Source organism: Pseudomonas sp. LB3P25 (assembly GCF_054897985.1).
In genome coordinates, this window is record NZ_CM142711.1 from 3,715,355 (window position 1) to 3,773,025 (window position 57,671).

Annotated in this window: 55 protein-coding genes and 2 pseudogenes (2 of these 57 running past the window's edge); 15 read left to right on the top strand and 42 right to left on the bottom strand. The window is 53.8% G+C overall.

Annotated features, from left to right (window positions below):
* Positions 1–70, bottom strand: the 5' portion of a protein-coding gene (locus ACYZTW_RS16830; protein WP_462000952.1) for a LysR family transcriptional regulator. The gene continues 854 nt to the left of window position 1, outside the view; 70 of the gene's 924 nt are visible here — the first part of the coding sequence; it begins with the start codon at positions 68–70; the stop codon falls past the left edge of the window.
* 127 nt (positions 71–197) lie between these two features.
* Here ACYZTW_RS16830 and ACYZTW_RS16835 point away from each other — a divergent pair, with 127 nt between their 5' ends.
* The 5 genes from ACYZTW_RS16835 (at position 198) to ACYZTW_RS16855 (ending at position 5,896) form a co-directional block, all read left to right on the top strand.
* Positions 198–1,025 (top strand): HTD2 family dehydratase, encoded by an 828-nt coding sequence (locus ACYZTW_RS16835; protein ID WP_462000953.1) that lies wholly within the window; start codon positions 198–200, stop codon positions 1,023–1,025.
* A 55-nt stretch (positions 1,026–1,080) separates the two neighbouring features.
* On the top strand, positions 1,081–2,244 hold the full coding sequence (locus tag ACYZTW_RS16840) for an acyl-CoA dehydrogenase family protein (protein ID WP_462005773.1): 1,164 nt from the start codon (positions 1,081–1,083) through the stop codon (positions 2,242–2,244).
* A 10-nt stretch (positions 2,245–2,254) separates the two neighbouring features.
* Entirely contained in the window at positions 2,255–3,604 is a 1,350-nt protein-coding gene (locus ACYZTW_RS16845; protein WP_462000954.1) for an MmgE/PrpD family protein, read from the top strand.
* 103 nt (positions 3,605–3,707) lie between these two features.
* Positions 3,708–4,910, top strand: a complete 1,203-nt coding sequence (locus ACYZTW_RS16850) for a CaiB/BaiF CoA transferase family protein (protein ID WP_462005774.1) — start codon at positions 3,708–3,710, stop codon at positions 4,908–4,910.
* Between the two features lie 149 nt (positions 4,911–5,059).
* Positions 5,060–5,896 (top strand): HpcH/HpaI aldolase/citrate lyase family protein, encoded by an 837-nt coding sequence (locus ACYZTW_RS16855; RefSeq protein WP_462000955.1) that lies wholly within the window; start codon positions 5,060–5,062, stop codon positions 5,894–5,896.
* Positions 5,897–6,036: 140 nt separating this feature from the next.
* Here the strand turns inward: ACYZTW_RS16855 and ACYZTW_RS16860 are convergent, their stop codons facing one another.
* The 3 genes from ACYZTW_RS16860 to gabD form a co-directional block, all read right to left on the bottom strand.
* A complete protein-coding gene (locus tag ACYZTW_RS16860) occupies positions 6,037–6,669 on the bottom strand; it encodes an alpha/beta hydrolase (RefSeq protein WP_462000956.1) in 633 nt (210 codons plus the stop codon).
* Positions 6,670–6,718: 49 nt separating this feature from the next.
* Complete coding sequence (locus ACYZTW_RS16865; RefSeq protein WP_462000957.1) at positions 6,719–6,940, bottom strand: DUF7740 domain-containing protein; 222 nt, start codon at positions 6,938–6,940, stop codon at positions 6,719–6,721.
* A 166-nt stretch (positions 6,941–7,106) separates the two neighbouring features.
* Positions 7,107–8,549 (bottom strand): NADP-dependent succinate-semialdehyde dehydrogenase, encoded by a 1,443-nt coding sequence (gene gabD / locus ACYZTW_RS16870; protein WP_462000958.1) that lies wholly within the window; start codon positions 8,547–8,549, stop codon positions 7,107–7,109.
* A 628-nt stretch (positions 8,550–9,177) separates the two neighbouring features.
* Here gabD and ACYZTW_RS16875 point away from each other — a divergent pair.
* Positions 9,178–10,755: an APC family permease gene (locus tag ACYZTW_RS16875; RefSeq protein WP_462000959.1), complete on the top strand. Its 1,578-nt coding sequence runs from the start codon at positions 9,178–9,180 to the stop codon at positions 10,753–10,755.
* Positions 10,756–11,046: 291 nt separating this feature from the next.
* Here ACYZTW_RS16875 and can read toward each other — a convergent pair whose 3' ends face one another.
* Positions 11,047–11,685, bottom strand: a complete 639-nt coding sequence (can, locus tag ACYZTW_RS16880; protein WP_462000960.1) for a carbonate dehydratase — start codon at positions 11,683–11,685, stop codon at positions 11,047–11,049.
* A gap of 752 nt (positions 11,686–12,437) precedes the next feature.
* On the opposite strand from can, the gene ACYZTW_RS16885 reads away from it, so the two are divergent.
* Positions 12,438–13,205 (top strand): helix-turn-helix transcriptional regulator, encoded by a 768-nt coding sequence (locus tag ACYZTW_RS16885; RefSeq protein ID WP_415769033.1) that lies wholly within the window; start codon positions 12,438–12,440, stop codon positions 13,203–13,205.
* A gap of 332 nt (positions 13,206–13,537) precedes the next feature.
* Here ACYZTW_RS16885 and ACYZTW_RS16890 read toward each other — a convergent pair whose 3' ends face one another.
* The 22 genes from ACYZTW_RS16890 to ACYZTW_RS16995 form a co-directional block, all read right to left on the bottom strand.
* Positions 13,538–14,143: a thiamine pyrophosphate-dependent enzyme gene (locus ACYZTW_RS16890; protein ID WP_415769032.1), complete on the bottom strand. Its 606-nt coding sequence runs from the start codon at positions 14,141–14,143 to the stop codon at positions 13,538–13,540.
* An 8-nt stretch (positions 14,144–14,151) separates the two neighbouring features.
* On the bottom strand, positions 14,152–14,667 hold the full coding sequence (locus ACYZTW_RS16895) for a thiamine pyrophosphate-binding protein (RefSeq protein ID WP_415769031.1): 516 nt from the start codon (positions 14,665–14,667) through the stop codon (positions 14,152–14,154).
* 234 nt (positions 14,668–14,901) lie between these two features.
* Complete coding sequence (locus ACYZTW_RS16900; protein WP_462000961.1) at positions 14,902–15,354, bottom strand: VOC family protein; 453 nt, start codon at positions 15,352–15,354, stop codon at positions 14,902–14,904.
* Positions 15,354–16,148 carry an NAD(P)H-dependent oxidoreductase gene (locus tag ACYZTW_RS16905; RefSeq protein ID WP_462000962.1) on the bottom strand — a complete coding sequence of 265 codons (795 nt, stop codon included), beginning with the start codon at positions 16,146–16,148 and terminating at the stop codon, positions 15,354–15,356. Before ACYZTW_RS16905 ends, ACYZTW_RS16900 begins: the two co-directional genes overlap by 1 nt.
* An 86-nt stretch (positions 16,149–16,234) precedes the next feature.
* Positions 16,235–16,801 (bottom strand): adenine nucleotide alpha hydrolase family protein, encoded by a 567-nt coding sequence (locus ACYZTW_RS16910; protein WP_462000963.1) that lies wholly within the window; start codon positions 16,799–16,801, stop codon positions 16,235–16,237.
* Positions 16,802–16,830: 29 nt separating this feature from the next.
* Positions 16,831–18,108, bottom strand: coding sequence for an aminotransferase class I/II-fold pyridoxal phosphate-dependent enzyme (locus tag ACYZTW_RS16915; RefSeq protein WP_462000964.1), 1,278 nt, complete (start codon positions 18,106–18,108; stop codon positions 16,831–16,833).
* Complete coding sequence (locus ACYZTW_RS16920; protein ID WP_462000965.1) at positions 18,105–18,710, bottom strand: TetR/AcrR family transcriptional regulator; 606 nt, start codon at positions 18,708–18,710, stop codon at positions 18,105–18,107. Before ACYZTW_RS16920 ends, ACYZTW_RS16915 begins: the two co-directional genes overlap by 4 nt.
* Positions 18,711–18,728: 18 nt before the next feature.
* On the bottom strand, positions 18,729–19,124 hold the full coding sequence (locus ACYZTW_RS16925) for a biotin/lipoyl-containing protein (protein WP_462000966.1): 396 nt from the start codon (positions 19,122–19,124) through the stop codon (positions 18,729–18,731).
* On the bottom strand, positions 19,121–20,491 hold the full coding sequence (accC, locus tag ACYZTW_RS16930; protein ID WP_462000967.1) for an acetyl-CoA carboxylase biotin carboxylase subunit: 1,371 nt from the start codon (positions 20,489–20,491) through the stop codon (positions 19,121–19,123). Before accC ends, ACYZTW_RS16925 begins: the two co-directional genes overlap by 4 nt.
* Positions 20,484–20,984, bottom strand: a complete 501-nt coding sequence (gene accB, locus ACYZTW_RS16935) for an acetyl-CoA carboxylase biotin carboxyl carrier protein (RefSeq protein ID WP_462000968.1) — start codon at positions 20,982–20,984, stop codon at positions 20,484–20,486. Before accB ends, accC begins: the two co-directional genes overlap by 8 nt.
* A gap of 11 nt (positions 20,985–20,995) precedes the next feature.
* Positions 20,996–21,766 (bottom strand): LamB/YcsF family protein, encoded by a 771-nt coding sequence (locus tag ACYZTW_RS16940; protein WP_462000969.1) that lies wholly within the window; start codon positions 21,764–21,766, stop codon positions 20,996–20,998.
* Between the two features lie 36 nt (positions 21,767–21,802).
* Positions 21,803–22,753 (bottom strand): 5-oxoprolinase subunit C family protein, encoded by a 951-nt coding sequence (locus tag ACYZTW_RS16945; RefSeq protein WP_462000970.1) that lies wholly within the window; start codon positions 22,751–22,753, stop codon positions 21,803–21,805.
* Entirely contained in the window at positions 22,750–23,418 is a 669-nt protein-coding gene (gene pxpB, locus ACYZTW_RS16950; RefSeq protein ID WP_415769020.1) for a 5-oxoprolinase subunit PxpB, read from the bottom strand. Before pxpB ends, ACYZTW_RS16945 begins: the two co-directional genes overlap by 4 nt.
* A gap of 9 nt (positions 23,419–23,427) precedes the next feature.
* Positions 23,428–24,204 (bottom strand): SDR family NAD(P)-dependent oxidoreductase, encoded by a 777-nt coding sequence (locus tag ACYZTW_RS16955; RefSeq protein WP_123364314.1) that lies wholly within the window; start codon positions 24,202–24,204, stop codon positions 23,428–23,430.
* Positions 24,205–24,277: 73 nt separating this feature from the next.
* A complete protein-coding gene (locus tag ACYZTW_RS16960) occupies positions 24,278–25,633 on the bottom strand; it encodes an NAD(P)/FAD-dependent oxidoreductase (protein ID WP_462005775.1) in 1,356 nt (451 codons plus the stop codon).
* Complete coding sequence (gene lhpI / locus ACYZTW_RS16965; RefSeq protein WP_415769019.1) at positions 25,521–26,435, bottom strand: bifunctional Delta(1)-pyrroline-2-carboxylate/Delta(1)-piperideine-2-carboxylate reductase; 915 nt, start codon at positions 26,433–26,435, stop codon at positions 25,521–25,523. Before lhpI ends, ACYZTW_RS16960 begins: the two co-directional genes overlap by 113 nt.
* A 2-nt stretch (positions 26,436–26,437) precedes the next feature.
* Positions 26,438–27,154, bottom strand: a complete 717-nt coding sequence (locus tag ACYZTW_RS16970; RefSeq protein WP_462000971.1) for an ABC transporter ATP-binding protein — start codon at positions 27,152–27,154, stop codon at positions 26,438–26,440.
* Positions 27,151–28,026, bottom strand: a complete 876-nt coding sequence (locus ACYZTW_RS16975) for an ABC transporter ATP-binding protein (RefSeq protein ID WP_415769018.1) — start codon at positions 28,024–28,026, stop codon at positions 27,151–27,153. The genes ACYZTW_RS16970 and ACYZTW_RS16975 overlap by 4 nt, the downstream gene beginning before the upstream one ends.
* Positions 28,026–29,357, bottom strand: coding sequence for a high-affinity branched-chain amino acid ABC transporter permease LivM (gene livM, locus ACYZTW_RS16980; RefSeq protein ID WP_462000972.1), 1,332 nt, complete (start codon positions 29,355–29,357; stop codon positions 28,026–28,028). The genes ACYZTW_RS16975 and livM overlap by 1 nt, the downstream gene beginning before the upstream one ends.
* Before the next feature lie 2 nt (positions 29,358–29,359).
* Entirely contained in the window at positions 29,360–30,274 is a 915-nt protein-coding gene (locus tag ACYZTW_RS16985) for an ABC transporter permease subunit (protein WP_415769016.1), read from the bottom strand.
* 80 nt (positions 30,275–30,354) lie between these two features.
* On the bottom strand, positions 30,355–31,470 hold the full coding sequence (locus ACYZTW_RS16990) for a branched-chain amino acid ABC transporter substrate-binding protein (protein WP_462000973.1): 1,116 nt from the start codon (positions 31,468–31,470) through the stop codon (positions 30,355–30,357).
* A gap of 338 nt (positions 31,471–31,808) precedes the next feature.
* Positions 31,809–32,567: a helix-turn-helix domain-containing protein gene (locus tag ACYZTW_RS16995; RefSeq protein WP_462000974.1), complete on the bottom strand. Its 759-nt coding sequence runs from the start codon at positions 32,565–32,567 to the stop codon at positions 31,809–31,811.
* A 213-nt stretch (positions 32,568–32,780) separates the two neighbouring features.
* On the opposite strand from ACYZTW_RS16995, the gene ACYZTW_RS17000 reads away from it, so the two are divergent.
* The 4 genes and pseudogenes from ACYZTW_RS17000 to ACYZTW_RS17015 all read left to right on the top strand — a co-directional run.
* A complete protein-coding gene (locus ACYZTW_RS17000; protein ID WP_462000975.1) occupies positions 32,781–34,064 on the top strand; it encodes an NAD(P)/FAD-dependent oxidoreductase in 1,284 nt (427 codons plus the stop codon).
* A gap of 125 nt (positions 34,065–34,189) precedes the next feature.
* Entirely contained in the window at positions 34,190–35,404 is a 1,215-nt protein-coding gene (locus tag ACYZTW_RS17005; RefSeq protein ID WP_462005776.1) for an MFS transporter, read from the top strand.
* 54 nt (positions 35,405–35,458) lie between these two features.
* Positions 35,459–35,947, top strand: coding sequence for a helix-turn-helix domain-containing protein (locus ACYZTW_RS17010; RefSeq protein ID WP_462000976.1), 489 nt, complete (start codon positions 35,459–35,461; stop codon positions 35,945–35,947).
* A 52-nt stretch (positions 35,948–35,999) separates the two neighbouring features.
* Positions 36,000–36,227, top strand: a pseudogene (locus tag ACYZTW_RS17015) (LysR family transcriptional regulator); the annotation flags it as partial.
* A 185-nt stretch (positions 36,228–36,412) separates the two neighbouring features.
* On the opposite strand, the gene ACYZTW_RS17020 reads toward ACYZTW_RS17015, so the two are convergent.
* The 5 genes from ACYZTW_RS17020 to ACYZTW_RS17040 all read right to left on the bottom strand — a co-directional run bounded on the left by ACYZTW_RS17020 (position 36,413) and on the right by ACYZTW_RS17040 (position 43,450).
* Positions 36,413–37,720 carry an OprD family porin gene (locus ACYZTW_RS17020; protein ID WP_462000977.1) on the bottom strand — a complete coding sequence of 436 codons (1,308 nt, stop codon included), beginning with the start codon at positions 37,718–37,720 and terminating at the stop codon, positions 36,413–36,415.
* A gap of 505 nt (positions 37,721–38,225) precedes the next feature.
* Positions 38,226–39,878, bottom strand: a complete 1,653-nt coding sequence (locus ACYZTW_RS17025) for an AMP-binding protein (RefSeq protein WP_462000978.1) — start codon at positions 39,876–39,878, stop codon at positions 38,226–38,228.
* Positions 39,875–40,621 carry a nitroreductase gene (locus ACYZTW_RS17030; protein ID WP_462000979.1) on the bottom strand — a complete coding sequence of 249 codons (747 nt, stop codon included), beginning with the start codon at positions 40,619–40,621 and terminating at the stop codon, positions 39,875–39,877. Before ACYZTW_RS17030 ends, ACYZTW_RS17025 begins: the two co-directional genes overlap by 4 nt.
* Before the next feature lie 45 nt (positions 40,622–40,666).
* Positions 40,667–42,010 (bottom strand): MFS transporter, encoded by a 1,344-nt coding sequence (locus ACYZTW_RS17035; protein WP_462000980.1) that lies wholly within the window; start codon positions 42,008–42,010, stop codon positions 40,667–40,669.
* A gap of 339 nt (positions 42,011–42,349) precedes the next feature.
* Positions 42,350–43,450 (bottom strand): AraC family transcriptional regulator, encoded by a 1,101-nt coding sequence (locus ACYZTW_RS17040; protein WP_462000981.1) that lies wholly within the window; start codon positions 43,448–43,450, stop codon positions 42,350–42,352.
* Between the two features lie 314 nt (positions 43,451–43,764).
* Between ACYZTW_RS17040 and ACYZTW_RS17045 the strand changes: the two genes are divergently transcribed.
* The 3 genes from ACYZTW_RS17045 (at position 43,765) to ACYZTW_RS17055 (ending at position 46,541) form a co-directional block, all read left to right on the top strand.
* Positions 43,765–44,532 carry a 3-hydroxyacyl-CoA dehydrogenase gene (locus ACYZTW_RS17045; RefSeq protein WP_462000982.1) on the top strand — a complete coding sequence of 256 codons (768 nt, stop codon included), beginning with the start codon at positions 43,765–43,767 and terminating at the stop codon, positions 44,530–44,532.
* 61 nt (positions 44,533–44,593) lie between these two features.
* Positions 44,594–45,784 (top strand): acetyl-CoA C-acyltransferase, encoded by a 1,191-nt coding sequence (locus tag ACYZTW_RS17050; RefSeq protein WP_462000983.1) that lies wholly within the window; start codon positions 44,594–44,596, stop codon positions 45,782–45,784.
* 262 nt (positions 45,785–46,046) lie between these two features.
* Positions 46,047–46,541, top strand: coding sequence for a MaoC/PaaZ C-terminal domain-containing protein (locus tag ACYZTW_RS17055; RefSeq protein WP_462000984.1), 495 nt, complete (start codon positions 46,047–46,049; stop codon positions 46,539–46,541).
* Positions 46,542–46,829: 288 nt separating this feature from the next.
* On the opposite strand, the gene ACYZTW_RS17060 is transcribed toward ACYZTW_RS17055, so the two are convergent.
* The 9 genes and pseudogenes from ACYZTW_RS17060 to ACYZTW_RS17100 form a co-directional block, all read right to left on the bottom strand.
* Positions 46,830–47,360: a gamma carbonic anhydrase family protein gene (locus ACYZTW_RS17060; RefSeq protein WP_462000985.1), complete on the bottom strand. Its 531-nt coding sequence runs from the start codon at positions 47,358–47,360 to the stop codon at positions 46,830–46,832.
* Between the two features lie 253 nt (positions 47,361–47,613).
* Positions 47,614–48,954 carry an MFS transporter gene (locus ACYZTW_RS17065; protein ID WP_462000986.1) on the bottom strand — a complete coding sequence of 447 codons (1,341 nt, stop codon included), beginning with the start codon at positions 48,952–48,954 and terminating at the stop codon, positions 47,614–47,616.
* 259 nt (positions 48,955–49,213) lie between these two features.
* The gene (locus tag ACYZTW_RS17070; RefSeq protein WP_462000987.1) at positions 49,214–50,146 is read right to left on the bottom strand and encodes a beta-keto acid cleavage family enzyme; all 933 of its coding nucleotides are present in this window, start codon (positions 50,144–50,146) and stop codon (positions 49,214–49,216) included.
* A gap of 94 nt (positions 50,147–50,240) precedes the next feature.
* Positions 50,241–51,029 (bottom strand): SDR family oxidoreductase, encoded by a 789-nt coding sequence (locus ACYZTW_RS17075; RefSeq protein ID WP_462000988.1) that lies wholly within the window; start codon positions 51,027–51,029, stop codon positions 50,241–50,243.
* A complete protein-coding gene (locus tag ACYZTW_RS17080; protein ID WP_462000989.1) occupies positions 51,026–51,748 on the bottom strand; it encodes a GntR family transcriptional regulator in 723 nt (240 codons plus the stop codon). Before ACYZTW_RS17080 ends, ACYZTW_RS17075 begins: the two co-directional genes overlap by 4 nt.
* A gap of 609 nt (positions 51,749–52,357) precedes the next feature.
* The gene (locus tag ACYZTW_RS17085) at positions 52,358–53,200 is read right to left on the bottom strand and encodes an amidohydrolase family protein (protein WP_462000991.1); all 843 of its coding nucleotides are present in this window, start codon (positions 53,198–53,200) and stop codon (positions 52,358–52,360) included.
* 28 nt (positions 53,201–53,228) lie between these two features.
* Positions 53,229–54,518 (bottom strand): MFS transporter, encoded by a 1,290-nt coding sequence (locus ACYZTW_RS17090; protein WP_462000992.1) that lies wholly within the window; start codon positions 54,516–54,518, stop codon positions 53,229–53,231.
* Between the two features lie 135 nt (positions 54,519–54,653).
* Entirely contained in the window at positions 54,654–55,385 is a 732-nt protein-coding gene (locus ACYZTW_RS17095; RefSeq protein WP_462000993.1) for a GntR family transcriptional regulator, read from the bottom strand.
* A 133-nt stretch (positions 55,386–55,518) separates the two neighbouring features.
* Positions 55,519–56,462, bottom strand: a pseudogene (locus ACYZTW_RS17100) (LysR family transcriptional regulator); the annotation flags it as partial.
* A gap of 13 nt (positions 56,463–56,475) precedes the next feature.
* Between ACYZTW_RS17100 and ACYZTW_RS17105 the strand changes: the two are divergent.
* Entirely contained in the window at positions 56,476–57,294 is an 819-nt protein-coding gene (locus tag ACYZTW_RS17105) for an OprD family outer membrane porin (protein ID WP_462000994.1), read from the top strand.
* Between the two features lie 215 nt (positions 57,295–57,509).
* On the opposite strand, the gene ACYZTW_RS17110 is transcribed toward ACYZTW_RS17105, so the two are convergent.
* Positions 57,510–57,671, bottom strand: the 3' end of a protein-coding gene (locus ACYZTW_RS17110) for a histone-like nucleoid-structuring protein, MvaT/MvaU family (protein WP_462000995.1). It continues 204 nt past the right edge of the window; 162 of the gene's 366 nt are visible here — the last part of the coding sequence; its start codon lies off the right edge, out of view; it ends in the stop codon at positions 57,510–57,512.

The following is a 57,671-nucleotide window of genomic DNA, read 5'->3' on the forward strand; positions in this document are numbered from 1 at the left end:
CACCCTGGGTCAGGCTTGGTGATTCGCCAATGTGAATAAACAAGCGCAAGTCAGCCAGATCGAAGTGCATGTTCGTTTCCAGAAAAACACTGTGCGTTCAGCATACATGAACGCCGGTATACGAAAATGCAAATTCTCAGAATACCGAACGCCTTGCATGATCCTTCTCAGAACAACAACTGGCGAGGGTATCCCGCATGGGTGCTGCAGATTTTTCTACTTGGCTAGGACGCACCGAAGAGGCTCAGGATCATTTGAGTCGCAACCTAATCAAGCGCATCGCCGCTACCTTTGGTGAAGAAACTCCAGCTAACGGCGCGGCGCTACCGCCGCTTTGGCAGTGGTGTTTCTTTCAGGAGCCGGTAGCGGAATCTCAACTCGGCACGGATGGCCACCCAGCGCGTGGTGGATTCCTGCCCCCGGCGGACAACCGCAATCGGATGTGGGCCGGTGGCCGTATCGAGTTTATCGAGCCATTGCGAGTCGGCGCTGACGCCCATCGCTTGTCGACCATCACCCATATCGAAGAAAAGATTGGTCGCACCGGCGCGCTGTTATTTGTCACCGTGCGCCATGAGTACTCCCAAGACGGTCGTTTGGCGATCCGAGAAGAACAGGACATCGTTTATCGCGAACCGAATCCGCCCAAGGAAAGTAGCGGCCATGCGCTTGAAGAGGGTGACTGGAATGAAAGCATCGAGCCCACCCCGACGCTGCTTTTTCGCTACTCCGCTGTGACCTTCAACGGCCACCGTATTCACTACGACTACCCCTATGTCACCGGAACCGAAGGTTACGCCGGACTGGTAGTCCACGGGCCGATGATCGCTACCCTGAACCTGCGCGCATTCTCACGTGCCAATCCCGATGCGCGTCTTCGCCACCTTTCCTATCGCGGTGTCCGTCCTCTGATCGCACCTCAGCCTTTCAACGTGGGCGGGCGAATTGTCGAGCCCGGCAAAGCTCAGCTGTGGGCCGGCAACCATGCCGGAGTCGCTCAAAGTGCTGAAGTCCTGTTCGACTAACACCGTCGTCCCCTTTTAAAAATGTGTCCCTGCCCTGACCCATGAGAGCCAAATGATGAACTCGAACGACAACGAAGAACTGAATGCCATCCGCGAAGGCGTACGCGCCTTGTGCGCCGAATTCGATGCCGCCTACTGGCGCAAAATCGACGAAGAAAAAGGCTTCCCGGAAGCCTTCGTCAAAGCTTTGACCGACGCTGGCTGGCTGGCTGCGATGATCCCGACAGAATACGGCGGATCGGGTCTAGGGCTGGCAGAAGCCTCAGTAATTCTCGAGGAAGTAAATCGCTGCGGCGGTAACTCCGGCACTGTTCACGGGCAGATGTACAACATGTTCACACTGCTGCGTAATGGCAGTGAGGTACAGAAAAGCTATTACCTACCAAAGCTGGCCAGTGGTGAGCTTCGCCTGCAATCGATGGGCGTGACCGAGCCCACCACCGGCACCGACACCACCAAGATCAAGACCACCGCGGTTAAGCGCGGTGATAAGTACGTGATCAACGGACAGAAGGTTTGGATCTCGCGCATTCAGCATTCCGATCTGATGATCCTGCTAGCGCGTACCACACCATTGGCAGAAGTGAAGAAGAAGTCCGAAGGCATGTCGATCTTCCTGGTCGATCTGCGCGAAGCCATCGGTAACGGTCTCACCGTGCAACCGATCGCCAACATGGTCAACCACGAGACCAACGAGTTGTTCTTCGACAACCTGGAGATCCCTGTCAGTAGCTTGATCGGCGAAGAAGGCAAGGGCTTCAGGTACATCCTCGACGGCCTGAACGCCGAACGTACCTTGATCGCCGCAGAGTGCATTGGCGACGGTCGCTGGTTCATCGAAAAGGCCAGCGCTTATGCCCGCGACCGCGTGGTGTTTGGTCGTCCAATCGGCCAGAACCAAGGAGTGCAGTTTCCAATCGCCGAAGCCCATATCGAAATCGAAGCAGCCGACTTGATGCGCTGGCGTGCTTGTGAGGAATACGACAGCGGTATCAACGCCGGAGCCAGCGCCAATATGGCGAAGTACCTGGCGGCAAAAGCCTCCTGGGAAGCGGCCAACGCCTGCCTGCAAACCCACGGCGGTTTTGGGTTTGCGTGCGAATACGACGTCGAGCGCAAGTTCCGCGAAACACGCCTTTATCAAGTCGCGCCGATCTCTACCAACCTGATTCTTTCGTACGTTGCCGAGCACTTGCTCGAGCTGCCACGCAGCTTCTGAGGACATGATAATGAGCCATACCCAAGCCCTGGCCGGTTTCCTGGCCGAGCTGAAATACGACGACATTCCCAACCCTGTTCTAGACCGGACGGAAGACCTGTTTCTCGACTGGCTTGGCTCTGCGCTGGCCAGCCAAGGCTCGCACCCGATCCCGTTGTTCGAGCGCTATGCGCAGCGTATGGGGCCAAGCGATGGCCCATCGAAAATTCTGGTCAACGGCCGGGGGACGTCTGCGTATTTCGCTGCACTGGTGAACGCTGCGTCGTCGCATTTGGTCGAGCAAGACGACCTGCACAACAGTTCAGTGTTGCACCCGGCCACAGTGGTTTTTCCCGCGGTGTTAGCGGCAGCTCAGGACTTGGGTAAGTCTGGACGTGACTTGCTGCTGGCGTCAGTTGCCGGCTATGAAGCGGGTATCCGCATCGGCGAATTTTTGGGTCGTTCGCATTACACCGTGTTTCACACTACTGCCACCGTCGGTACGCTGGCGGCAGCGGTCGCCGTTGGTAAGTTGTTAGATTTCGATACGGAGAAATTTATCAACGTACTGGGCAGCGCTGGTACTCAGGCTGCCGGACTTTGGGAGTTTCTGCGAGACGCTGCTGACTCCAAGCAATTACACACGGCTAAGGCAGCAGCGGACGGTTTGCTCGCTGCGTACATGACTCTCGATGGTCTGACCGGCGCGCGCAATATTCTCGAAGGCGACCAAGGTTTGGCCGCCGGAATGTCCCACGACTCTGTCCCTGAGAAATTATCTGACCGCCTGGGTACGCGTTGGGCGCTTGCTGAAACCTCGTTCAAATTCCACGCGTCTTGCCGTCACACCCATCCTGCGGCCGACGCCCTCCTGCACCTGATGCAACGTGAAGACCTGCATCACGAGCAGATCGCCAATGTCAGAACCCTTGTTCACCAAGCAGCCATCGACGTGCTAGGTCGTGTGGTGGTTCCGCAAACCGTGCACCAGGCCAAGTTTTCCATGGGCGCAGTGCTGGGTTTAATCGCTGTACATGGCAGCGCGCAATTAACCGAGTTTGAGCAACAGGCGTTGACCGACCCTGCCGTTGCCGCGTTTCGCGAAAAAGTCAGCATGGAACTCGACAGCGAAGTTGACGGCGCTTATCCGGCTCGTTGGCTGGGGCGAGTGATCGTCACCACTACAGACGGTCGCACGCTGTCAGCAGCCATTGACGAACCCAAGGGCGATCCGGGCAACACTCTGTCTCGACCTGAACTGGAAGACAAATTCCAGCGCCTCCTGGCCTTCTCCGGAGCGCGAACAGTTGACCAGGGCAAAGCGTTGATCGAACAGGTATGGCAACTGCGCGATGCCACATCCCTGAACAACCTGAACTAGAAGACAGCCCATGTAAGCGCTGCCCTAGGCGGTGATCGGCCGGAAATCGGTCGTGCCACCTAAGGCAGTTCCTACAGGTGTGGCATCATCCGAGGTACAAAAAATGACCACCCAGCATAACTTGCGTCCACTGGACGGCATCACTGTTATCAGCCTCGAACATGCGATTGCTGCACCGTTCTGTACCCGGCAACTGGCCGACCTCGGCGCTCGCGTGGTGAAGATCGAGCGCCCTGGCAGCGGTGATTTTGCCCGAGGATATGATGAACGGGTAAACGGTCTGGCATCACATTTTGTCTGGGCCAATCGCTCCAAAGAAAGCCTTACCCTTGACCTAAAACAGGATGAGGCAGGAAACATCCTTATGGGTCTTCTTGGAAAAGCCGACGTGCTGGTTCAGAACCTGGCGCCGGGTGCTGCGGCGCGGATGGGCTTGTCGTTCGAAGCGTTGCAGGAGCGTTTTCCTCGCCTGATTGTCTGTGACATTTCAGGCTATGGCGAAGGCGGCCCCTATGAGAAGAAAAAAGCCTACGACCTGTTGATTCAAAGCGAGGGCGGGTTTCTCTCTGTGACAGGCGGGCCGGGTGAAGAGGAGATGGCTAAGGCTGGTTGCTCCATTGCTGATATCGCTGCAGGCATGTATGCCTACACCGGAATTTTGTCCGCGTTGATGCTGCGCGATAAAACCGGGGTTGGCAGTCGCATTGATGTGAGCATGCTCGAGAGCCTGGTGGAGTGGATGGGTTACCCGATGTACTACGGGTTCGAGGGCGCGGCGCCGCCGCCTCGTGCAGGCGCTTCACATGCGACGATTTACCCGTACGGCCCCTTCCCTACCAAAGGCGGCGATACCGTGATGCTTGGGTTGCAGAACGAGCGTGAGTGGGCTCTGTTCTGCGAAAAAGTGTTGCTGGATGCAGCACTGGCGACTGATGAACGCTTCTCGGCGAATTTCAAACGCTCTGCGAATCGTGATGAGCTACGCCAGATTATCGTTGACGGCTTTTCACAACTGACAGTCGATGATGTGGTGACCAGACTGGAAACCGCCCAAATCGCCAGCGCCCGGGTCAACGATATGCAAGGCGTATGGGATCACCCGCAACTCAAGGCTCGCGACAGCTGGCGTGAAATCGACAGCCCCGCCGGCAAATTACCCGCGCTCTTACCACCTGGGCGGAATGCATCCTTCACCCCGCGCATGGACTCGGTGCCGGGATTGGGAGAACACAACACGGGCATACTCGCTGAGTTGGGCTTCTCCGACGAAGATCAGGCGCGATTGCAGGCAGCTGGGGTCATCTGAGAACAGCCCCTGCGACGATCTCTTTTAGCAGTCAACTTGTTGGCGCGAGGGCAGGCGCAGTGTGTCCGATAAAGCCTCGCCAACAAGTTGGTAACAGAGGTCAATGAAGCAATCCAACCGCTAAACAATGACAAAAAAGGAAGCCTTCCATGTCCGGTTCCACCATTCGTTCCGCACTCTTTGTGCCTGGCAGCCGCCCTGAACGTTTTGCCAAAGCACTGGCCGCGGGTGCCGATGCGGTTATCGTCGATTTTGAAGACGCCGTCGAAGAGTCCCTCAAGCGCCAGGCAAGGGACAATCTCGCCGCATTTCTGCAAGCCGAAACACAAGCATCAGTCTGGGTGCGTATCAATGCTCCAGAGCACGCTGAACATGCCGCTGATATCGTCTTCTGTCAGCAGCAATCGGGCATCGCAGGAGTTTTGTTGCCAAAGGCCGAAAGTGCGGCTCAGGTCGCCGCGGTTGCTGTCACAGACAAACCGATATGGCCAATCATAGAAAGTGCGCGCGGGATTTTAAAACTCGCTGAAATCGCTGCTGGACAGGGTGTTCAACGTTTGGCATTTGGCGCCTTGGATTACGGACTGGATTTGAACCTGAACCTAGGCTCACCCGCAGGTCAGTTCGTGCTAGATCAAGCACGCGTGGCGTTGCTACTGCATTCGCGGGACGCTGACTTGCTGCCGCCGCTGGACGGTGTCTACCCAAGTATCGATGACCTGGAAGGCCTGCATCAAGCTATCTGCCACGCGCATGAAATGGGGTTCGCCGGCGCTATGTGTATCCATCCCAAGCAAATTCCAGTGATCCAGCATGCGCTGTCTCCGAGTGCGGAGGTGTTAGCTTGGGCGCAACGAGTCGTTGACGCCAGCGCACACGGTCGCGGCGCCTTTCAAATTGATGGGCAGATGGTCGATGCGCCAGTGTTGATCCGTGCGCAACGGATAATCGCGATGGCTTCGATCAATCCGAACGCTCATCGATGAAGCTGAGATTTTCTTAAGTATCCGGTCTTGTGTGCTCTGCATTTACCCACGCACTAAATTCGCGGAGGTAGAGTGCCGTGCACATATGACTTGGCTTTTGCTTTGAGATAATGACCGGCCCGAACATAGACTGAGTTCGGCTAGATCTTCGACTTGATTCTTTCAGAAATCAACGCTGAGAGCACACCTAAGCGCCCAGTGAAAAAATGATCCGCACCTGGTACGACTCTTACTGACGCGTTACTCCGCTCAGCCCACCGAAGAATCTGCGACAGCGGAGCGCTTTCGTCCAACTCCCCGTGTATCAAACATGCTTCAGCGACTACTGGTGTCGCGTAGTGTCTCTTGCCTGGAACCTCGCCATCTGGAAGCCCACAGAGAATGACGTCATCACAGGATAGAGATGCCTGCGCCAATGCTTGCTCTACCCGTGCGGCAATGAAGGCACCAAAGGAAAATCCCATCAGAATGAAGGGCACCCTGCCCTCCCTTTCGCGCAGCAGGCTGGTCAGATCGATGATGTCCTGAGTTTCAAGAACTCCACCATCATATTTACCTGATGATTTCCCGACACCTCGAAAATTTGGACGATAGACACTCACACCTAGCGCGTTAGCGGCACGCATCATCGTAAAGGGGACTTTGTGATTAGCATTCCCCCCCAGCAACGGATGAGGATGGGCAATCAACGCTACCGCTTTAGGTGTCGCCAGACAGTCGCTCAGTACCTCTGTGACGCCATTGGATACTTCAAATAATTCACTTGTTGCCATGGAAAACACCGCCGGCTAATTTGCGCTTCCCTCAGCTTGGGAGCTCGCGTCAGCGCCCGTCGGGGGGGCTTAATTCTGGGATAGGTACATCTTCAACAACGCGCGACAGCAGTACCATCGGTTTTTTGCTATTTATAATGGCAAACATCATACCCCTGGCGCTTCTGGGCAATTTCTTGATAAGGCTCTTGGCCGTGTCCCTGAGCGCTTGATCCGTCCCGTGAATCTTGGCCGCCAGAAGTAGACAGATAGTTGCATCGATCATATTCATGAAACGTTGGTCTCGACAGCTACAGCAGGATATATAACGTCCAGAAGACACCGTTTTTCCGGTAGTTCATTACTAGATACGCTATCAAAGTTAAAAATCAGCCTCATGTGTTGCTCAGCACGACGCAATAGAACTTACATCGTGCTGGCTCATTGACCGAGTGGGACTAGACGCTAAGGCACAAGTATTTGATTTCCAGGTAGTCCTCAATACCGTATTTGGAACCTTCTCGTCCCAACCCGGAGGCCTTAACACCGCCAAATGGGGCAACCTCGTTAGAGATCAGCCCTGTGTTGATGCCAACCATCCCATACTCGAGTGCTTCAGCGACGCGGAACACTCGACTCATATTTTGGGCGTAGAAGTAAGAAGCCAAGCCGTACTCCGTATCGTTGGCCATCGCGATGACTTCAGCTTCGTCTTTGAAACGGAACAGCGGTGCCAGTGGCCCGAAAGTCTCCTCCTTGGCCACGGCGGCATTCGTGGGCACATCAGTCAAAATAGTTGGCTCGAAGAAATTACCCTCCAGGCCGTTCCCACCTGAAAGAATCCTGGCCCCCTTGCTCACTGCGTCAGCGATGTGTTCTTTGATCTTCGCCACAGCTTTTTCGTCTATCATCGGCCCAGTGGTCGTACCCAAATCCAAACCGTTACCGACCTTCAGCTTAGCCACTCCTGCTTTTAGCTTTTCTGCGAAGGCATCATAAATAGCATCCTGCACGTAGATGCGGTTGGCGCACACACAGGTTTGCCCGTTGTTGCGATACTTGGAAATGATCGCACCCTCAACGGCTTTATCAAGATCGGCATCATCGAACACAATAAACGGTGCATTACCGCCCAACTCAAGAGAAACCTTCTTGATGTCCTTGGCACACTCACCCAACAGCTGCCGGCCAATTTCGGTTGAGCCAGTGAACGAAAGCTTACGCACGATCGGATTGCTGGTCAGCTCTGAGCCGATATCGCCAGCGCTCCCAGTGACCACGCTGAATACACCTGCAGGAATTCCTGCTCGTTCTGCAAGTGCCGCTAATGCGAGCGCTGAATAGGGGGTTTGCGAAGCGGGTTTGAGCACCATGGTGCAACCGGCGGCCAGTGCGGGGCCAGCCTTGCGAGTGATCATCGCTGACGGAAAGTTCCAGGGTGTAATAGCTGCAGTAACACCGATGGGCTGCTTTAAAACGATCAATCGCTTGTCCGGTTGGTGGCCCGGGATCACATCGCCATAAATTCGTTTCGCTTCTTCAGCAAACCACTCAAGGAAGGAGGCTGAATAAACAACCTCTCCTCTAGCTTCAGATAAAGGCTTGCCCTGCTCCAGCGTCATCAGACGAGCGAGATCGTCTTGGTTTGCAATGATCAGCTCAAACCAGGCCCGCAATTTACTTGAACGCTCTTTGGCAGTCAGAGCACTCCACGCTGGGAGTGCGCGGTTTGCAGCCTCAATGGCACGCCGAGTTTCTACTGCGCCCATTTTAGGAACAGTGCCAAGAATCTCATTGGTGGCTGGATTGTTCACCTTGATCGTCTGGCCACTGTCGGCATCAATCCACACGCCATCTACATAGGCTTGCTGACGAAACAAATTGGAGTCTTTGAGCTGCATGATCACTTCCCGTCTTATGATTTTCGTGTCGAAAACTGCTCCGGTGAATCGGCCATCATCGCTGGAATCCAACGAGGGCAATACGGTCACTGTGGTTACTTAGGAGGGGCCATTAAAGCCTGCCCTAGCGTCACAGACACGAAGCAGCTTCAATCCTATCTCCAAAAGTTAACGGCCTGTTTTTTCGTGCATTCACATTTTCCGATGCCCCCGTTCACCGAGAAACATTCAATCGTTAGTTTTAAATAGTCCCCTCCGGATTTCGCCCAATACACGAGCATGATATGGGCAAACAACTATGACTTTTCTTTGGGCGATTACTCTTTTCAATAGTTCTGCATCTGATGACTTGACCGGCACTATGCAGAAACCGGCGACTAACTGACCGTATTCCTGCAAGCCGCCGCCAAAAGTCGCGGATAGACTGACCTTTCCACTCGAAGATCCCGCTCAACGCGGAAATCTGACTGATCCAACAACAAGAAAAAGCTCAGTTGATTACAAAGCGGGCATGTCCCGCCTAGATACAAGCTGTCCTTACTGCCCTACCTCTAACGCTGTGCGCCAATGATGTGTCACACCTCGTGCGTGGCCGCTGTTTGTTCACGCTTTCGAATGGAAGAAAAGAATGTCAAACCTAAATAATCTCAAACGCAAATTATCCCTACTGGATCTCACGCTCATAGGACTGGGAGCCACGTTCGGTTCTGGTTGGCTATTCGCATCAAGCCACGTTGCAGCCATTGCCGGCCCAGCGGGCATCATCTCTTGGATAATTGGTGCTGCAGCCGTATTTCTCTTAGGCCTTATGTACTGTGAGCTTGGGGCAGCGATGCCAACCACTGGTGGGATATTGCAGTACCCGATCATCAGCCATGGCCCAATGCTCGGGTACATGATGGGGTTTATCACGCTGGTTGCTTACTCCAGCGTCGTGGCGATCGAGGTGGTAGCAGCCAGACAATACGCAAGCGCCTGGTTTCCATCCTTGACTGAAGTGGGCTCGAGCTCTCCCACGATGCTAGGGTGGATGCTTCAATTTTGCTTGCTTTGCTTGTTCATGCTGACGAACTACTTCAGCATCAAATCGTTCGCCTTGGCCAACAACATCATCAGTCTTTTCAAATTTATAGTGCCAATCTGCGTAGTCGTGGTGCTATTCCGACACTTCAACAGTGAAAATCTGACCCAATCCGGATTCGCGCCAAATGGCGTTGAAGGCATTGGTGCCGCGATTTCGGCAGGCGGCATTATCTTCGCGTACCTCGGATTGACTCCAATCATCTCCGCGGCGAGCGAGGTGAAAAATCCTCAACGCAATATTCCACTGGCTCTCATGCTCTCCATCGCTTGCTCAGCCGTCATCTATTTGCTTTTACAAACAGCCTTCCTGGGCAGCTTGCCCACTGAGATGCTGGCTAATGGCTGGAGTGATCTGGGTAACAAGCTTCCACTCCCCTTCCGTGATATCGCGTTGCTGCTGGGAGCAGTGTGGCTTGCGACTATTGTGGTCGCTGATGCAGTCGTTTCCCCAACCGGTTGTGGCAACATCTTCATGAACTCCACGTCACGGATCGCTTGTGGGTGGGCAGGATCGACAACTCTGCTTAATGCTTTTGCTAAGGTTGACCCAAAGTCAGGCATCCCTCGTCGGGCATTGTGGTTGGCATTCGCGCTCTCAGTCGCCTGGACGCTACCTTTCCCATCCTGGGAAAAATTGATCAGCGTCGTTTCAGCAGCGCTCGTGCTTAGCTACGCAATCGCTCCAATTTCAGTTGCAGCATTGCGGCAGCGGAATTTCTCTCGGCCATTCAAGGTAAAAGCGCTTTTCTTGCTTGGGCCATTATCGTTCTTCGTGGCTAGCCTGCTGGTGTTGTGGTCAGGATGGGACGTCATCTCCTGGTTGGCAGGCTTGCAAATCTTGATCTTTATCGTGCAACTGGCGCTTAAATCGATGAGCAGTACACGCTCTACGATGCCAAGAGAAATCAGATCTTCACTTTGGTTAGTTGTTTATTACGCCGGAATGATGGGACTTACCTGGGCATGCGGGCCTGGTAAAGTAAGCGAAGCAACCGTCATTTCTATCCTTGCGATTTTCTCGACTGCAATTTATTTCTGGGGGGCCGCAAGCCCTTACCCACTCACCGAGAAAACAGACTCCCTTGCTATTCCATCTGGGGACTTAAAACCGCATACCGTTTAATCAATCATGAATCTGTGCCAAGCCAGCCCACAGGCCGGTTTGGCACATGTGAAATCTACTGTTTTCCATACCTTATACTCATCGCCTCGTGAGTTAGGATCTGTGAATCAGAGTCGATGCTACATCTGGCATCGTTGCATTGAATTGACCACCTGGTTGCGTTCTGTTTGACCAGGGGGGCATTCGCACTCACAGCAGTTAAACAAATTAGAGCTCAGACCAAGATCACATGAGCGACCGGGCCCGTGAGTCGCTCCCCTTCTGAGACAGAACGAAGCGACTTAGGCCGACTCAGTTGATTGGCCGCAGGCGATATTGCGGCGGCAGGTGCTCAAAGCCACTGATGGTTGAGTTCAGGCTCTTCCAGCGGCCATCCTTGATGCCATAAATGCACCCATGGATCGACAGGTTCTGGCCGCGGCTCCAAGCGTTCTGGATGATGCTGGTGTGGCCGACGTTGGCCACTTGCTGGATCACGTTAAGCTCACAGAGGCGATCGACCCGTTCTTCTTCAGTCGGCAACTTGGCCAGTTCTTCGCGCTTTTCGTAATAAAGATCGCGAATCGAACGCAGCCAGCCGTCGATCAGGCCGAACTGGCGATCCTGCATCGCCGCACACACACCGCCACAACCATAGTGCCCGGTGACCAGTATGTGTTTGACCTTGAGCACATCCACGGCGTATTGGATTACCGACAGGCAATTCAGATCAGTATGCAGCACCACGTTGGCCACGTTGCGATGTACGAACAAATCGCCCGGGAGCATGCCTACGATTTCGTTGGCAGGCACCCGCGCATCCGAACAACCGATCCAGAGGTATTCGGGGGTTTGCTGACGTGCCAGTTTTGCGAAAAAATCAGGATCTTCCTGCTTAATTGCATCAGCCCAACGTGCGTTGTTATCGATCAGAACTTGTAGATCGTTCATGTTCAAACCTCATAAATGATCCGCAGCTTTGGCGTGCGGCAAGCGCCCGAGGTCACGTTTCCACTCGCGAGTCGCGGGCAAAGTCTCCGAATTCTCATGTTGATGCTGGGCCTATTCTGAAATGCAGTCCCAATCATGAGTAGTAGTCATAACTTGGTCGTTTCTCCCAATGGCGATTCAGTCGCTCTGCAAATTTGCATGCTCGCGAATAACCTAATCGCATCATAGCAAGTCAGTGCAAACACAATTTCCTGGTCAACGGAAATGTTTCTGGTGGTCAATTGGCGTGCAATTTCGCGGCATTTCGACTCTAACCAGCTCAGCGTCACCCCTTCACACTTATGCCAAACGTGGTGCGTTTGAATCATTACGTCCACTCGCACCCGAAACTCACCTGGCCACACCTAAGTAAACAAATTCGACGCATAAAAAAACCGCTTGGTATTTGCTAACCAAGCGGTAAAAAGCGCTGACCAAGCGCAAGCCAATAGCTAAAGGTCACGCGTCAACACATGCTGTGTTGTGCATAGCGAAGATAATGGCTTCGCAAAAGCAAGCGTTACTATAGAGGTCGAAATGATCACCTGCCTTCGAAAACATTGCTAAATCATACAATGCCCCATACTCATTCGCTGTATGATCTCTCCGTGATATTTTGCGGCATTTAGCACAGCAGCCCGCACCTTCACAAATTACTCTCATGCTCGGCGAGTAAACTAACACCTTGGCTTCTTACTAGAGCGGCGCTTTAAATGATCGACAGTAAAGATTTACTACATTGGATGGATAGAGATCTCTCCTTGATGGACAAGCTCTTTGATCGCATGCCTGACTTGATGTTTTATGTCAAGGATACGTTAGGTCGATACGTCGTGGTTAATCAGACTCTCGTTCGGTACAGCGGGAAACGAACAAAACAGGATGTAATCGGCCTGACAGCGGACGATTTGTTTCCAATTACGAGTTCGAGCATCGTTGCTCAAGATCTGGGGGTCATTCACACAAGAAAAGAAATAATCGATGCTTTGCGACTTTTTCGCTCTGCCGATGGCCATCGACAATGGTGTCTGAGTTCAAAATTCGGAATTGTTAATGGTGACGACCAGGCCACAGGACTGGTAGGGATATCTCGAATACTTGCACGACCTGATGAGAAGCATCTGGGTTATAAGCGTCTAATGGAGTTTTCAAGGCGGGTTAAAGAAAACCTTGGCCAGCCCCAGCTGATTGCTGATATTGCCAGGGAGGTTGACCTCTCAATGGATACTTTACAGCGATTAACCCGTGAGGTTTTTCAACTGTCGCCCAAGCAAATATTGATGAAGGCAAGGATCGAGAAGGCGTGCGACATGCTCGAGCACAGCGAGACGAGCATTACTGACATAGCCACCGAGTGCGGGTACTCGGATCACAGCGCATTTAGCCGGCAGTTCAAGGCAACACTGCATTGCACCCCACAGCAATACCGCAGCACAACGATTAAAACTACAGCGCAAGAAAATTTGGCGTCAGCATTGTAATACTATGCCCCGACAAATATCCGCGATCATTAAATATCAATGTCGCGGATAACATTAACTCAGAAGGTTGGAAGTTCTCCCAAACGCTCAACAATGTCGACACACCAGCGTTTGAAACGGATACACCAGGATTTTTTTATCATTATTGTCTCCACCTGAGAAGCGGTTACAACTCGACCCAACGCGAATAAGGGCGCCCACGGCCTCCCTTTTTAATCGGTTACAACAAAGTAAATATTGGCGAGACTCGAATGAGTCACCACTTTCGAACCAAATGCATTGATGGCGCAGGCACGCCATCAAGGCATTAAACGTTCCGAGCACGCAGATCATTAGACGTGACTGGCGCTTCCCATAAGCGCTTCTCTGAAACGACTTCTCAGGTAAGGGCCATCACGTGGTGGTAACGCAGTCGGTGCTGGATCTGTCGTGACCTTCACACATAGCGTAACCGGGCCCTGGTGGCTATACAGTGTGTCGATTGCCTTCTCAAGACCATCCTGGTCATTCACGAGAATGCTTTGGCTAAAGCCCACGGCAGTAGCGACGGCGTTGATACTGACACCACGGCCCGCATGGGCTGGCTGCATGCCAGTTTCGGCATAGTGCTCGTTATCAATTACGACAATGCTGAGGTTGTCAGGGCGATGGCACGCAACTGTAGCCAACGAACCAAGGCCCATCATCATTTCGCCGTCACCGACAAATACAATGACACGTTTGGTCGGCTGAGCCAGAGCTATTCCCATGCCGAACATCACTGCTCCACCCATTGCCCCCCACAAGTAAAAATTCTGGGCGCAGTCGCCTGCAGCAGCGACGTCGAAAGTGGGGTTGCCGAGGCTTGTGACAGCTAGCGCATCACCGCGATCTTTTAAAATCCGGGCCACGACTTCACGACGATTGAGAGTCGGTTTAATCTTCTGAATAGCCTGCATGATCACACTCACTTATTAAAGTTTTTGGTGCCGATGACGCGCTGCCCAATCAGGACTGCAACCATACGGCCTGTCTGGTAAGCGAAACGTGCGCCAGCGCTAACCGTCGCCTCGACCTCTTCGGCAGAATCGGCGCGGTATACATACACACCAGACGCTTCCAAAACTTCTTGAGTGGACTTACCCATAGCTACCTGCCATGGGTTGAACTCGCCCCATTCACCCCTCATGGTAACAATCATGAAGAGTGGCATTCGAGTTTCATGTTGCAAGGAAAGCATGTTGATGCAGTTACCTACACCGCTTGACTGAACAAGAAGAACGCCACGTTGCCCTCCTGCCCAAGCGCCACCTAGTTGAGCAACACCCTCCTCCTCTGTGGTCAGCGAAACGGAGTGAATTTCCGGATCAGCATCACACATCTGGATCAACTTGCTATGCCCAGCATCCGGAACATAAACAACTTGCTTCACATCCAGCTTCTTAAATTCAGCAAATATTTGCTCTGGCCAATTTATCGTCACGTCTGCTCAACTCCAGTTGTTATTTTTGGCAAGAAAAAGCATGTACCACCGCGGCTAGCGGTAGAAAAATCACTTTGCTCAATAAATCACAGGAACATCAATGTACAATCCTTCCGGCAGCCTGAAAGCTGACAAAAACCGTTCAATCAGACTACTAAGTCTCGCCTTGTTTTTCACAGCAAGCCTCCTTCGCGAGAACTTTTAGATCTCGCTAATATTCAACAAAGTTTGATGTTACTTAACTGCGCGAACTTGAAGGGTTACACCTGAACCATGTTCAGCGGAGTCAAAGTAGGTAAAACCATTTCTGTTGGGCAATCGACCGCGAAGTATCGGTGTCAGCCCGACAGCAAAAGCCTCGGATTCTGCGGTATCGCAGTCAGGAACTGTAAACCCTAGATGAAACACGCCCTCACCTCGCTCCTCAAGGAAGCGACGTTGAAGAGTGTTTCCTTCGGGCGGAGCGCACAGCTGAAGCTGGAAATTTTCCAGATTTGCATATTTGTAGTGCAACTTCACAAAGTCTTCAGCATTCGGAGCAAGCAACTCCCCTTTGAAAGCTTCCAATGAAGGAAACTCACTCCAAGGGCCTATTCCGAGAGACTCGTAGTAAGCGACAGCCTTATCCATGTCGCGAACAATTACGCAGACATGATGAAGAGTATTGAAGATGCTTATACCGCTCATCACTTCACCTGTTTTTTCGCAAAGGCATCAGCAGATTCGACAAAGCTCTGACCAATCAACGGATTCCATTGCACACCAGATTTAGCTTCTACACCTGGTTTAAGGCGCTGAGTTTCGTCGTAGTCACTCCACGGGTGCATGAACAAGGGCTCAGCACTTTCCAACGTCTCTAGACGCTCCGCATAGCCAGCGAGGTAAGCCACTCGCTCTTCAGCAGTCACACGGCCTGGCATCCATGCCGCAAATGGGGGTAGGACGGAGAAGCCGGTATAAGCCAGGAGGCCGTTGTGAATTGGCCAAAGTACATGCAGCAAATCCCCATCGATCCCGTTGGGCTCATAGAGTGTCGATGCAGTCCCTGTCGTCAGGCACAGCATTGCCTTCTTGCCTTTGAACAAGCCCGAGTCGTATTTGCGGCCGGCAGCATAGGCAAAGCCACGACTGAGCACGCGATCGCACCAACCCTTCAGGATCGAAGGCATGGAGAACCACCACACTGGAAAGTGGAACAGCACAAGGTCAGCCTCAGCGACTTTCTGCTGCTCACGCACAACGTCAGCACTTTGGCTCTTCTGTGCGAACGCGTGCTCTTGCTCACGAGAGAGATCCAAGAAATCCGCATTCTCGCGGTCAGCAAAATCTGCTGCCGACAGCACTGGATTCCACCCCATTGCGTAGAGGTCGCTGACGACAACTTCGTGACCTAAGCGGGTCAACGTTTCCACAGCTGTGTTCTTTAGCGCTGCGTTGAACGATGCCTGCTCTGGGTGTGCATAAACGATGAGAGCTTTCATTACGTACCACTCTGGATCTGAAAAAAGGAGGCCTAAAAAAACAGCCGAAACGAATCATCTGTGGTCAACTTTAGGCCGCAAAGGGTTCAGTGTCTTGATGATCCTCGACCAGTTTCTGCGGTTTTTTGCATAGTCGGTGTTTTTCTCTTCCCCATAAGATAGGTGGCACAGCCCCCGGGAAGCCACTGCACAGGTGTAGCGCCGCCGGTGGCACCAACCGGCTGAATACTCCCAGGTGCCAGCAGCAAGAGCTGCATGGTGGGACGAGCCAAGATGATTGGAACCGACTCGGGAGCGCTTTCTTCTAGAGGTTGATCGACGTCCAGCATTGCACAAACATGCGCCATGACCCGTTGGCTTGCTTCAGTTGAAGCGCAAAGGATATGGCTGTAGGCAAGCGCCTCCTGTGTAACGACTCTTACGATGAGTGCAGCGAGGCTCGCCGGCAACGAATGCTCGTATGCCGGATGCTGAGCCAGCCAAATTTTTGTAATCCCGCAAGCTTGGGCAGCTTGAAACGCAATCTCGCTTACCGCTTCACCCGCCAATAGCAAATACACTTCAACGCCTGGCAACTGTGCAGCGGCAATCGTTGCGCGCGTTTCCAGGGTTAAAGCACCTTCGGCATACTGAGCCAAAACCAGAAGCTTCATTTGCTAATCCGTGAGTTTTGACCAAGTGGTTAAGACAGCTTTTGCTCACAAGCCGCTAGTAATATCGACGCACAAATAACTTCTGATGCCGCCCGCAATGCTTCAACAGCAGGTGACGATGGCGCTATGCGCAACTGCTGATCGTGTGGGTCAATACCATGGGGAAAACATGACCCCGCATCTGTCATCTGAACACCCGCTGCTTTGGCTAGTGCAACGACATGCTTCGCGGTTCCCGGGTAAACATCTACGCTGATGAAGTACCCGCCCTTAGGGGTACTCCACTGTGCAAAGCCGTGTTGGCCGAGCTTGGCTTCCAGGATTTCGAGCACTGCGTCGAAACGAGGTTTAAGCAGGCCCCTGTGGGAATCCATCAGTGCCTTGAGGCCATTCAGATCACGCAGGAACCGTACATGGCGGAGCTGATTTATTTTGTCAGGCCCAACACTCCGTACCGAAGCGTGTTGCAACCACCACTTGATGTTGTCTTCCGAGCTGCCAAGCATGGCGAGGCCCGCACCAGCCTGGGTGACCTTGGAAGTCGAAGCAAAGACAAGCGCACGATTTGGATAACCATTTCGCGTGCACGCTTCATAAATGTTTTCAATCTGAACATCTTCGTCGGTCAGATGATGCACGGTGTAGGCGTCATCCCAAAACAATCGGAAGTCAGGCGCAGCTGTAGGCATCGAAGCGAGCGCCTCAATAACCAAATCACTGTAAATAGTGCCCGTAGGGTTACTGTACTTCGGAACGCACCACATCCCTCGAATAGAAGCATCCCGAGCAACCAAGCTACGAACTGCACTCATATCAGGGCCATCTTCCAGCATTGGGATGGGGATCAAACGAATGCCAAAAGCTTCGCAAAGAGTGAAGTGACGATCGTATCCCGGAACAGGGCAGAGAAAGGCCACGGTCTCCTTTTCTTGCTGCCACGGACGAATGGATCCAGGCACTCCTCCGCGCATGGCGAACGACAGACAATCGTACATCAGCGCAAGGCTTGAGTTGCCGCTGACCACTACCTGGCTTTCAGGCACACCCAGCACTGGTGCAAACAGCCTACGGGCTTCAGGGATACCTTGCTGCCCCATGTAGTTTCGGCAGTCCGTACCGTCCTCTGCGATGTAATCCCCAACCCCTGGCAGCTCTAGCAACTTGTTAGAGAGTTCGAGCTGCTCGCTACTGGGAACCCCGCGAGCCATGCTGATCGACAATTTCAACTCGCAAAGGCGAATATAATCATTCTGCGCGCGCGCATGCAGCTGTGAAAGATCTTCCCTGGAGAGATCATCCAGTTTCATTTGTTAAGCCTCTGACTATTTTGAATACCCAGCAAACGTCGGGACAGTTCGGTAAGTGTCTGTACAGCGAGTGATTCGGAATCAGCTATAAAAGTCGCTCCTCCGGCCAACAATCCCAGCAGCGCCCGAGCGGCAATATCGACATCTGAAACATTGAAAATGCCAGTTGAGACACCTCGCTTGATAATCGCAATGAGCTCCTTGCGGTATCGCTCATCTTGAGCAACAACGGTCGCGCGCTGGGCCCCTTTTAGATTTTTAAGCTCGAGCATCACCAGGTCTTCCTCTCTAGAGTTTCGCAATACGCGACCCACATGGAACGAGATGAAGGCATTGAGCTGCGTTAAGGCGCTGGCACGTTTGGGCTTGATGGACAGCCAGTCGCTCAGGCGCTGTTGAAGCAGGGAATCCAACACCTCTTCAAGCACATCGATCTTGCTGGGAAAGTGGTAATACAGGCTGCCCGCCTGCATGCCTGCCTTTCTGGCCAGACTGCGCATCGACATTGCAGAAAAGCCGCCTTCCATAATCAAATCAATGGCAGCGTTCACAATGAGCTGATCAGAGCCCACCTCAGTTGTTACCGCATTTGCCTGGTGCATATGGATAAAAACCTTGAGTTAACGGATTTCAAACAGGGGTTGCGCGAAGCCAATGACTTGCCCATCTTGAGCAACAGCCGCGACCAGCACTCCTGAACAATTTGCTTTAACTTCCTCTAGCAGCTCGTCGTTCTGCAGAAACGCAATGATCTGACCTTCCTTGATCTCACTCCCCATTTTTACGAACGGCTCATCTCGCTGAGGATGAGTGAGACGCAGGACGCCCATGGAAGGCGAGTGGATAATTTTGCAGGGTTTCACCTCTACTCCCTCAAGGTGAGCAGTGGGTGAGACAGCGTTCGCCTTCGCGTCAAACTTGAGACTTAAACTGGCACCTGCCTGCTCAAATTCAAACGCTCTCAGAGAATGCCTTTGAAGCAGAACCACAACCTTTTCGATGAATTCGGGGCTCATTTCGACGTCTCCTTATCCTGTTCGAGATAGCGTTCTAGATGATGAATATCGAATCCCCCTTGAACGAAACCTGGTTCGTTCATCAGGCGTTGATGTAACGGGATACTGTGTTTGATGCCAGTGAGCTGCGCCTCTCCCAAGGCACCGGCCATACGGTTGATGGCTTCCTCTCGCGTGGCGCCATGCGCGAGAAACTTGGCGACGAGCGAGTCATAGTGGGGTGGTACCTGATAGCCCGAATACAGGTGGCTATCAATGCGAATACCTGGCCCTCCAGGTGGCAGCCAAGATTTCACAGTCCCTGGGGCTGGGACAAAACTGAACGGATCTTCAGCATTAATCCTGCATTCAACCGCATGCCCCCGAAGAGTGATTTGGCTTTGATTGATCGACAGAGGGAATCCCTGAGCGATCAACAATTGTTCGCGCACGATATCCACCCCTGTAACCAATTCGGTAACCGGATGTTCAACTTGAACTCGGGTGTTCATCTCGATGAAAAAAAACTCACCGTTCTCATAGAGGAATTCAAACGTGCCGGCGCCCCTGTAACCAATCAGTTGGCATGCCTTCACACAGCGCTCGCCGATGAATGCAATAGCCTCTCTATCGACGCCTGGTGCCGGGGACTCTTCGATAATTTTCTGATGGCGTCGTTGCATTGAGCAGTCACGCTCCCCAAGCCATACGGCGTTGCCAAAATTGTCAGCCAGAATCTGGATTTCGATGTGGCGGGGATGCTCTAGAAACTTTTCCAGATACACCTCAGGATTACCAAAGGCTCGCCCGGCCTCCTCGCGGGTCATGGCCACAGATTCATTCAGCTCAGCCGGCGTACGAACAATGCGCATACCGCGCCCGCCACCGCCTCCAGATGCTTTTACAATGAGCGGATATCCACACGTCTCAGCAATGTGACGAACCTGCTCAGCATCATCTGGCAGCGCACCTGGCGAGCCCGGGACGCACGGAACACCAGCCTCCAGCATCGCTTGTTTGGCCGAAACCTTATCGCCCATTAGGCGGATGGATGCGGAGCTTGGCCCAACAAAAACGAGTCCTGCAGCTTCGATATCGGCAGCAAACCCGGCATTTTCAGCAAGGAAACCATAGCCCGGGTGGATAGCCCCGGCGTCTGTCAGCTTCGCTGCTTGAAGCAAGCGCTTGGAATTCAGGTAACTTTCACTTGCCGCAGCCGGGCCGATGCATATGGCTTGGTCAGCCAATGCCACATGGCGCAGACCTGCATCAGCTTGGGAGTGCACTGCGATAGTTCGCAACCCTATGTCCCTGGCAGCACGCAACACACGTAATGCGATTTCACCGCGGTTGGCGATAAGTACACTGTCAAATAGCGGCTTACTCATGATCGTCCATCGCCTCGATTGTGAACAAAGGGCTACCGGCTTCAATCATCTCGCCGTCATTTTTAAGGATCGCAACAATGCGACCGCTGCGATCAGCCTCAATGGGATTGAGCATCTTCATGGCCTCAACGATTGCCAGCGTCTGCCCTTCTTCGACAACATCCCCCACCTCAACAAAGGGTGGCTTGTCTGGTGAAGGCGAACGATAAAAAATTCCGACCAAACTGGACGACACTGAATAGCCGGGCTTATCCGATGACACAGATGGAATTGCTATCGAGCCCTCTTCGGTTGGCGCGCTAGTGCTTTTGGCAGTAACCAACTCACGCTGAGTGGGAGCGCCAACGCTCAGACCGTGCAAGCCGAGCCGGACGCGACTGTCTCCCTCGCTATATTCCAGCTCCGCTACTCCCGAGCGTTCGACAATTTCGATCAGGCGCTCGATAAACTCTATGTTCATATCTTTTCTCGCTTTGACGATACCGTCAGTCATTCGCTTAACGCTCAAACGAAACTGGCAATGACAATGTTTTGGGTTTCCAGAGTGCTTCGCACATGGGCGGCGATTGCGACAGCAGTCGGCGTATCGCTATGCACGCAAATTGAATCGATGGGGCATGGAATGATCTTGCCTGAGATGGTTTCGATGCCTTGAGCACGCACCATTCGTACAACCCGATCTGCTGCTTCGTTAGGGTCGTGGATTACCGCGCCAGGCAATTTGCGCGAGACGAGATGCCCATCCTCGGTATAAGCACGATCGGCAAAAATCTCCGAGCGCACTTCAAGGCCCATTTCGGCAGCAATACGCGCCTGGTGTCCCAGGGCAATGACCAGGCAGATCAAAGAAGGGTCTACAGCATGGATAGCGCGACATACTGCTGCAGCGACATCCGGATCAGTTTGCGTCAGATTCCCAAGAGCTCCATGAGCCTTAACGTGCGTGAGCGTATGGCCGGAATAGCTCGCCATCGCTTGCGATGCACCTATCTGGTACGCCACTAACCGCTCTATTTCTGATGCCGAGAAAGGAATATTCCGCCGGCCAAACCCCCACAGATCAGGAAAACCGGGATGTGCGCCCACGGCGACTCCCCGTTCCTTTGCCATCGCATAAGTAGCGGCCATGATGTCGGGGTCGCCGCCGTGAAAGCCGCAGGCGATATTGGCAGAGCTGACGATGTTCAAGATGGCCTCATCATCGCCCATCGTATACGCGCCAAAACCTTCGCCCATGTCCGAGTTCAAATCGACCGTCAATGAATGCTGTGACATGAAAATATTCTCGTAAAAAGTGGGCCTGCCGGCCAGTCAAAGGGTCAGACCCAACGTCCGTTCCAGCGAATTGAGTTCAAGATCCAGCTGCTTCTGAGCTTCGATAGCTTCAGCCAGATCAATCTCCAGAAACCGCAGTTTGCTGCCGACCGGCGCTTGAGCGAGCAGCGACAAGTCCGCGTCGATGACGTTGGCAATTTTTGGGTAGCCACCACACGTATTGGCCTCTGCCATCTGAATAATGGGTTGGCCAGAAGGAGGTACTTGAACGGTGCCGGGGAGAATTCCGTGCGACAGAAGCTCCAGCGGACTGCGCAACTTGAGCTCCGAACCGCTCAGTCGCATGCCCATGCGATTGGCTTCCTGAGTGACCTGCCAGGGCTCCGAGAAAAATCGCTCACGGGCCTCGTCCTCGAAATCCTCATACTGAGCCGCAGGCAATACGCGGATGACGGTTGCTGTAGTCAACGATGGCAATTCACGAACACCAGCGAGCCCGCAGCTGCCGGTACTTTTCGCCCGAGGTAAATTCAACGAAAGTTGATCGCCACGAATGAGTCCACGGCCCTCAAGCCCGCCATAACCGCTTTTCAGATCCGTCGCACGTGACCCCAATAGCACAGGAACATCGATGCCCCCTGCAAAGGCCAAGTAAACGCGTGCTCCCCGACGTGGGGCTTGAATAATCAATGTCTGTCCCGCTTTGCCATCACAGACCCAGTTCGGTGGCAACTCAAAACCATCCAAATGAGCCAGCGCATCCGCGCCAGTTAGTGCAAAGCGACTGTCGGTTATGAATCTGAGACGCGCAGGGAAAAGGACGATCTCCAGTCCTGCGAAATCTGTAGGGTTGCCCACCATGATGTTGGCCGTGCTTAGCGCAAGTCTGTCCATAGCGCCAGATTGGCCAACACCAATATTGAGGTAACCCTTGCGCCCCAAATCCTGAACAGAGTTCAAGGCGCCAGTAGATAGGATTTCGATCATGATTCAATTCCAGCAATGCTGAAGCGAACGCGATCGCCTGGTTGCAAGAACGAAGGCGACTCACGCTGCTGGTCGAATAATTTCAGTTCTGTTCGACCAATGACGTGCCAACCGGAAGGGGCCGAGCACGGCATGATCCCAGCCTGGGCACCACCAATAATGATTGCTCCCTCCTCCAGCCGCATCCGAGGCACCGAGCGACGGGGAGTTGCGATTCTAGGGTTCAACCCAGACAGGTATGGGAAACCTGGCATAGCACCAACACAGGCAACCCGATAAACCGCCTCGCTGTGCAACCCTATGAAGGTTTGAACATCGATCTTTGCCAGCTCGGCAATGACGGCCAAATCCTCACCCTGTTGCCCGCCATAGATAACTGGTACGTCGATCTCTCGCCCCACTTGCTCATCAACAGTCACATGCGACCAGGCATGAAGTAGTTGCTCGGTTAGCACACCGACTGAAGTTTCAGTCGCTGAATAAACGATCAGCAGGTTGTTCATCCCGGGTACGACTTCGCGTACGCCGGGCAAATGAGCAACCAGATTCGCCGTTGCAAGCACTCGCTGCTGTATTGGCTCACTGAATCCAATTGAGGCGGCATCAAGAAACAAACCTTGGCTGCCTGCAATGCAGATTTTTGGCATGGGATCGAGAGAGGACATGTCAGCAACTCACTCGTTAACAGGAACGGTGTAGTTCAGGATCAAGCGACCGCCATCGGGATAGATTGTTTGACCAACGATATAAGATGCGTCCTCACTCGCCAGGAACGAGGCAACACTAGCCACCTCTGACGCTTGACCTACGCGTGCAATTGGAGTGCGAGACAACACGGTGTGCCGCTGTGCAGGGCTGGCCATTACCGAGTTCATCACCAGATCGGTCGCAATCGTTCCTGGGCCGATCGCGTTGACCCGGATTCCATGCGAGATCAAACCAACGGCCATAACGGCTGTCAGCTGCTTGATTCCACCTTTCGAAACTGCATAAGCAACCGCTGTAGGGTTGGCGAGCACAGCATTGATGGACGACATGTTGATGATCGAACCTTTGATGCCCTTTTCGATCATGACGCGGGCTGCAGCTTGGCCGATCAAGAAAGGAGACTTCAGGTTAACGCGCTGAGTTTTATCAAAGGCGTCTTCGGGATAGTCAACGAAGTCCGCGGTGATGATAATTCCGGCGTTGTTTACGACAATATCCAGCGAGCCAAAGTGATCCACTGCCTTCGCTACAATGGCCTTGGCCATGGCTGAGGAAATATCGCTCAGATCCGCGGCATACCAGGTTGCGTTTTCACCTAGGCGTTCGGCCTGTGCACGAACTTTGTCCTCTTGTACATCGACCAACACAACCTTGGCGCCGTCAGCCAAAAAGCGCTCGGCACAAGCCAAGCCCAAGCCCTGCGCAGCACCCGTTACCAGTGCGACCTTGTTTGCATGTTTCATAGCTACTCCCGTTACTTGAGATAATCGACATCATTTTTCGAAGTGTTTTGGCATGTAGCCCGACCTATCCCGCTCAATAGCGGCTCGGCCAGTACTCTTCGGGTATCGGTTGCTTGCCAACTATGTGGTCACGCAACATGGCACCCGTGGTCGCGCTGAGCGTCAGTCCGAGGTGACCGTGCCCGGTGGCGAAATAAAGTTGATCCACTTTTGCAGAGGGGCCGATGACTGGAACGGTTTCAGGTACTGAAGGGCGATTCCCCATCCACTCAGTCATGCCCTCAGTGTTCAACGTCCCAAGCATCGACTCGGCTTTGCTCAAGAGCATTCGTGCTCGTCGATAATCTGGGGCTGCGTAGCGACTTGCCAATTCAACAGTTCCGGCAAGCCGCAACGCACCATTACCCATCGGAAGAACAACGAAGCTCTCCGAGTGATTCATCACGTATCTCTTAAGTGGGCTTTGTGCATGGGGCAGTGTCAGGTGATAGCCACGTTCACTTTCCAAAGGCAGATGCTGGGAGATCGGTTTTGAGAAGTGATCACTCCAGACGCCACTGGCAACGATGACTCTTGACGAGTCGATGGTCTGGCCGTCACGAAGCATCACGCCAGTAACTTTCCCACCCTGTTGCCGTAGGGCTGCCACGGGATGCTGTTCAAATCGTCCACCCTCGGTAATGAACTGCTGGAACAGCCCCATGGTGAATAGATAAGGATCCTCGACATGGGAAAAGTCGGTGATAGAAACGGCATTTCGCCACTGTGCCGAGAGCGCGGGCTCAAGGCTGTAAACTTGCTCAGGATTACATAGCTGCCAGTTGACGCCGTGCTTGCCACGTAACTTCCATCCCTCAAGATCGGCGCGAAGCTCCTTCTGAGTGGCGTAGACCATCAGAGCTCCTTGCCGACGCCACATGCCATCCAACCCGCTACGAACAACCAAAGGTTGAAGGTCGGAAAGTGTCCGTCCCAATAGATAGGCAAGCTGTTGAGTCAGCTTGCTAACGCTCCCTGCCCGACTGGCCAGCAAATATCTGCTCAACCAAGGTGCCAAGGTTGGAAGATGTCGCCAGCGTACGGCCAAGGGCCCCATTGGATCGAACAACCAGCCAGGAATTTTACGTAACGTTTTGGCGTCAGCTAGCGGAAGCACTTCACTGATTGCGATTGCACCCGCGTTACCTGAGGACGTCCCACTCGCAGGTGGGTTCTGATCCAGGAGCAAGACCTCCAGCCCGGCAAGCTGTAGCTGCAAAGCAGCCGCTATCCCAACCACACCGGCGCCGACCACTAACGCGTCACAGCCTGAAGTCCTAGTCACGTTTGGCCCCCTGGGTCGCGATTGCACAACGGCCCGCAGCGAGATCCCATGCAGCGCAGCCGACGCTCTTGAAAAGAGACGCCTTCGTTGAGTCGAATCGACCATCGACAGCATCAGCAAGCGACAACACTGTTTTCCAGTTCACGTCAGCCTGAATCAAGTCTCCAGCTTCATGGCGAGCACCCACTGGGTCGTCGGCAAACAACTGACTGGCGTTGACACACTCTGGAGCGAACTCGGCCATTTCGGCATTAAATGCACCCACACCGATAAGCAGCCGACCTGGACGAGCTACTTCGTGGTAAATCGGGCGCTTGCTCGAAGTCAACGCAATAACGACCTGGGCCTCATCTCGGATTCCCGCGCTCTGAGCAGAAATCCGAAGCGTTAAGTGTGCAAATTGGTCGCAAAACTTCTCAACACCTTCCTTGCTTCTGCCATGAACATCGACTTTGATCCCCGGGAATAGCTCAGACAACGCTTCGATATGTCCAGCTGCCTGCTTGCCTGTCCCAATCAGCGCTACGTGTCTGGCATCGTTTCTGAGACTTTTGATCGCAAGCATTGAAACGCAAGCCGTGCGTCGGGCTGTCACAGTAGGCCCATCCAAGACCAGCAAAGGCTCACCGGTCGCCGACGAATACACAGCAACAAGTCCATGAATCAGGGGCAACCCTTTTTGGCTGTTGCCGGGCGCAAAGTTAACCAACTTATGTATGCCGATATCCGAAGATGTCGCCGGCATCGAGAGAAGCAGTGCATCATCCAAAAGAGGGAGAACCTGCCGCGTCGGGCTCGTTATCCGCTCGCCCGCATAGTCACGAGCAGCATCGGCGATGAAATCGCACAATGACGGGAATGGAAGTAAGGCGGCTGTTTGCAACTCGTTCAGGACTTGGAGCGCCATATTCAGTGTCCTCCCAAATAGGCATTGCGGACTTCATCATTGGTCAGTAGTTCTTGACCGGTGCCAGTCAATCGAATCTCACCGTTGACCATTACGTAGGCGCGGTCTGACAGCTTCAGCGCATGGTTTGCGTTCTGCTCCACCAGGAAGATGGTCATGCCGGTTTTCGCAAGCTCACGCAGAGTGGAGAAAATCTGTTTAACGACGATGGGGGCCAGCCCCAGACTTGGCTCATCCAGCAGCAACAACTTGGGCCGGCTCATCAGCGCTCGTGCGATGGCGAGCATTTGCTGTTCACCGCCGGACATAGTCATCGCTCGCTGGTTGCGACGTTCCTTGAGGCGCGGGAACAGTTCGAACATGCGTTGCATGTCTTCACCGGCGTGCTTGTCCCCGATCGGGATGGTGCCCATCATCAAATTCTCTTCCACCGACATATCGGGGAACACACGGCGACCTTCCGGCGACTGCGCAATGCCGTTAGAGGCAATGTAGTGCGACGATTTGTGGGTGATGTCAGTGCCTTGAAAGACGATCTGCCCTTGAGCGGCGCGCGGCTGGCCGAAGATCGACATAAGCAACGTGGACTTACCCGCGCCGTTGGAGCCGATCAAACTGACCGTTTCGCCTTCATTAATTGCCAGCGAAACCTTCTTCAGTGCCTGAATCGGCCCGTAGTAAACATCGATGTCTTTCAGTTCGAGGATCGGCTTACTCATACCAACTCCTCCTCATCTGCGCCCAGATACGCGGCAATCACTTTTGGATCGTTGCGGATCTGTTCCGGCTTACCCTTAGCGATTACGTTGCCGTGGTCGAGCACGACGATATCGTCAGAAATCCCCATGACCATGCCCATGTCATGCTCGATCAGCACGACGGTCATGTCATGGTCGTCGCGCAGGTAGCGAATCATGCCGCTGAGTGCTTCGGTCTCCTGTGGGTTTAGACCGGCAGCGGGTTCGTCCAGGCATATCACCTGCGGACGCGTGCACATGGCGCGGGCGATTTCCAGACGGCGCTGCTGACCGTAGGAAAGTTCACCAGCCAACCGATTGGCGCAATCCACCAGATCGACCACTTCCAGCCAGTAGAAAGCGGTGTTCATGGCGTCCTCCTCAGCCTTGCGGTAACCCTTGGTGTTGAGGATCCCTGCAACCATGCTGCGGTTGACCCACATGTGCTGGGCGACCAAAAGGTTCTCGATAACGGACATTTCCTTGAACAGGCGAATGTTCTGGAATGTCCGCGCAAGCCCTGCACGGTTCACCAGGTGCGTACCGCCGAACATCTTGTAGAACAGACGTCTGGCGAAGCGGTTGGGTGAGATGAAGTCGGTGGGGAGAAATTGTTCACCGAGCAACTGAATGACATTGGTCTTCTTGCCGCGAGCATTAAGCTCTATGCGCCCGCCTGTTGCCTTGTAGAAACCCGTCAGGCAGTTGAAGACGGTGGTCTTGCCAGCACCATTGGGGCCGATCAAGGCAAAGATTGAATTGCGGCGCACCTCCAGGCTGACGTCGCTTAGGGCCTTGATACCACCGAAGTGCATCATCAGGTTTTCGACGGACAGAACGATTTCGTCGCTCATCACGCACCCTCTACTTTGGCCATCACGCCTTTACGTGGGCGTACACCGGTACGGCTGACACGGATCAGCCCCCGTGGCCGCCACATCATCATCAGCACCATCAAAACGCCGAACAGCAGCACGCGGTACTCTGCGAAGCTGCGTAACATCTCCGGCGCAACAGTCAGCACAAACGCCGCAATCACCACGCCAACCGTGGAACCCATGCCGCCGAGAACAACGATGGCGAGAATCAGCGCAGACTCGAAGAAGGTGAACGAGGTCGGGTTGACGAAGCCCTGATAGCTGGCAAAAAACACACCCGCCAGACCTGCGGTCGAGGCACCAATGGCGAATGCCGATAGCTTGACCAGGACGTGGTTCAGACCCATGGAGCGGCAGGCGATTTCATCTTCACGCAAGGCCTCCCATGCGCGACCGATCGGCATGCGGGTAAGGCGATGTTTGATGTACAGCACAGCCAGCACCACCAAGAACAGCACGAGGTAAATGAAGATGAATTTGAGGTTGGGGTTGTAATCCATGCCCAACAATTGATGGATCGGTGTTCCCCCCTCTTTCGCCTGCCTGCCGAACTCAATGCCCATGAATGTAGGTGCGGGCACTGGTAGGCCATTAGGGCCGCCAGTGAAGGACAGCCAGTTATTGAGCACCAGACGAATGATTTCACCGAAGCCCAAGGTCACGATGGCCAGATAATCGCCATGCAGCCGCAACACCGGAAAGCCCAATAGGCAACCCGCGAACCCGGCAGCAATAGCGGCCAGGGGCAACACAGACCAGAAGCCGAGCCCCAGGTACTGATATCCCAATGCCAGGCCATAAGCCCCGATCGCATAAAAGCCGACGTAACCCAAATCGAGAAGACCGGCCAGACCGACCACGATGTTCAGGCCAAGCCCCAGAAGAACGTAGATCAGACCAAGAATGACCACAGTAATCAGGTACTTGTCAGCGAAGGCAGGAAAGATCAGAGCGACGATCACCACCAATGGCATGATCCAGAGCAGGCGTGATCTGTGATCAGGCTTTAAGACATGCACACCACTGTCGGCGTGAGTGAAACGATGGGATAACCGCTGCCCTGTTTGAGTTTGTAGGAACAGGCTCAACGCCAAACGTCCAGCCATGACAATCGCTGTCATCCAGGCTACTCGAGCGGGTTGCCAGTTGAAGCTATAACCGTCCAGAACGACACCCACAACCGGGCCAAAAACGATCAACGCCAAGAGGCCAGCGACCAAAGTCTCGATAAGGCTTTTTTTGATATCGTAGGATTTGAAGCGATGCGCTTCATTCCCTAGTGCTTTATTCAGGGTTATGGAAGACATGCTCACACCTTTGTAACTAGGGGACGGCCAAGCAGGCCTTGTGGTCGCAGGATCAGGATGAGTACCAGCAGCGCGAAGCTGAAAACGTCCTTGTAATCACTGTTGACCATCCCTGCGAATTGCGACTCAGCGACACCCAATATCAAGCCACCGAACATGGCTCCTGGTAACGACCCGATCCCACCGAGTACTGCTGCTGTGAATGCTTTTATGCCGATGATGAAACCTGCATAAAAATCAAACGTGCCGTAGTTCATGGTGATCAGAACACCTGCTAAAGCAGCCATGGCAGCGCCAATGATGAATACGTAAGAAATAACTCGATCCGTATTGATCCCCAGAATCGATGCCATTTTTCGGTCTTGCTGCACGGCGCGGCACATCCGTCCAAGCTTCGTGCACTTGATTAGCCACGTGAGGATCGCCATGCCGATGAAAGCTGCAATCAGGATGAAAATCTTGGTGTAGGTAAGCTGAACAAAGCCAGTGCCGATCGAAAACTTCACCGCCCCTTCAAGCAAGGTGGGCACACCCTGCTGGCGCGCCCCTTGGCTTATCTGCACGTAGTTCTGCAGGATCAGAGACATGCCTATGGCACTAATCAACGGCGCCAATCGCGTTGAGTTACGAAGTGGTTTATAGGCCACGCGCTCAATCACCAAACCATACACACCGGTGACTACGATCGTGAAAACTAGGGTGCCCAGAATGAGGAAGGGGAATGACTGGACGCCAAAAAAAGAAAATACTGCCAGCCCGATAGCGGCCAAATACGCAGAGACCATATAAACATCGCCATGGGCGAAATTGATCATCCCGATAATGCCGTAGACCATGGTGTATCCGATCGCAATCAGCCCATACACAGAGCCAAGCGTCAGGCCATTCACCATCTGCTGAAGAAAGATGCCGTCCACGATTAGAATTCCGTCAGTGAATTGAGTAATACGCACCCTGCACTCGACCCGTTAACGGGTCGAGGCAAGTGAGCACCCGGTCAAAGTTGTTTGTATTTGCCGTCGGGGCCCCACTGGTACATCACATAATCGGAAACTTTCAGATCACCATTCTTGTCCCACTCTTTGTTTCCAATTGCGGTAGGTACCGGATGGCTCTTTAACCAAACAGAAGCCTTCTCACCGTTGGTGCTTTTGTTCGCACTGAACGCTGCTGCTAATGCTTGAACCGAAGAATAGGAATACAGGGTGTAGCCTTCTGGCTCGTAGCCATTAGCTCGGAATTTTTCAACAACCGCTTTGCCCGCAGGGTTGTTACGTGGATCGGCTCCGAATGTCATCAACACGCCATTCACGTACTGAGCCCCACCAGCGGCGCTGACCAGCTCATCAGTTACGATGCCATCACCAGAAATGAATTTCGCTGTCACACCCTGCTCACGCAACTGCCGTACAAGCGGGCCAGCTTCCGGGTGCAAACCACCGAAATAGACCACTTCGGGATCGGTCGAACGAATCTTTGTAACGAGGGCATTGAAGTCCTTTTCTCCGCGGGTCAATCCCTCATAAAGCACTTCCTTCACACCCTTTTTGTTGAGCTCAATCTTTGTCGCGTCGGCCAGGCCCTGACCGTACGTATCCTTGTCATGAATGATCGCAACTCGCTTGGCTTTGAGGACATCAGCGATGTAATCGCCAGCGACGATGCCTTGTTGGTCATCGCGTCCGCAGTTGCGGAAAACTGTCGGCAACCCACGCTCAGTCACTTTAGGGTTGGTTGCTGCCGGACTAATGCTGATGACTCCAGCATCGGCGTAAATCTCATTCGTCGGAATAACTGATGACGAACAGAAGTGACCGACCACTGCGACCACTTTGTCTGATTCGATCAGTCGGTTCGCTACAGCGACAGCTTGTTTTGGGTCACAAGCGTCGTCGCCCTTAACTAGGCGAATTTTCTCGCCATTGATACCGCCATCGTTATTTATGGCTTCAGCGGCAGCTTGCGCCCCTCGCCAGACCTGATCCCCGTAAGCCGCATAGGTACCCGTAAAGGGCCCAGCCACACCGATCACCACATCGGCATGAACGACACCGCTGACTAACGCAGCTGCCAAGGTTGTACTCACCAAAAACGGTTTCGCTTTACCACTCATATCGCTCGCTCCAAGGTAGAACAGCTCTATTGCGACCCTCAGCTCCAAACCGCAAACTGCACAACGCGACTGAAAAAGAAGGTCTTTAAGGGATCAGCAGAAGAAAGTTGGCGAACTCTGGGAAGCCGCCCGCCAACATCAAGGGCTTATTTTATTGATCTTCGTATGGTTGCCGGCCCTGGCATGTGTGCTCATTCTGCCGACAAGAGGCGGGGACTGGCTTGCACTAACACAGCCAATTCGATGCGGTTTTTTGCATAACTCGCAGGCAAACGGGCACGAAATTCCCCACCTGGATACAGCAGCATCCAAATGAAAAAAGTTAGATAGGCGAGGAGTTATTGAGCCTGAAGACTCAATCGATACTGCTGAGGGGTGAAGTGCGTTGCGGCTTTGAATTGACGAGAAAAAGCGCTGTGATCGGCATAGCCGCATTCGCCAGCAATGTCGGTGATACTGGCTTGCGACTCCTCCAACATTCGACAGGCCTTGTCTATACGAATCCGGATGAGCATCTGCTTGGGCGTGAGCTGAAAAATCTCTTTCGTTAAACGCTCCAGCGTATCAACGGACAGATTAACACTCTGGGCAACCTCAGAAATAAGCAGCTTTTGATCGCTATCTGTTTCCAAAATTCGTATGAAATCCATCAGCCTTTTATAGCTGCTTTTTTTCTCATCCGGCCTGGGCAAAATTCGCGATATCCCGACCAGGCCAAAATTCCCCGTCACCGGATCCTTGAATTGAAATTTAGAGCTGAGACACCATTGCTTCCTTCCGTCAGCAGAGAAATACAAACGAAGCAGATCCACGATTTTTTTCCCATCGTTGATCACGCTCATATCCTGAGCCAACGTGTTGTGGCCTGTTCCAGGAAAAAGCTCGTCGGCGGTTAAACCTATAACCTGCTGCTTGCTACGCATCCCTGCCTGATCAACGATCGCCTGATTGACCATTACATAGCGGGCTTGATTGTCTTTAACGAAGAACATCACATCCGGTAGCCGATCGAACACCTGCTCCAGCAAGGGCAGGTTTTCGTCGACGCTACGTAGCAAATCATCACACCTGTACATTTTTTGCATCCGATCCAACATTTACTAGGATCTACCTTACACCAGCCTAGCTAGGTGCATAGCGGAAAATCAAAGCGCCTCATTGTGCAACCTCCCGCTAGAAAACCGCCAAGGATACTGCACTCCATTGGGTCGCTATCTACCAAGTGCGCACCGAACATGGTCAAGAAAGGCTAGCAAACATATAAGCCGAGGAAGAATCTCCCCTAACTCACCGTGAAAATCCGAGATCGCGTGAGCAAAAATGACTATGCAGAAAGCCGTAAAAATCCACGGAGTAAATCACAAGCCACCGCAACCTGGTTACAGCAGACTGTGCCGAGTTCGCTACTTGAGGATTTTCCCGTGACCCACCCAACCGATTCAGTTGTCATCATTGGCGGCGCCATCATCGGCAGCTTCGTCGCTTATTTCCTACGACGTGAGGGCCACAAAGGCTCGATCAAAGTTATCGAGCGTGACAGCACCTATCAGTTCTCCTCCACTGCTCTTTCGGCGTCTTCGATCCGCACCCAATTCGGCTGCCCTTTCAACATCAATATGAGCCTTTTTAGTGTCGGAGTTTTCAAAGACATCAAGAAGTGGTTTGGTGAAGATGCCGACATTGGTTTTGAGGAGCGTGGGTATCTCATGCTCGGTTCGCCAGATGGAGCCGATGCGCAACGCACCACAGCTTTGATGCAGCGAGAACATGGCGCCACCGTTGATATTCTGACCCCTGAACAAACCAAAGAACGCTTCCCCTGGATCAACGCCGAAGACCTTGGTATTGCGACCTACGGAGCAGCCAATGAAGGCTGGTTTGACGCCTGGGCGCTACTGCAATTGGTTCGCCGTGAAGCCAAAAAACTAGGCGTTGAATATGTACAAGGTGAAGCCTGCGGCATCACCCAGAGAGATGGCAAAGTCGAATCCGTTCAACTCACCGACGGAACCAATTTGCCATGCGCTTGGTGCGTCAACGCGGCTGGGCCGGCAAGTGGAAAAGTGGCTAACTGGCTAGGGATTGACCTTCCTGTAGAGCCTCGTAAGCGAACCGTCTTTCACATCAAAACGCCGGTACCGACAGAAGGCTTTCCAATGCTTTTTGATAATTCGGGTGCGTGGATCCGTCCGGAAGGCGATGGATTCATTGCCGGTATTGCTCTCGAAGAGCCCGTGGATGTACACGCCGAGGGCGACTTCGAGCCGAGCCATCATTTGCTTGAAGAAACACTGTGGCCACTTTTGGCACACCGCATCCCTGAGATGGAACAGATTCGCCTGCAGCGGTCATGGGCAGGTCACTATGAAATGAATTTACTGGATCACAACGGCGTCGTTGGTGCGCACGACCAAATCACCAATTTCATATTCGCAACCGGTTTCTCGGGCCACGGAGTCATGCACTCCCCCGCAACTGGCCGCGGAGTCGCTGAACTGATCGTTCACGGCAAATACCGGACACTGGATCTGTCGCCCTTGGGTTATGAGCGCATACGTGACAATCAGCCCATCGTGGAGTCGGTTATCTACTGACTCCTGCGCGAGCCGGCAACGTCCGGCTCGCTATGTGATGCATCCTCGGTTACCTAGCGGAATTGAACGTGACAGCTGTCTCGAAAGTACTCATCCCCTCCTCCTCTTCCCTTCAGCAAAACCAAGTGCCATCGGACTTACCAGCTGCCTCGGGATACATCGAGACAGGAACCCCTGAGTTTCGTAGAACCTCATGGGCACTTCTAGCAGGTGGGTTTTCCAGTTTTGCTCTGCTTTATTGCATTCAACCGATGATGCCTGCTCTGTCAGAGGCTTTTTCAATCAGTGCAGCCCAGAGCAGTCTCATCCTATCTGTTTCAACCATTACCTTGGCAATTGGCCTCCTTTTTACTGGCCCAATTTCAGATGCCTTAGGTCGAAAGCCCGTGATGGTGGTTGCATTGATGGCGGCTGCGCTATGCACGATCCTGGCATCGATGATGCCAAACTGGCAAAGCTTGCTAGTGATGCGTGCGCTCCTCGGATTGTCGCTTAGCGGCATAACGGCGCTTGCTGTGACCTACCTGAGTGAGGAGATACATCCTCGCAACATAGGCGTCGCGATCGGCTTATACATTGGCGGCAGTGCGATTGGAGGTATGTCAGGACGCCTGGCCAGTGGCCTGATTCTGGAGTACGGATCATGGCGCATGGCCGTGGGTGCGATAGGCATAGTTGGTGTGGTTGCCGCAGTACTTTTCTGGCGCTATTTGCCGGAGTCCAGGCACTTCACACCGCGCGCGATCAACACGAAAAATTTAGTGGGAGGGTTTCTTCTCCACTTCCAAAATTCGGCATTGCGCCTCCTATTCCTTCAAGCATTCTTGCTGATGGGCAGCCTGGTAACCTTTTTCAACTACATCGGTTATCACCTACTCCAAGGCCCGTTCTTTCTCAGCCAGCAGACAGTCAGTCTGTTGTCTTTTGTATACCTGACAGGCCTCTACAGCTCGGCCAAAATTGGCTCTTTGGCAGACCGAGTTGGACGACCAAAAGTATTCTGGAAGATCATTCTGCTGACATTGATCGGCGTAGTGCTCACGCTAGTGAACAACCTCTACTCACTCGTCATTGGCACAGTGATTTTCACCTTCGGTTTTTTTGGTTCTCATGCCGTTGCCAGCAGTTGGATCGGTCGATGCGCGAAGACTGCAAAAGGACAAGCTACTTCCCTTTATCAGATTTTCTTCTACATAGGAGCCAGCGTTGCGGGTACTTGGGGAGGGATGTTCTGGCAGCATGCTCACTGGCTCGGCGTAGGACTTTTTATCGCTAGCATGCTGACCATTTCCCTTCTGATCTCACTAAGACTCGCACGAGAGCTGTCCATCCAATCTTGATGTCTGTTGATCAATAGGTTGAGCCTGGACTTTGCCAATATTCAGGGGGCTCTCTTGAGTGAAAATGCGTACGCGACCAACCAACAAATCCCCAATCAGCCAAGCAAGGTCAACGTCCAATCGGGTACGCGAACAGCGCTGAACCCGCGTGACAATCGAAGGGGGTACATGAAAGAAAAAAACTACGCCATGAAATCTGACATTCCGCTCAAGGCCATCACCTACTTTGATGCCGTAATGCGCACTGGCAGTGCGTCCATTTCAGCCGAGCAGTTGTCCGTCACCCCGGGTGCAGATGCGCAGCAGATCCGCAGCAAGCTGGAGGCATGGTTGGGCGTGCCTGCACCCAACCCAGGAAGCATTCAGTTATTGGGAACAGGTGCATCCGGCCCTTTTACAGCTAGATGCCTGCGTAACCGCCACGACCAGGAGGTAAGGCTTAGTCTGCCGACAAGTCGCAACCCCGCGTCCACTGCAATTAGCTTGGAAAGAAACCTTGATGTGCTCCATAACATCGTGCCGTTTTTGCAGGAGACAGTCTGACTCGAGAATGCGTAACATCCTTGAACGTTACACTCTCCAGCAGGAGATATTTATGCGTATTGCCCCGATGCCACCGTTGCAAAACCTCGTTGCGTTTGAAGCAAGCGCGCGTCATGGCAGCTTCACCCGTGCAGCAACGGAGCTCAATCTGACACAAAGTGCAATCAGCCGTCAGGTTGCCCAGCTTGAATAGTCGCTCGGTCGAGCGCTTTTTCGTAGAGAGCACAAAAAGCTCCATCTCACTGTTGGCACCGATGCCGAATTGACCCAGTTGCCGAGATATCACTGACCCAGTCTGTTCCTCTCGAACCATTGCCCATGCGGGATTTGTGCAGATTTTGAGGTGGGTCAGTCTTGCTTCAGCACATGGGTCAATTCGGCGTCGGCGTCAACAGGACGTGTCAGCGAGGCAAATTGACCAGCTTAGAACTCTCGAAATGAGCGCGATACGTTTATGCTGCACCCTTAGAGAAGCGGAATGCTGTAGCTTACAAACACCCGGTTCTGATCTTGATCACGGGCGGCTTCGCTATTGGATTTACCGTTACGCCAGCCGACGCCAACACCTTTGAGCGCCCCCGACTGAATGACGTAGTCCAGAAAGATATCCCTTTCCCATTCTTTCTGATTGTCGCCGGATCTCGTCTTGATATTGTCCCCGGAGAGGTACATGACCGAGGCTTTCAGGCCAGGGATACCTAGGGCGGCAAAGTCATAGGCGTACTGACCGAATGATGTACGCTCCCCTGCACGGGTGAAGCTCTGGATCAGACGATCTGTATACAGGTACAAGCTGCTGCCTCCGGCGCCTTTATCTACCAAGCTACCTTGGTTGAGCTGGGTGAAGCTGCTACCGTCCGAAACGCTTTGGTAGCCCGCAGTTATCGCATGGCCGCCAAGGCTGTAAATCAATGCAGCACTCCAGATACGGTTGTCGATCACACCATCACCGTTTTTGGTGTAGCCACTGATTCTGTAACCCGATGTACCGGAGCTGTTTTCACCTGACGAGTCAGTTTTGAAGTAGCGCAGGTCGGTTTTCAGGGATTGGTTGTCCGAGAACGCAAGCGTGTGAATCAGTCCAAAAAACTGCTGGTTATAGTAGTTCTCGAGATGGGCATAGTAGTACTGAGCCGTCAGATCCTTGGTGACTTTCCAGTCGCCGCCGGCGAAGTCGAACTGGTTGCTTTCACGTGTACCGCCCATAGCGGCCAGCCCCGTCTGATCAGTTGAACCGCGACCTGTTGCATGTTCAATTCGCCCAACCGTCAGGGTCAGATCCTTGAACTCGCTCGAGGTGATTTGACCGCCCTCGAAGGTCTGTGGAAGCACCCGTCCATCGTTGGCGACCAGAATCGGAAGTTTCGGAATCAAGGTGCCGTAGCGTAGTTCGGTCTTCGACATTTTGACTTTTCCGGTCAGCCCCAGCCGGCTCCACTCGTCGACGGCGCGGTTGTCACTGTCCGAGGGAATCATAGAGCTGCCGACATGCCGTCCCTTGCCACTATCGAGGGTAATCCCCATCAACCCCAAGGCGTCGACGCCAAAGCCAATCGTGCCATCGGTATATCCCGACTTGAAGTCCAACATGAAACCCTGCGCCCACTCTTCGGTTTTCGAAGGGGCAGCGGTGCCATCACGGTTGTCGTTATTGAAGTAGAAGTTCCTCATTCCCAAGGTAGCTTTGCTATCACTTAGGAAGTCAGCAAACGCCTGGCCACTTAGGGCAATGCTGCCAAACACCAAAGTTGCAGAAATCTTCTTTACGCTCACCTATTACGCTCCGATTTTTTATAATTTGTAAGTAACAGAAGCAACAAGGAAATCTTCCAAGCCAACGCAACAAACACGAATCCCACACAGAGTTCGCTAACGCGAACGCATCAACTTAATATGCACAATGGGAATGCCCTCCATCGCATCTACTGGTGTAATCCAGCTTTCTGGCTCCAGATGGATTGGCGGGCATTTTTTATCCAGGCAAACTTCCCCTTGCGTCGCTTACAACATCTGCATATGAAAATTGTACGCGGAAAGTGATTGCCACTACCAATAGTAGTTTTTATTACCGTTCAACACCTCAGGCACCTTTTACTTCTTTGTAGTGCGCATAATTGCTCACCACATAATTGGTAGCGCCGTGCGAGTTATATCTGCGAACCAAATGTATGTCGGCGATGCTATGGTAGTTTTTCGTGGGCCTATGAGTGGAAATTAGATTCTATATTTTCATCCATACCAAACATTTCAGCTAACCTAGGGGTGAACTGAACACGCCCTAGCAATTTGAAGCTAAACGGACAATTGCATCACGACTGCCTGCTTGCTCTCGAAGTAAAAACTTCTGGATTTTCCCAGTTGCGGTTTTTGGTAACTCCGTAAAGATCACTCTGCGAGGGCATTTGAATCGAGCAAGACGAGTCTGACAGAACACAATTATTTCTGCCTCGGTGGGACGCTCAATACCACTTTTTAGTTCAACAAACGCGCATGGGACTTCCCCCCATTTGTCATCAGGCTGAGCGACGACTGCGGCATGTAAAACAGCTGGATGACAGTGGATGGTTTCTTCGATCTCTACGGACGAGATATTCTCCCCTCCGGAAATAATGACGTCCTTGCAACGGTCGGTAATTTGTACATAACCGTTGGGGTGCACAACTGCTACATCACCAGTATGAAACCAGCCGCCTTCAAAGGCTTTTCGGGTTGCGCTTTCATTCTTCAGATAACCCATCATCACGGTGTTGCCCTTGAGCAGCAGCTCACCAGTTGTTTGGCCGTCTTTTGGTACTGGCTGCAAAGTTTCGGAGTCAGCGACCATTAAGCCTTCGAAGGCTGCCGCACGAGCCCCTTGGCGTACACGGAAAGCGCCTTGCTCACTCGGTTTTAAATCGTCCCAACCGTCTTGCCATACGCAGCTAATCGGGGTGCCGGAAACTTCAGTAATTCCATAAACGTGGTCAACGTCGAAGCCTCGTGAGACTACGGCGTTGAGTACGGCGGCCGGAGGTGGGGAACCAGCAGTCAGCACTCGAACCGGAGTTTTAAGCGGAGGACGGTCTGCGGCGTTCGCAATCATGGCCATAACAATAGGCGCCGCACAGAAGTGGTCGACACCATAGTTATCTATCGACTCAAACACCGTCTCTGCGGAAACTTTTCGCAGGCACACGTGCGTGCCGGCCGCCGCAGTGATAGCCCAGGTAAAACACCATCCGTTAGCGTGGAACATAGGAAGTGTCCACAGGTAACGAGGAGCCCGAGAAAGCGGCCAGTTAGTCATCTGCAGCATACTCATGAGGTAAGTGCCGCGATGGCTAGCGACAACACCCTTTGGATCGCCGGTTGTACCTGAGGTGTAGTTGAGCGCTATCGGCTGCCACTCATCGCTAGGCCAAACCCCTTCGAAATCTGGACTACCGCTGCCAATGAAGGTTTCGTAATCGATGTCTCCAATGCTTTTGCAAATGGGCGCCAGGTGGTCATTGATGTCGATGACCAACGGACGGTGCTCGAGGAGCTCAAGCGCGGCATCAGCCAGTGCTGCAAACTCTCGATCCACCAAGAGGAGCTTGCATTCCCCATGACGAAGTATGAATGCCACGCCTTCAGCATCCAGGCGGTAGTTAACTGTATTCAGTACCGCGCCACAGAGGGGAATCCCAAAATGCGCTTCGAGCATGGCAGGGGTATTGGGAGACAGAATTGAAATGGTGTCTCCCACACCCATGCCTTTTTCGGAAAGTGCTGAGGCTAATCGATAGCACCGTTCGCGAGTTTCACTCCAGGTTCTGCGAAGTTCTCCATGAACTACAGCTATCCGATCCGGGTGCACAAGTGCTGCGCGATCTAGAAAACCAAGTGGAGTCAGCGGCAAATAGTTTGCCTTGCAGTGATCAAGCCCATTCCCATAAGTACCAGGATTCATGGTGTTGTCTCCTTATTATTGTGATGAAAAGTGGAAAACGCGCTAACCGGTTCCCGATCAGTAACCAAAGTGTTCTCAATACTGGTCTCGTCGGCGTATCCAAGACTCATTCCGCAAACCAGCATTTGATCAGCGGGGATTGCAAGGGCTTCCGAAATCACGTGGTGATATTTCAAAAAGGCTGCTTGTGGGCAGGTGTGCAACTTCCTCCCTCGCGCTGCCACCATCACGGCCTGCAGAAACATTCCGTAGTCAAGGAGACTCCCTTCCTTTAGCACTCGGTCAATAGTGAAGATCAACCCGACCGGTGCATCAAAGAAATGGTAATTGCGACCGTGTTGCGCATGCATCCGCTGCTTGTCACCCTTTGCAATTCCCAGCAGTCCATAGAGTTCCCAGCCGACTTTCCTTCTCCGATCAACGTATGGTGAAGTCCATTCGCGCGGGTAATACTCGTATGCGTCTTCGAGGTTGTTGCTAAGCGACGGATTGTTATCAATTTCCGCGATCGCGCGTGAAAGATGAGCCTTTGCTTCTCCAGTGACAACATGGACGCGCCAAGGCTGCATGTTCACTCCCGTTGCGCAGAATCGAGCGATATCAAGGATCGATTCAATTTCTTCGCGTGGCACAGGAGTGGGCAAAAAAGCCCGAATGCTGCGTCGTGAAGCTATCGCCCAATCAACCGTTTGGCTAAGAAGTTCAGACGATATTGGCGGTTTGGATAAGCGATTCATTTTCATGCCTTCGAGTCCACGGATTCAGCTACAGGCGGATGCATCATGGTATTAGCTAGACAGGGCTGGGGCCTTTCTGACTAGAGTAGAGTCTGCGCGGGACTGATTGATCATGGTGACTGCGACAGCGCCAATGAGGCCAGCAAGGCTGATGGCCATGAAGTTTCTCTCAAGCGGAAGATTTAATGACACCAGCCAGCCAATGAGAACAGGGGCGACGATAGCGCCAATTCTTCCTATACCAGACGCGAAGCCCACGCCGGTTGAACGAATCGATGACGGGTAGAAATCCCCGGCGTACGCATATGCCAACAGTTGGGTACCAAGAGTCGATGCGCCGACAATGAAGACCACTGGAAACAGCAAAGTTGTTGAGCGCGTATAGCCCAAAATTGTTAGAGCAATTGCCCCTACGATGTAGAAGCAGACCAGTACGTGTTTGATGTTTAGCTTGTCACTCAACCATCCACCGCCAATTGCACCGGCGATGGCCCCCACATTGAAAACAATCACAAAGTTCAACGCAGAGCCAAGACTGAACCCTGCCATCGCCATAAGCTTGGTCAACCAGGAGTTAAGGGCGTACACCATGAAGAGACCGGTCATGAACGCAGCCCAAATCATTACGGTGCTAAAGCCTCGACCATCCTTGAACAAGTTACGAACTGGCGCTTCCTGTTTATCCAATACTGTGGCGTTTCCGGTCATCACAGTGTTTTCGTCGATAATGAGAGTAGGGTCGATCTTGCGAGCAATGGCCCGTAGCTCATCCTGACGTCCGGTTTTAAGCAGGTAGCCTATGGACTCAGGCATGGACTTAAGGATCATAGGAATCAGAACCACTGGCAGCAGCGCCACATAAAACACCCACTGCCATCCGTGACTCTCAATGAGTTGCTTGCCAGTTAGTGCAACCAAGATACCGCCCACGGAGTACCCCGCGAAAACGAGGGTCACCAGACGCGTACGGAGTTTCAGTGGAGAAAACTCCCCCATCTGAGCGGTGCAAATTGGTAGTACGCCTCCGATGCCAAGGCCCGCGATGAAGCGAGAAATGCTGAAGCTAATCGGGTCACTGGTGAGACCAGCCCCAGCAGTGAAAATACTGAACAAGGCCACACAGATTGCGATCATCTTGGGACGCCCAATACGGTCAGCTAGCGTTCCAAGAAATATCGCTCCGAGCATCGTTCCGAAGAGCGCAGAACCAGCCATGATGCCGGCGCTGGTTGGATCAATGTTCATGTCCTTCATGATCGCCGGAAGGGCTGCACCGACTACGGCGAGGTCATAGCCATCGATTATCAGAATGAGGGCACACCAAAATAGAATGAGCCCATGGAAGCGGTTGAACTTCGATTCAACCGCGAGTGCATAAACGTTTACCGGCTGCATATCGCGTCTCCTTCGATCTTGTTTTTGTTTGTGAAGTGCTAGGCACCCGGTCTTCGAAGCATATCGAGGGGGACAACGCACCGGTTGAAGACTCGGTGGTCTGCTTGAGATGCGACACCTGGGCTACCTGCGTCGCATCGTAGGAGTTGGGCTTGCTGCGGCCTATGCCCTACGACATCGTTCTGCTTGACCGATTTGGACACACATATCTGGCCAGAAACCACCAATGTGATCTTGGGGAGGAAATGTTCATCGGCATTTTGGCGGGTGAAACGAGTTGCAGATCTCAGTACGTAATCTGGCGGGGGAAGTAGTTCTCTTGTTCCGGAAGAAAAGCTTTTAGCTTTCGCCCGGTTCTTCAGCATTGGAGCGGCGATAAGCGCCTGGGCTCACTCCCGTCCACTTCTTGAAGGCGCGGTGAAATGCACTGCTTTCTTGGAAGCCTGTGAGAGCAGCTACTTCGGTTACTGTCATATTTGGCCGGCACAGCAGGTTTATCGCCATGTCGCGGCGCAGATTGTCTTTCAAACGCTGATAGCTAACCCCCTCGGCTTGGAGCCTTCGCTGAAGTGTCGAATACGACATGCGGAGCACTTTTGCAACCTTATCTAGCTCTGGCCATTCCTCTGGATTCAGGTCTCTCAATCTCATTCGGATCTGGGCGCTGATGCTGTCCTCGTTACGATATTTTACCAACAGACTAGCAGGCGACTCTTTCAAAAACGTCGATAGGCTGGCCTTGTTTTGCACGACCTTCAGGCTTAGAAAAATGCGGTCAAAACGAATCATCGTAACTGGAGCGCCAAACTGAATCTCTTCACAAAAGCGCATCCGATAGTCGCTATCGTCGAGCGGTCGATTCGGTCTAAAGCAGAGTTCCTTTATCGGAATGCGTCTGTTACCCAGCCAGCAGAGCAATCCATGTACCAAGATCAGCCATGTTCCGTAGCTAAAGAGGCGGCGCTCAATTCCTTTGTCATGGATAACAATGACAGCGGAGTCGTCTTCAAGCCTCAGCTCACCGTGAATATCGTCCAATACGAGGCGTAGAAACGTCAGAATCCGCCGCAACGCTTGCTCTAACGATTCGCAGTCAATCGAAGACTGACACATCAATCGGAAGCTACCTCGTCGCATTGGATGGCTATCGATTCCGAAAAACTCATCGTCGAGAAGATCTGAAAGAGCGACCCACAGGCGAGAAAATGCAGCAGCCGAAACCCTGGCTTGGGGAGAAGTGAGAAGTTCCGGATCAATGCGTGCTTGCTGCAATGCGATGGATGTGTCCAGTTGGCGACGCAATGCGCCATCGAGGGCTTCATGCACCAATCCAATTGAAGTAGTTCCCTTGTCCTGGATGAGCACGCTATTTTCTCTCCGCTGTTGATATCTGACTTTATTTTGGTCTTCAAATCTCTTCGGCAGGTCTGCTTTGAGCAACCTGACGAGCCTAAATTGTTTATCTACGTTCCATCTTCACAGCATTGCATGTCACCCCGAAGGTTTTGTTATCAGGGAGCGCATTTGCCCCCTCCTTCCAGCCCTCAATGCATGACCTCAATTGTCCAAAGCATTCAACCAAGCTGAGGCGCTTGAGCATTGTCGTGGCCACTGACCACCGACACTATCCGTATAAGAATCTCCAGCGTGGCTTACACCTGAAGTAAACCGGAGGCCGGTAGCGATCTCGCCTTTGTGTCTTTTATATGTCAAATAACCGCGTATGCGGTACTGCCAATTTGTGAGGAAACATAATGCGCATCGAAAACTCTGTCTTCCTAATTACTGGCGCAGGTTCTGGATTAGGGCTGGCTTCGGCGCGAGAGTTGGTGAGCCGGGGTGCAAACGTAGTGCTGGTCGATGTGAACGAAGCCGCTGGTGCAGCTCGCGCTGACGAGTTAGGAAAACGTGCGATTTTCGTGCGAGCAGACATCACCAGTGAAATTGATTGCCGTACAGCAATTGCTTCTGCAGTAGGCGTCTTCGGCGCGTTGCATGGGGTGATCAATTGCGCGGGTGTTGCACCAGCCGAACGGATTTTAGGCCGTAATGGCGCACATGGACTTGAGAGTTTTCGCCGAACTATCGAAATCAATTTGATCGGTAGCTTCAACATGGTTCGCCTTGCGGCAGAGGCTATGGCGGGAGGAGAACCCAATGAAGAAGGTGAGCGCGGCATAGTCATAAATACGGCCTCTGTCGCAGCTTTTGACGGTCAGACAGGCCAAGCCGCTTACGCCGCGTCCAAAGGTGGAGTCGCTGCCATGACACTACCATTGGCACGCGACCTAGCTCGTTCAGGCATCCGTGTTATGTGCATCGCACCCGGAATATTTGAGACCCCGATGATGGCGGGTATGCCTCAGGACGTGCAGGCATCATTGGCAGCCAATGTGCCGTTCCCTCCACGGCTGGGACGGCCTTCCGAGTACGCGGCGTTGGCAGCGCACATCATCGAAAACTCCATGCTCAATGGTGAGGTGATTCGTCTGGATGGTGCTTTGAGAATGGCCGCGAAATAGATCGAGCTAAAGGTCTGTGATCGGGCACAAGCCCCCCCAACATGAAACAGAGGATTCAGTTATGAGCCATACCGACCCTATCGTCATTGTCAGTGCTGCCCGAACTCCGTTAGGAGGCTTTCTTGGGAACTTTAAGGAAGTCACCGCTGCGCAGCTGGGTGCGGTTGCAATTCGTGCCGCCGTGGAACGAGCCAGTCTACAGCCCAGTGATATTGGCGAGGTCATCATGGGATGCGTGCTACAAGCTGGACAAGGCCAGGCTCCGGCTCGCCAAGCTGCCCTGTTGGCAAATCTTCCAGAGCAGGTAGTGTGCTCAACAGTCAATAAGATGTGCGGCTCCGGCATGAAAGCGCTGATGTTCGGTCACGACCTTCTCTACACTGGGAGTGCGCAGGTGGTGGTTGCCGGAGGTATGGAAAGCATGTCAAACGCTCCCTATCTGTTGGAGCGAGCTCGCTCTGGCTATCGCATGGGCCACAGCAAGATTATTGATCATATGTTTCTCGATGGATTGGAAGATGCCTACGAGAAAGGCCGACTGATGGGCACATACGCCGAAGACTGTGCTCAGAGTTATGGATTCACTCGAGGCCAGCAGGATGAGTTTGCGATCAGCTCGTTGACGCGAGCTCAGAACGCAATCACCGAAGGGCGTTTCCAGGACGAGATTGTCCCTGTGCTGGCTTCGTCTGGCCGTGAGACGGTTTCGATTGAACGCGATGAACAACCGGGTAAGGCCCGGATCGACAAAATTTCTACGTTGAAACCTGCTTTTCGCGAAGGCGGGACGGTGACTGCGGCGAACTCCAGTTCTATTTCGGATGGCTCGGCTGCCCTCGTGCTGATGCGCTTGTCTGAAGCCGAGTGTAGAGGCCTTACACCGTTGGCCCGGATAGCAGGTCATGCATCCTACGCGCACGCTCCCGGCCTCTTTGCCACCGCTCCGGTCGGTGCGATTAAACGCTTGCTCGAGCGAACCAACTGGTCAATAAAGGATGTTGACCTCTTTGAGATCAATGAGGCCTTTGCCGTGGTTCCCATGGTTGTTATCCGAGACTTGAACGTCGGACATGAGCAATTAAATGTCCACGGTGGGGCATGCGCTTTGGGGCACCCGATTGGCGCGTCAGGCGCACGTGTTGTTGTTACGTTGGTAAATGCCTTGAGGCAGAACACGCTAAAGCGTGGCATCGCTTCTGTGTGCATTGGTGGTGGCGAGGCGACCGCGATTGCTATCGAACTCCTCTCATAGAGCAGCGTTGACTAGCTGTAATAAGCCTCCTGCGCCTCGCTGATCTTTTTTTGCTCAAAGGATCTGCCTGCGAACTACCAGATCCTAATAGTTGATCAAGTCGAAGGGGTTGGCTTGATCACGCTTAACCGCCCAGACGCGCTGAATGCGATCAACACAACGCCTGACCAGAAAGAAGGGATGCGAGCATTTGTGGAGAAACGCACAGCTAGTTTTGAGCGGCAGTGTCGCGGGTTCAACGCTGCAAAATCGAGTAGATACCGTGGCAGAGAAAGAGCTGTTTTGGGAAGACTTCACCCTAGGTAGAATTTGGACAGCCAAGCAATCTGCTCCTATCGCAACGGAACAAATTATCGCCTTTGCTGCCGAGTACGATCCTCTCGATATACATATTGATCCTGACCTTGCCCGTTCGAGTCCGCTTGGGGTGCACTGTGCCAGCGGGGTACAGACGTTCGGTATCTCGCAACGTTTGATGTGTGATGCCTTACTGCTTCAAACAAACGTCGTTGCGGGTGGGAAGATCGATGGCTTTAGGATGGTTGCTCCAGTGGTGCCTGGAGACATTCTCAAGCTCTCAGCTCAAGTCGTTCGATCACTCATCCACGCAGGAAACCATGAACGAGGGTGGGTTGTATTTAAAGTTGACGTCGCTACGACGGAGGGGAAAACCGTCCTTGTTTATGAGGTGACGGTATTGATACTGCGCAGGGGCGCTCAGGGTGGGTCTTTACCTGGAAACGTCGGCCAGCAGTGAGGCTCCTGTGGCCCTCTTTTGGCCAGAAACGCACAGATTGTAGCGCCAGCTAGACGTTACTCAATAGACCCAGGAGATGCTTGATCTCTGCGCCGAGAAGAACAACCGCCTCTCTCAAATGAGAGACAAGGAGGCCCTCGAAGGGCCCTTTTGTACTCAAACCAAACTCACTTGGTCAGACAAGACTCGACACGCGGCATTAGATTCTGACGCTGTCGAACGACGTCCAACCGTCAAGATGTCGCTTCATGCTGTTCAATAACAAACGCAATCTCGACGTTTCTTTCTTCATAAATCAAAGGGTTCTTCAGAAAGACCTTTGAAAAAACGATTAGCGTTGCTTACGTAGCCTTTGGCATTGGCTCGTAATCCTGCCTGCTGATCTTCCGTGAGGGTGCGAACGACCTTGGAGGGAGACCCCAGCACCAACGAGCCGTCAGGAATAATCATGTTTTCGGTCACTAGCGCCTTGGCCCCGATCAGGCAGTTCGTACCAATTCGAGCGCCATTCAGTACGACTGCCTGAATGCCTATCAAGCTGCCGTCGCCGACTTGGCAACCATGGAGCATGGCTTGATGGCCAATGGTGACGTCTTTTCCCAACGTCAACGGAAATCCTGGATCAGAATGCAGAACCGCTCCGTCCTGGACATTCGTCCCTGGCCCAATCGAGATCTGCTCATTGTCGCCGCGAATCACCGCGCCAAACCAAACACTGGATCCTTCCTCTAGACGTACCCTGCCGATTACAGCTGCTGTAGGGGCAATCCAACTGCGCGGATGTGCTTCGACACTTTGGTCTCCCAAGCGATATTTCATCGAAAATTCCTTCTATGTAGGTGTGTCCGCTTTACGCTCATGTCGTGAATTGCCAGCTGTACAAATTAGCGCGGGGAAACAGGTGGATTGGGCGGGAATGTCATGGATACCGCCTCCACTCCCACCCAGCCAGTCTCGCGTCTTTACTGCACAGGCAACACATAACTCCGTTAGTGGTGTCCTGAATCTCATCTGAAGTGAGGTGATGCCTGGCAGCAGCATCCTGACGGGCAATACGCCCGTCAGCGCATGCTCATACAGGCTGTCTCCGGCCTTGCAACCCTTGCTTATCCGCCTTGCGTTCATGTCCCTGACGCAACCGCAATGCTGCAATCGCCGCGACCACCAGGACAATCGCTACGATTTTCATGCCATCCATCGCATTGCCTGTACTTTGCTCGATCAACCCCATTACAGAGGGGCCGACAAAACCGCCCAGCAAACCGCATGAGTTGACGAATCCCAGGCCACCTGCAAGCGCCGCGCCCTTGAGCCGCGAAGCGGGATAGAGAAAAATGATCGACTGCACCACGAAGAACATGACCGCCGAAACGCAGAAGCCCAGCAGACTGACCACCGGCCCCGCCAACGATGCGATTCCCAGTCCTGCGGCCATTGTCAGCAAACCCACTACCAACATCTGCCGGGAACGCTGCGGTGTAGTGGCAAATCGGGGCAAGGCAATAGCGCCTACTGCTGCTGCCAACCAGGGCAAGGATGTCAGCAATCCGATTTGCAAGGTGCTCAGATCACCGTATTTGCCGATGATGCCGGGCAGGAAAAAGATCACCGTGTAGACAGTGATCTGATGGCAGAAGTAGACAAGAATCGCCAACAGAATCTGTGGGGTCAGGCATTGCTTGAACGAGTGGCCACCTCGACCGGCACCCTCCTCCGATTCTGCAGCCAACATCCGCTCGATCTGTTCGGCTTCTGCGGCGCTCAGCCATGGCGCCTTGTTCGGACGATCCGGCAATTTTTTCCAGACCACCATGGCGAAGAACACGGCCGGCAGGCCTTCAAGCATGAACATCCACTGCCACCCACGCCAGCCCCATACACCGTCCAGTTGCATGAGCGCGGCGCCCAGCGGCCCGCCAATGATGTTGGCAAAGCACACACCTAATAGAAAATAGCCGGTAGCACGGGCTCGCTGTTCCCGGCCGAACCAGTACGTCAGGTACAGCATGACACCAGGAAACAGGCCCGCCTCAGCGATGCCCAACAGCAGACGTAATACATAGAACGACGTTTCGCCCTGGACAAAAGCCATCGTCGCAGAGATCAAACCCCAGGTAACCATGATCCGCGCTATCCAGAACCTCGCGCCGACTTTGTGCATGATCAGATTGCTGGGAATTTCCGAGAGCGCATAGGTGAGAAAGAACAACCCTGCTCCCAGCCCGTAAGCGGCAGCAGAAATGCCCAGATCAACGTCCAGATGGTGCTTGGCCAGTGCGATATTCGTCCGGTCAAGAAAGCTCAGCACGTAAGCCGCAATCAACAATGGCATGAGTTTTACAAACATCAGTCTGTTCAACGTTGCCGGATCACGGGGTTCGGAAAGCGCGTCGGGTTTATTTATTATTGTCATCGGACTAACCTTTTCGAGTTTTCATGAGCAAGTCTCGGACGCGGGCGGTCGAGACATGGAAGGATCACAGGCTCGGCTGCGCCGCACGTGCTTGGGGCAGGTTGGGGAAACAGTTGCAGGAACGCCCCGTCCAGCGCGCAGCTAGCCATCACGATGAAGCACACGGAGTAACCGCCCAGGCTGATCAGTGTGCCCATCAATACCGGAGCGCGCAGACCGTCCGGCTCTGCGCCCTCATCCGAGCGAAAAAAATGCGATGTTAAAAATCGACCTTGTCCTTGCCCTTGAGGTCAAGCATTTCCCGGGCCTCATCCGGTGTTGCCACGCGAGCGCCCAGGGCTTCGATGATCGTGCGAATGCGCTTGACCTGATCGGCGTTGGACGCGGCCAGTTTGCCCGGGCCGTCCCACAGCGAATCCTCAAGGCCGACGCGCACATGACTGCCCATCGACAGGCCCATGGTGCCCAGGGGAATCTGATTGCGACCGGCACCGAGAATTGACCATTGGTAAGCGTCGCCGAACAGGCGGTCAGCCGTACGCCGCATGTGCGCCAGGTCTTCCGGGTGGCCACCAATGCCTCCGCGCAGACCGAACACCGACTGAATGAAAATCGGCGCCTTGAGCAACCCGCGCTGCAGGAAGTGCGCAGCGGTGTACAGGTGGCCAATGTCATAGCACTCAATTTCAAAGCGGGTGCGGTTTTCGGCACAGGCGTTAAGGATGTGAGCTATATCGCGGAAGGTGTTACGGAAGATCCGATCGTCACTCTCGGCGAGGTACGGCCGCTCCCAGTCGTGCTTGAACTCGGTGAAACGATCGAGCATTTCGTACAGCCCGAAGTTCATCGATCCCATGTTCAGCGATGCCAGCTCCGGCTTGAGTTGCGCCACAGGCTGCAAGCGTTCTTCCACGCCCATGGTCGGCGCCCCGCCGGTGGTGATGTTGATCACCACATCACTCTTGGCCTTGATTTGCGGCAAGAACTGACGGAACAGATCGACATCCTGACTAGGCCGCCCATCAATAGGATCGCGAGCATGCAGGTGAACAATCGATGCACCGGCCTCGGCGGCACCGATGGCGGCGTCGGCAATTTCCTGAGGCGTGATCGGCAAATGTGGCGACATCGACGGTGTATGGATAGCGCCAGTGACTGCGCAGGTAATGATGATAGGGCGTTTTTTGGACATGAGTTTTCTCCGTTCTTGTTCTTGACGAGAAAGTTATTGGGAGTTACTCGACGCGGACTATGTCCGGCCGTTGTTGCGATCGGGGTCGAGACGCTTAGAGGTACTCGACGTTGCCATCCACACTGATGGCCTGGCCGGTCACGTTGCGTGCAGCGGGTGAGCACAGAAACAGAGCCATGGCGGCGACGTCCTCGGCAGTGACCATGCGTTTGAGCGAGATCTTTTTCAGGTACTCCTCACGCATCTCGGCTTCAGGCACTTTCATCTGCTCAGCGCGGGCGCGAATCACACCGTCCATGCGCGGGCCTTCGACGATGCCAGGCAGCAAGGCGTTGACGCGAATGTCGCTTTCACCCAACTCGGACGCCAGGGATTTCATCAGGCCGATGATGGCCCACTTGGTCGCGGCGTACGGTGTGCGCCAGGCGTAACCCAAGCGGCCGGCCACCGAAGCGATGTGGATCAGATGCGCGTTGGGTGACGCTTTAAGCAGCGGCACCGCTTGATGAGCAAAGCGGTACTGCCCAGTGAGGTTGATGTCGATAGTGCGCTGCCATTCTTCGTCAGTGATCGCGTCGATCCCAGCGGTCGGCCCGGCAATTCCGGCGTTATTGACCAAGACATCGAGACCGCCAAACTGTTCGCGCTGAACCTTGAATACTGCTTCGATCTGCGCAGGGTCACCAACGTCCGCACGGGTGGCAACGCTATTCGGGTAACGGTCGCGGAACGCCGCAATAGCGGCTTCGCTGACATCACACACATGAACTTTGGCACCTGCTTCCATATAAGCCGCTGCCAACACTTCACCGATCCCGGCTGCGCCGCCAGAGATCAGTACCCGCAGGCCGGTGTAGGGAATCAGTCGATTGAGAACGCTCATGCTTTTTTCACTCCAGAGACAGGCGACCGTGAACGGCCGCTCTTGACGATCAGGCGCGCCAAGGAGTCGGCGGCCTGCATGATGTCGTCGGTGACTGCCGCTCGGGCCGCAGCTCCATCACGCGCGGCCAGAGCCTCAACGATGCGGTTGTGAGCTTCCATTGAGCGCTGAAGATGCGCTTCGTCGGGTGCTACGAGCGCAAAGCAGGGGCCCATGTGCAGCCAAAAATTCTCTACTGCCGCGATGGTCAGTTCAGCTTTAGCAACCGCGTATATGCGCCGGTGGAAAGCAAAGTTCGTCCACAGATAGCGGGCCACATCGACACTGTCGGCGGCTTGCTGCATCTGGTCGCACAGGTGGCTGATGTCTTTAAGGTCGTTATCGTTGAGTAGGAGAACCGCCTTCTCAGCGAGCAGACCTTCGAGCGCAACTCGCGCGTCGCGGATCTCGCGCAGCCGTTCGGGAGTCATCATGCGGACACGCAGGCGGGAGGTCTCGGTGACCTCGAAGGCGTTTTCTGCGCTGAGTCGATTGAGCGCTTCGCGCACTGGCATCGGGCTGGAACCCAGCGCCTCGGCCAGACCTCGGATTGTCAGTTTCTGGCCTGGCTGGAAGCGGCCGCTCATCAGCGCTTCACGGATCTGACGGTAGACCTGATCCTGGAGGGTGTCGCGGGAAACCTGACGCATCGTGGGCAGGAGGATTGGGCTATCTGTCATGAGTTAAAGCTCACATTGGACATTCTTGTGCGCCCAATATGTGATCACAAATAACATATGTCAAATTGTTTTTCGCCTGAACATCGTGGACAGAACCCAACGGCTAATGCGTGCAAAGGAGATGCCTTAGGGGCTGAGCCTCACAATTTTCCGTAAGCAGCCTGCATATGTGGAACCCCCATCTCGCTTGCAGATCAATCCAGTATGGGGAGCAAAGATGGTGATCTATGACGGCAAACGAAGACTTGATGGATTGGAATGCCCACTGGCGACTCTCTAACGGCGTCATATCTTGCCGGGCGTGCCAATCGCAGCAACGAGAGGCTGATCGGGGCGCCGCGTTTGCACACTCTCAGGGCTGTGGACATGCAGGACAGAGGCGTAATCCGTGGGATGACCTGGATTCCATATGTAAAAAATTCGGCGGCATCATCTAGGCCCACACCTAAAACCGCCCTGGATAACTGTCATCAAAAAAGGGCCCTCGTAGGGCCCTTTTTGTACTCAAACCAAAATCACTTAGTCAGCCAAGACTCATCGAATGCTCACCGATTCTATGGCTAGGCTTGTTGTGCCCGCGTTATCGATGGCTCATTACACCTTTGCCCGCTAGCGGCCACAAGCAAACCCCAATAACGCTTGAGGCGCGTCTACTAGCAACGACCGCATAAGCTGAGTCGAACACTCCAACGCTTGAAGCTGCTCCACCACCGTTCCGAAGCCAATGCTTCCTTCATGTTGGGTATGGGGCCAATCGCTGCCCCATACCAACCGGCGAAGGCCGAAGTTCTGCTCCAGTAACGGCAATGCAGTCCGGGCAAAATCGAGGTTCTGTTGTGGCGTACCTGCAAGGCGATAGATACCGGAGACTTTCATCCACACTTGGCCGCTCAGCCCCAATTCCAGAATCTCGGAAAAGCCAGGTTGATCGACGCTCAAACGCGCATCCGGACGACCGAAGTGATCGATGACGAGTTTGATGCCGAACGGCATCAGTTGACGAATCAGTTTCGGCAAATCCTCCACGTGGCGGTGCAACTCGACATGCCAATCCAGATCAGCGATGTGGCCGAAAAAGTCTTTCCAGGCAGCGTCGCGAAAGTCAGGTAAGGCTTTGCCCATCAGGTTCAAGCGAACGCCGACAACGCCCAGTCGAGCCATGTCGTTCAACATGGCGCGGCTGACGTCTCGCTCCACCACCACGACCCCTCGCAATTGCTTCGGCGCCTGCCGCAGTGCCGCCAGCAAATAGCTGTTGTCGGTGCCGAGAAAGCTCGGCTGCACCAACACGCCATGACTCAAGCCATGGGCTTGCAAGTGCTGCAAATACTGCGCAAGCGTGGCGTCGTAGCCAGGGGTATAGCGCCGTGCGATGGCCAGGTTCAGTTCGCGGCTGAATACATGAGCATGGGAATCGATGCCGGTGATCGGTGTAGAACAGGTATCAGGCATGGGTTTCATCTATCAAAAGTAATGGTCATCAGGCCCGGGCACTCTCGTTACCACTGACAGTGGCTTGCACCGATGCATTCGAGGCTTCGAGGCTGCGACCACGGGTTTCAGGCAAGCAAAGTGCAGCAATCACTGCCACACCGTAGGCAATCCCGGCGTCGATGCCAATCGCAGAACCCAAGGACATGGAGTCGCTCATGTGGCCGACCAGAAACGGGAATACTGCGGAGAGCACTCGGCCAAAGTTGTAGCAGAAACCGACGCCGGCGCCGCGCACGTCCGCTGGGTACAGCTCGTTGAACAGCGCCCCGAGGCTCGCCGGAATGCCGGCCGCGAAGAAGCCGAGCGGGAACCCCAGGAACAGCATCTGGGTATTGGTCAACGGCAGGAACACATAACACTGAACGGTGACGACACAGCACAGCGCGAACAGAACGATGTTTTTGCGACGGCCAATACGGTCGATCAAAAATCCGCTGACCACACACCCACACCAGAAGGCGAAGATGATCACCGCCAGGTAGCCGCCCGAGTTCAGAACCGACAGGTTACGCTCGGTCTTGAGGAACGTCGGCAGCCACGTCATCACCGCGTGATAACCACCGTGCGCACCCAGGCCCAACAGACCACCGAACAACGTCACGCGGATCAGTTCGGGACGGAAAATGCCAGACAGGGATTTAAAGAAACTTTGCGGGATGGCGTTTTCTTTTTGCAGGCGCTGGAAGCTGTCGGGCTCCTCGACATTGCGCCGCACCCAGATGATCAGGAACGACGGTAGCAACCCGACCAGGAACATCACACGCCAGGCCATGTCCTGCGGCACAAAGGAGTAAATCAGCGTAAACACCCCCACCGCCAGCCCCCAACCCACAGCCCAGGCGCTTTGGACGGTACCCATCACCTTACCGCGATAGTTAGGATTGATTGTCTCGGCCATCAGCACCGCGCCGGCAGCCCACTCGCCACCAATACCGAAACCCTGGAGCGCCTTGACGATCAAGAGCTGGTTAAAGCCGGTTACAAACGCGGAGAGAAAGGTAAAAAAGGAGAACCACAAAATCATCCACTGCAGCGTTCGCACCCGGCCGTAGCGGTCGGACAACGTCCCCCCTACCCAGCCACCAATGGCTGAAGTGACCAGGGTGACGCCGCTGATCAGCCCCGCGTCGCCCTTGGTCAGGGCGAAGGCGGCGATCAAAGCCGGAATCGCCAGCCCGAACATTTGTACTTCCAGTGCGTCGAGCGACCATCCGCCGAAGCAGGCCCAAAACGTTTTGCGCTCCCGAGGAGTGACTTGGCGATACCAGCTAAACATGATTCTTATCCTTATAGGTGGAACGTGAGGCAGCCGAGAGCGAACCGCGCCGCTACGGGGCCAGTCATGAAAAACAAGACAATGAAACCAGCGGCGAGCGCCTCGCCGCTTGACGATCCGCTACCAAGGCACGGGTTAGCGAATATCCACGCTGTAACGGAAGTGCTCGGCATGCCCGCGAGAACGACGCCATTCCAGCGGCGTACCGGCGTAATCACGCGCCAGCCTCTCGATCACCACCACCGGGCTGTTGATCGGGACTTGCAGCAATCGCGCGTGCACGTCATTCACCGATTCAGCGGTCAGCGTTTCTTCGGCCGAGGCGACGACCTGACCGCAGACCTCTTCATAGATCGGATACAACAGCGGCCCTTTGCGACTCAAGTCGATCTCCAGCAGCGGCTGGAAGCGGCTACGGGGCAACCAGATTTCTTCGGCGAGCACTGGCTGAACATCAAGCAGACGTACACGGACAATGCGTATAACTGGCGCGTCGAGTGGCAACCCTAACGCCTGGGCCACTGCCGATGGCGCGGCCACCGGTTCGATCGACAGGATGCGACTCTCTGGCACCTGGCGTTCGCCGGCAGCGGTTTTGAAACGGAAAAAACGGAAAAGCGAAGATTGAAACTGAGGCCTGCGAATGAAAGTACCTCGACCTTGCTGACGCTCCAGAATGCCCTCACTGACCAGTGCATCGACCGCTTTGCGCACGGTGCCGGTGGACAGTTGGTATTCCGCTGAAAGTGCGGCTTCGGTTGGGATTGCCTCGCCCGGGCGCCAGCGATTGTTGGCGATCTGTTCAGCCAAGTGGTCACGCAGACGTTGATAAAGCGGCAGGCGGACATCACTGGATAAAGAATTCATCGACTTTATTCACCTTGTTATCTAGTCATATATATGAATATTGGGACGAGTATTTGCCCAGACAGCTTGGCTGTCAATAAGGGTCAAGGCACTTTGCTGACGAATGGTGGCGCCAAGCCGCAGCCAATCTGCGTCAGGTCGACTGTGTAATTCTCGTCGCTGTCTCCCCTACCACCTCCCGAATCTTGTCCATCAACGCCTGCGCAGCCGGTGATTGAAGCGCTCCCGTCCTTGAGATAAAACCAATTGGCCGCGTGGTATGGCTTAGGGAAAGCGGCAGCTGAACAAGATCTCCGCTGAGCATTTCGTACTCCAACTGGTGTGCTGAAACAGCGGCGAGCATGTCTGAGCGCAGCAACACACCGCGCAAAATTGCCAGGTCGCCCGTTTCAATCACGGGGCTGGGTGCGGCGATACCGATGTGAAAAAAAATGCTTCCAGCAGTTGTCGCGCCGGGGAACCGGCACGAGGCAGGATCCAGCGGGCGGCACTCAAGTCTTCATAGACTGGCGTCCGTTTCAACCAAGGGTGGTCGTGGCGTACAAGGATCACCATTTCTTCCTGCAGCAACGCCTCGCTATGCAGGTCACTGGCGTAGGCCGACGGGCGTAGAGCGCCCAGCACAAAATCCACATCGCCTGCGCGCAGTTCGCTGGCCAACAAGTCGGACGGACTTTCGTTGGTGACGATTCGTACATGAGGGTGTTCCAGGGTCAGGCGCACTATGGCTTCAGGCAATATCCCCGTGCGCCCAAGAGGCAGGGCCCCTATGTAGACGACGCCTTGAAGGGAGCCACCCAACGCAGCGATGTCCGCATCGATGTGACGCAGCTCATTCAGGGCTCGGCGTACCCGCACCAACATTGCCAGGCATAAACGAGTCGGCAGCAAGCCGTGGGGGGTGCGTTCAAACAGGCTGCGGCCGCTACCCTGCTCAAGTATTTTGATAGCGGCGCTGATCGCTGGTTGGGACACCCCCAGGATGCTGGCGGTCGTTTGCATATGGTGGGTTTCGCAGAGCTTCGCAAACGCTTCCAGGCGCCTGGTCTGAAATAAGTAAAGCGGCTCGGCGGCCTTGCCAAAGGTTCCAGTGCTTCAGTACAACAACAGCCGACTGCTTCCTCAGACGTTCCAAGGCTGGCAGATTAACTCTACCGACGTAGATCGCCTGACCATAAACCTGGCTCAATTCGATAAAACGATCACACCCGACTCTACCGATCTTCAGGACATCTCCCTGGCGGTGAAGGACGGTCGCTACCGTGCAACGGGTGTCGGCGACAACTACCGATATGGCGGCGGGACATACAAGCTGACGCCAGAGCTGAGTGCAACGTACTTCTATGGCGAGCTTGATGACGTGTACCGTCAGCAGTTCGCTGGATTGATACACAACACTCGCCTCGGAAAGGGCACGTTGACCACTGACCTGCGTGTCTTCTCAAGTCGTGATGTTGGCGCAGCTAAAGCTGGAGAGGTTGATAACCGCGCATACGCCGCCGCGCTCGGCTACGCCCTGGATAATGGGCATAGTGTCATGGCGACCTATCAGGTCATGGGAGGTGCTACGGGCTTTCCTTACATCAATAACCCCTACCTTCCCAACTACGTTCAATATCACGACTTCGGAAGCGCTGGCGAACGTAGCTGGCAGCTGCGGTATGGTTACGACTTCGCAGCCATGGGCATTCCCGGCTTGAGCTTTTTTACGGCGTACATCCATGGAGATGGATTGAAGAAAGTCGGCACCGACAAGGAATGGGAGCGCGATGTGGATGTGAGCTATGCCTTTCAGGGGAGGCTCAAAGGTTTTTCTGTGCGTTTAAGGAACGCAACCTATCGTAGTGACGACGCCAGAGATATTGACGAGACACGCTTGATCGCACGCTACTTGTTCACATCCTTTTAAACGGCAATTGAGTGCCATTAGAAAGAAGTCGGTTTCGATGCGCAATGCGTCCAAAATCACTAATTGGATCGAGTCTAGCCGAGCGACCAACTCACGATGGCCGATGGAGTACCCCTCATCATCAGCTGCATTTTGATCGCAGTTTGCGAGGCAAGACATCTTCTTCCCCCGAACAAAAAAGGCCCTCGAAGGGCCCTTTTGTACTCAAACCAAACTCACTTGGTCAGCCAGGACTCCACGGTGTCCGAGCCAAATTTGGCTTTCCATTCCTTCAGAGTTTTGTTGTTGCCACCTTTGGTTTCCACGACTTCTCCAGATTCTGGATTTTTGTAGACCTTCACCTGGCGAGGCTTGCGAGAGCTGCTCTTCGACTCAGC

What these genes read in the sequence shown, in the direction of transcription:
- ACYZTW_RS16835 (WP_462000953.1), top strand. Translation starts at nt 198, where the DNA reads ATGGGTGCTGCAGATTTTTCTACTTGGCTAGGACGCACCGAAGAGGCT.
- ACYZTW_RS17035 (WP_462000980.1), bottom strand. Translation starts at nt 42,010, where the DNA reads ATGCAGCCGGTAAACGTTTATGCACTCGCGGTTGAATCGAAGTTCAAC.
- ACYZTW_RS16875 (WP_462000959.1), top strand. Translation starts at nt 9,178, where the DNA reads ATGTCAAACCTAAATAATCTCAAACGCAAATTATCCCTACTGGATCTC.
- ACYZTW_RS16990 (WP_462000973.1), bottom strand. Translation starts at nt 31,470, where the DNA reads ATGAGTGGTAAAGCGAAACCGTTTTTGGTGAGTACAACCTTGGCAGCT.
- ACYZTW_RS16975 (WP_415769018.1), bottom strand. Translation starts at nt 28,026, where the DNA reads ATGAGCGACGAAATCGTTCTGTCCGTCGAAAACCTGATGATGCACTTC.
- ACYZTW_RS17030 (WP_462000979.1), bottom strand. Translation starts at nt 40,621, where the DNA reads ATGAAAATGAATCGCTTATCCAAACCGCCAATATCGTCTGAACTTCTT.
- ACYZTW_RS16850 (WP_462005774.1), top strand. Translation starts at nt 3,708, where the DNA reads ATGACCACCCAGCATAACTTGCGTCCACTGGACGGCATCACTGTTATC.
- can (WP_462000960.1), bottom strand. Translation starts at nt 11,685, where the DNA reads ATGAACGATCTACAAGTTCTGATCGATAACAACGCACGTTGGGCTGAT.
- livM (WP_462000972.1), bottom strand. Translation starts at nt 29,357, where the DNA reads ATGTCTTCCATAACCCTGAATAAAGCACTAGGGAATGAAGCGCATCGC.
- ACYZTW_RS16995 (WP_462000974.1), bottom strand. Translation starts at nt 32,567, where the DNA reads ATGTTGGATCGGATGCAAAAAATGTACAGGTGTGATGATTTGCTACGT.
- ACYZTW_RS16860 (WP_462000956.1), bottom strand. Translation starts at nt 6,669, where the DNA reads ATGGCAACAAGTGAATTATTTGAAGTATCCAATGGCGTCACAGAGGTA.
- lhpI (WP_415769019.1), bottom strand. Translation starts at nt 26,435, where the DNA reads ATGGCGCTCCAAGTCCTGAACGAGTTGCAAACAGCCGCCTTACTTCCA.
- ACYZTW_RS17090 (WP_462000992.1), bottom strand. Translation starts at nt 54,518, where the DNA reads ATGTTTAGCTGGTATCGCCAAGTCACTCCTCGGGAGCGCAAAACGTTT.
- ACYZTW_RS16885 (WP_415769033.1), top strand. Translation starts at nt 12,438, where the DNA reads ATGATCGACAGTAAAGATTTACTACATTGGATGGATAGAGATCTCTCC.
- ACYZTW_RS17095 (WP_462000993.1), bottom strand. Translation starts at nt 55,385, where the DNA reads ATGAATTCTTTATCCAGTGATGTCCGCCTGCCGCTTTATCAACGTCTG.
- ACYZTW_RS17075 (WP_462000988.1), bottom strand. Translation starts at nt 51,029, where the DNA reads ATGAGCGTTCTCAATCGACTGATTCCCTACACCGGCCTGCGGGTACTG.
- ACYZTW_RS16925 (WP_462000966.1), bottom strand. Translation starts at nt 19,124, where the DNA reads ATGAGCCCCGAATTCATCGAAAAGGTTGTGGTTCTGCTTCAAAGGCAT.
- ACYZTW_RS17060 (WP_462000985.1), bottom strand. Translation starts at nt 47,360, where the DNA reads ATGAAATATCGCTTGGGAGACCAAAGTGTCGAAGCACATCCGCGCAGT.
- ACYZTW_RS17080 (WP_462000989.1), bottom strand. Translation starts at nt 51,748, where the DNA reads ATGACAGATAGCCCAATCCTCCTGCCCACGATGCGTCAGGTTTCCCGC.
- ACYZTW_RS16915 (WP_462000964.1), bottom strand. Translation starts at nt 18,108, where the DNA reads ATGAAACTGGATGATCTCTCCAGGGAAGATCTTTCACAGCTGCATGCG.
- ACYZTW_RS16890 (WP_415769032.1), bottom strand. Translation starts at nt 14,143, where the DNA reads ATGCAGGCTATTCAGAAGATTAAACCGACTCTCAATCGTCGTGAAGTC.
- ACYZTW_RS17025 (WP_462000978.1), bottom strand. Translation starts at nt 39,878, where the DNA reads ATGAATCCTGGTACTTATGGGAATGGGCTTGATCACTGCAAGGCAAAC.
- ACYZTW_RS16960 (WP_462005775.1), bottom strand. Translation starts at nt 25,633, where the DNA reads ATGGTCGATTCGACTCAACGAAGGCGTCTCTTTTCAAGAGCGTCGGCT.
- pxpB (WP_415769020.1), bottom strand. Translation starts at nt 23,418, where the DNA reads ATGTCCTCTCTCGATCCCATGCCAAAAATCTGCATTGCAGGCAGCCAA.
- ACYZTW_RS16955 (WP_123364314.1), bottom strand. Translation starts at nt 24,204, where the DNA reads ATGAAACATGCAAACAAGGTCGCACTGGTAACGGGTGCTGCGCAGGGC.
- accC (WP_462000967.1), bottom strand. Translation starts at nt 20,491, where the DNA reads ATGAGTAAGCCGCTATTTGACAGTGTACTTATCGCCAACCGCGGTGAA.
- ACYZTW_RS16910 (WP_462000963.1), bottom strand. Translation starts at nt 16,801, where the DNA reads ATGAAGCTTCTGGTTTTGGCTCAGTATGCCGAAGGTGCTTTAACCCTG.
- ACYZTW_RS17085 (WP_462000991.1), bottom strand. Translation starts at nt 53,200, where the DNA reads ATGCCTGATACCTGTTCTACACCGATCACCGGCATCGATTCCCATGCT.
- accB (WP_462000968.1), bottom strand. Translation starts at nt 20,984, where the DNA reads ATGACTGACGGTATCGTCAAAGCGAGAAAAGATATGAACATAGAGTTT.
- ACYZTW_RS17065 (WP_462000986.1), bottom strand. Translation starts at nt 48,954, where the DNA reads ATGACAATAATAAATAAACCCGACGCGCTTTCCGAACCCCGTGATCCG.
- ACYZTW_RS16855 (WP_462000955.1), top strand. Translation starts at nt 5,060, where the DNA reads ATGTCCGGTTCCACCATTCGTTCCGCACTCTTTGTGCCTGGCAGCCGC.
- ACYZTW_RS16865 (WP_462000957.1), bottom strand. Translation starts at nt 6,940, where the DNA reads ATGAATATGATCGATGCAACTATCTGTCTACTTCTGGCGGCCAAGATT.
- ACYZTW_RS16920 (WP_462000965.1), bottom strand. Translation starts at nt 18,710, where the DNA reads ATGCACCAGGCAAATGCGGTAACAACTGAGGTGGGCTCTGATCAGCTC.
- ACYZTW_RS16945 (WP_462000970.1), bottom strand. Translation starts at nt 22,753, where the DNA reads ATGATCGAAATCCTATCTACTGGCGCCTTGAACTCTGTTCAGGATTTG.
- ACYZTW_RS17050 (WP_462000983.1), top strand. Translation starts at nt 44,594, where the DNA reads ATGAGCCATACCGACCCTATCGTCATTGTCAGTGCTGCCCGAACTCCG.
- ACYZTW_RS16905 (WP_462000962.1), bottom strand. Translation starts at nt 16,148, where the DNA reads ATGAAAGCTCTCATCGTTTATGCACACCCAGAGCAGGCATCGTTCAAC.
- ACYZTW_RS16840 (WP_462005773.1), top strand. Translation starts at nt 1,081, where the DNA reads ATGAACTCGAACGACAACGAAGAACTGAATGCCATCCGCGAAGGCGTA.
- ACYZTW_RS16970 (WP_462000971.1), bottom strand. Translation starts at nt 27,154, where the DNA reads ATGAGTAAGCCGATCCTCGAACTGAAAGACATCGATGTTTACTACGGG.
- ACYZTW_RS17070 (WP_462000987.1), bottom strand. Translation starts at nt 50,146, where the DNA reads ATGTCCAAAAAACGCCCTATCATCATTACCTGCGCAGTCACTGGCGCT.
- ACYZTW_RS16845 (WP_462000954.1), top strand. Translation starts at nt 2,255, where the DNA reads ATGAGCCATACCCAAGCCCTGGCCGGTTTCCTGGCCGAGCTGAAATAC.
- ACYZTW_RS16900 (WP_462000961.1), bottom strand. Translation starts at nt 15,354, where the DNA reads ATGAGCGGTATAAGCATCTTCAATACTCTTCATCATGTCTGCGTAATT.
- ACYZTW_RS17045 (WP_462000982.1), top strand. Translation starts at nt 43,765, where the DNA reads ATGCGCATCGAAAACTCTGTCTTCCTAATTACTGGCGCAGGTTCTGGA.
- ACYZTW_RS16940 (WP_462000969.1), bottom strand. Translation starts at nt 21,766, where the DNA reads ATGTCACAGCATTCATTGACGGTCGATTTGAACTCGGACATGGGCGAA.
- gabD (WP_462000958.1), bottom strand. Translation starts at nt 8,549, where the DNA reads ATGCAGCTCAAAGACTCCAATTTGTTTCGTCAGCAAGCCTATGTAGAT.